The sequence below is a fragment of the Streptomyces sp. NPDC102402 genome, assembly GCF_044765765.1.
Classification (GTDB): domain Bacteria; phylum Actinomycetota; class Actinomycetes; order Streptomycetales; family Streptomycetaceae; genus Streptomyces.
This window is the reverse complement of the sequence record NZ_JBIWKR010000007.1, coordinates 324,445-380,213: the sequence shown is the minus strand read 5'-3', so window position 1 is coordinate 380,213 and position 55,769 is coordinate 324,445. Positions and strand designations below refer to the sequence as shown.

The window sequence follows — 55,769 nt, the reverse complement described above, 5'->3', positions numbered from 1 at the left end:
GGTCGTCTCCGCCCTCGGCATGGCCGCGCTGGCCCTGCTGGGCCTCGGCTCGCTCCCCGCGGCCTACGCCGCGGTCGTCGTGGCCGGAGTGTTCACACCCCCGCTCGAGGGCGGTCTGCGAGCCCTGTGGCCGGTGGTCCTCGGCCGTGAGGACCGGGTACACCGGGCGTACGCCATGGACGCGGTGGCCCAGGAGGTCATGTTCACCGTGGGGCCGCTCCTGGTGACCGTCCTGGTGTCCCTCTGGTCACCCGCCGCCGCGCTCCTGGTCATCAACGTCCTCGGGGTGCTCGGAGCGCTGTCCGTCGTCCTGTCCGAGCCCTCCAGGGCCTGGCGCTCGGCGCCCCGGGAGGCACACTGGCTCGGAGCCCTGCGCTCCCCCGGACTGCTCGCCCTGCTGGGCGCCTTCTTCTTCGTCGGGCTCGCTCTCGGCTCGATCACGGTGGCCGGTGTCGCGTACGCCGACGACCACGGCCGGGAGTCGGTGTACGGCTGGCTGATGGCCGCCCTCGGCCTCGGTGCGCTGATCGGGGGAGCCGTGTACGGGGCGCGGCAGTGGGCGGGGGCGCCCGAGCGCAGGCTGCGGGTCATCGTCGCCCTGCTGGCGCTGGGCTACCTGCCGCTGATGCTGACGCCCGGTGTGCCCGCCATGACCGCGCTGGCGGCCCTCGCCGGGGTCTTCCTGGCCCCGGCGATCGCCTGCTCCTTCATCGTCGTCGACCGGCACGCGCCGCAGGGCACGGTGACCGAGGCCTTCTCCTGGCTCGTGACGACCTTCGGGGTGGGCGCGGCGGCCGGAACGGCGGTGGCGGGACCGGCGGTCGAGCAGGGCGGGACGGCCTGGAGCTTCGCCGTCGCCGGGGCCGGTGGAGTGGCGGCGCTCCTGGTCCTGCTGGCCACCGGAAGGGTCCTCGCAGCTCCCGGGCGTACGCCCGCGGTTGTGGCCGGTTCGGAAAATGATCGAAACGGTGCCGTCGAACCCGGTTTCAGCTCAGGCCATAAGGCGTAATGTTCAGTCATGGACCGCCGCATTTTCGGGCTGGAGAACGAGTACGGCGTCACGTGCACGTTCAGGGGACAGCGCCGACTGTCTCCTGACGAAGTGGCGCGCTACCTCTTCCGCCGTGTTGTGTCATGGGGCCGCAGCAGCAATGTCTTCCTGCGGAACGGCGCCCGCCTCTACCTCGACGTGGGATCGCATCCGGAATACGCGACACCCGAATGCGACAACGTGACCGAACTGGTCACGCACGACAAGGCCGGCGAGCGCATTCTCGAAGGCCTGCTCGTCGACGCCGAACGCCGCCTGCACGAGGAGGGAATCGCGGGCGACGTCTATCTCTTCAAGAACAACACCGACTCGGCAGGAAACTCCTACGGGTGTCACGAGAACTACCTCGTGGCCCGGCACGGGGAATTCTCCCGGCTCGCGGACATCCTCATTCCGTTCCTCGTCACCCGTCAGCTGATCTGCGGTGCCGGCAAGGTGCTGCAGACGCCGCGCGGAGCCGTCTACTGCGTGAGCCAGCGGGCCGAGCACATCTGGGAGGGCGTCAGTTCCGCGACGACGCGCTCGCGGCCGATCATCAACACCCGGGACGAACCGCACGCCGACGCGGAGCGGTACCGCCGTCTCCACGTCATCGTGGGTGACTCCAACATGTCCGAGACGACCATGCTCCTCAAGGTCGGTGCCACCGACCTCGTGCTGCGCATGATCGAGGCGGGCACCGTGATGCGGGACCTGACCCTGGAGAACCCGATCCGGGCCATCCGCGAGGTCAGCCACGACATCACGGGACAGCGGAAGGTGCGCCTGGCCAGCGGCCGTGAGGCATCGGCCATCGAGGTCCAGCGCGAGTACTACGAGAAGGCCGTCGACTTCGTCGAGCGACGCGGCATCCGCACCGGCACCGTCGACCAGGTCCTCGAGCTCTGGGGACGGACGCTGGACGCCATCGAGGCCGAGGACCTCGACCGGATCGGCACCGAGATCGACTGGGTCATGAAGTACAAGCTCATCGAGCGGTACCGGGCGAAGCACAACATGACCATGTCGAACCCGAGGGTCGCTCAGATAGACCTCGCCTACCACGACATCCACCGGCGGCGGGGGCTCTACTACCTCCTGGAGCGCAAGGGCCAGGCGGCCCGGATCTGCAACGACATGAAGATCTTCGAGGGCAAGTCGGTGCCCCCGCAGACGACCAGGGCGCGGCTGCGCGGCGACTTCATCCGCCGCGCCCAGGAGCAGCGACGGGACTTCACCGTCGACTGGGTCCACCTCAAGCTCAACGACCAGGCGCAGCGCACCGTGCTGTGCAAGGACCCCTTCCGTTCCGTCGACGAGCGGGTGGAGAAGCTGATCGCGGGCATGTGATCCGGGACGGACCGTCCCACCCCGAATGCGACCGGGCCCCGTACGTTCCTCGTACGGGGCCCTTCGTTCCGCCTAGAGTGTCGGGGGACCATTCACGTGCCGTCTGAGATCTGAGGAACCAGTGCGCCGACTTGCCGGCCTTCTCGTCGTCCCCCTTCTGCTGCTGTCCACAGCGGCATGCGGCGATGACAAGGCCTCCGACTCCGCTTCGTCCAAGGGCGACCCCGCGATCACCGCGGGCGCGAAATTCGGCGAGAAGCCCACTCTGGCCAAGGGGGAGGGCGATCCCCCCAAGGAACTGAAGACCGAGGTCATCAGCGAGGGTGACGGCGCGAAGCTCAAGAACGGCGACGCGATCCAGGTCAACTACCTCGGGCAGGCATGGGACTCCACCAAGCCGTTCGACAACAGCTTCGACCGCAAGCAGCCCTTCGACCTGACGCTCGGGGCCGGCATGGTCATCCAGGGCTGGGACAAGGGGCTGGTCGGCCAGAAGGTCGGCAGCCGCGTCCAGCTGGTCATCCCGCCGGAGCTCGGTTACGGCGAGCAGGGCCAGGGCGACATCAAGCCCAACGCCACCCTCGTCTTCGTCGTCGACGTCGTGAAGGCGACGCAGATCCCGGCATCCGCCAAGGGATCGACGGTCGCCCAGGACAACATCGACCTGCCGAAGGTCGGTACGAACACGGACGGCAAGGCGCCCTCCGTGAAGATCCCCAAGAGCGACCCGCCGAAGAAGCTGGTCTCCAACTACGTGCTGGAGTCCGACGGCGCGGTCATCAAGGAGACCGACAGCGTCGTCGTGAACTACGTGGGTCTGCTCTGGAAGGGCAGCAAGCCCTTCGACAGCACCTACCAGACGGGGAAGACCCAGACCTTCCCGCTCGCCCAGGTCACCCTCAAGGGTCTCAAGTCAGGACTGGTCGGCAAGAAGGTCGGCAGCCGCGTCCTGCTCGTCATCCCGCCGGACCAGGGCTTCGGCGACAAGGCGCAGCAGACCGTCCCCGCCAAGTCGACGCTCGTCTTCGCGGTGGACCTCCTGGCAAAGATGTAAGACTGTCCCGGTTGACCAGTTCACAGTCAAGAGGAGCAGTTCAGTGAGCATCGAGAAGCCCGAGATCGACTTCCCGGGTGGCGAGCCGCCGGCCGACCTGGAGATCAAGGAAATCTGGGAGGGCGACGGGCCCGTGGCCCAGGCGGGTCAGACCGTCTCCGTGCACTACGTCGGTGTGGCCTTCTCCACCGGCGAGGAGTTCGACGCCTCCTGGAACCGCGGCACGCCGCTGCAGTTCCAGCTCGGTGCCGGCCAGGTCATCGCGGGCTGGGACAAGGGTGTCCAGGGCATGAAGGTCGGCGGCCGCCGCCAGCTGACCATCCCCGCGCACCTCGCCTACGGCGACCGCGGCGCGGGCGGCGGAGCCATCGCCCCGGGTGAGACGCTGATCTTCGTCTGCGACCTCGTCGGCGTCTGATCCGTCCGTCTACCGCAGTGAGGGCCCGTGCCGCAAGGCGCGGGCCCTCACTTTGGTCCGGACACCCCGGGGCGGTACGGTCGACGGTCGGAGAGCACGTCGAGAAAGGGCGTCGATGGCGATTGCCAAGGCCGAACGGCTGATGAACCTGGCGCTGTGTCTGCTGGGTACCCGGCGCCCGCTCAGCAAGCGTGAGCTCCGCGGCTCCATCGAGGCCTACCTGGAGGCGGGCTCCGACGAGTCCTTCAACCGGATGTTCGAGCGCGACAAGGACGATCTGCGCGAACTGGGCCTGGTCATCGAGACCGTGGAGAACCTGGACGGCGACACCGGATACCTCGCGCGCCGCGACAGCAACCGGCTGCCCCCCATCACCCTGGACGCCGAGGAGGCCGCGGCCCTCGGGCTCGCCGCCAAGGTCTGGCAGCAGGCCCGGCTCGCCGGGGCCGCCAGCGGCGCCCTGCAGAAGCTCCGGGCCGCCGGAATGCCGGAGGCCGAGGACGCCTACGAGGTGCACAGCGCCCTCGAACCCCGCATTCCGGTCCACGAGGCGGCCTTCGAGCCGCTGATGCTCGCCTGCCGTGACCGCCGCCCGGTCACCTTCGACTACCGCAAGGGCAACGCCGCCCGTCCCGAGCAGCGCCAGGTCGAGCCCTGGACGCTGGAGTGCTGGCGCGGCCACTGGTACCTGGCCGGCTGGGACCGCGACCGGGGGGCGGAGCGCGTCTTCCGGCTGTCCCGGATCTCGGGCCGGGTCCGCTCCCGCGCGGGAGTGTTCTCAGCTCCGGTGCCCGACGCCGTCACCGTCCGCGAGACCGTGGAGAGCTGGGCGGGGGAGACCGCCACCAGGACCGCCCTCATCAGGCTGCGGGCCGGCTCCGGCTACCCGCTGCGCTCCCGCGCGATATCGGTACGGGACCTCGGTGACGGCTGGGACGAGTTGGAGATCCCCTACGGACACGGACTGGACGCCTGGCTCGTGGAGTTCGGTCCCGACGTGGTCGTGAGGGAGCCCGCCGACCTGCGGGCCGACGTGATGGACCGGCTGCGCGCCGTGGCCAAGGACTGAGGGGACCCGTACTCGTGGCCACCAACGCGATCGACCAGACCCGGCGGATGCTCTCCCTCGTCACGTACCTGCGTGAGCGCCCCGGCGCGCACGTCCAGGACGTGGCCCGGGCCTTCGGGATCACCGAGGACGAGCTGATCTCCGACCTCGACGTGCTGCCCATGTGCGGGACCAGCTTCCGTGGCGGTGACCTGCTGGACATCGACACCGACGGCGACCGGATCTGGTGGCACAACCCGGACGACGTCGCCGAGCCGCTGCGCCTCGCCGCCGACGAGGCGACCGCCCTGCTCGTCGCGGCCCGCGCCGTCGCCACGCTCCCCGGTCTGCGCGAGAGCGACCGGCAGGCGCTGGTGCGGGCGACCGCGAAGCTGGAGACGGCGGCCGGCGAGGTGGGGGCCGCCAGCTCAAGGCTCTCGGTCACGTTCGAGTCCGAGGGCGGTGTCTTCGCCGACGTCGACCGGGCGATCTCCGAGCGGCGCCGGCTCTGGCTGCGTTACTACTCGCCCGCCCGCGACGAGCTGACCGAGCGCGAGGTGGACCCGATCCGGCTGTTCGCCGTCGGCCACACCTACATGGAGGGCTGGTGCCGGCTCACCGAGGCGCGGCGGACCTTCCGGCTCGACCGGGTCGCCGAGATCAAGCTCCTCGACGCCCCGTCCGCCCCGCCGGAGCTGGAGCTCCGCGACCTCTCCGAAGGGCTGGTCCAGCCGGCGGCCGAGGACCCGGAGGTCGTGATCGAGGTCGGTCCCGGCGGCCGGTGGGTCGCCGAGTACTACCCGCACGACAGTGCCGAGGAGCTGCCCGACGGCGGCCTTCGCATCACGCTCCGCACGCCCGACCCGGCCTCCCTGCGCAGGCTCGCCCTGCGGCTGGGCGGCGAGGGACGCATCACCTCGCCCCCTGAGCTGGCGGAGAGTGCCAGGACGGCGGCGCGTGAGGCACTGGCCGCCTACGACGGCGCACTCTGAGAGGCGGCCACCGGTGCACCGAGGAGACAGAGGCCATATGACCGCGATATCGAGCACGCAGACCGGACCGGCTCCGGTCCCCGTGCCCGACACCGTGCGCTTCCGGGCCGCCTGTCCGGACTGCCGTGAGCGGTTCGAGCTCGGGGCCGGGGCGCTGCGGCTGGCGATAGGAGCCAGCCGGCGTACCACCTTCTACTCCTTCACCTGCCCCGCGTGCGGCACCGCGGTCCGCAAGCCGGCCGGGGAGCGCATAGTGGAGCTCCTCAGCGGCGGCGGGGTGCGGACGCTGCGCCTGCACACCGCCCTGCGGTGACGAGAGACATCGAGGATCCGTCCATGTTCTGGCCCATGCTCGCCATCGCTCTGGGATTCGCAGGTCTGGCCGTGCTCGGCGTGCTGGCCGTCAGGGTCTTCATCGAGGCGCGGAGGCTCGCGGGACAGGTGGCCGCGACCACGCAGCGGATCAACCGAGCGGCGGAGGATCTCGAACGAGCGGCCACCACGCTCGCCGATACCGGAGAAGCCCTGCGCTAGCCGGGCGCGGCCTCCAGATTCACCGGTTCGGGGGGTACGCTGCTGGAACGGCCCAGGCAGGGAGGTGCGGGCCGCAAGCGGGAGTACGCACGGGCATTGCCTCGCGTTTACCCCTGCGGGTTACGATCGCTGCCAGCGCTACGGTCGGACAACTGTCCGGCCGAACGGGTAGCGAGTCCACCCTCCAGTCGCCTCAGTGAGAAGGAAGCGCACATGCCGCTCGGCAATCTGAAGCCCCTCGAGATCATCCTGATCATCGCCGTCATCCTGCTGCTCTTCGGTGCCAAGAAGCTTCCCGACATGGCGCGTTCCCTCGGCAAGTCGGCCCGCATCCTCAAGAGCGAGGCCAAGGCCATGAAGAAGGACGGCGCGGAGAACGCGGAGCCCACCTCGGAGACCGTCGCGGACACCACCCCTCCGGCGACCCCCGCCAAGACGATCCAGGCCGCCCCGGGTGATGTGACCAGCTCCCGCCCGGTCAGCGAGGCCAAGCCCACCACCCAGAGCTGACAGCTGATCCGTATCACCGGAAGCTGCCGCACGAGACGAGGGAAGTGGGTTGCTCAAGTCTGCCCGCAAGCAGGAGAAGGACGACGAGGGGCGCATGCCCCTCCTCGATCACCTGCGTGAGCTGCGCAACAGGCTCCTGAAGTCGGTCCTGGCGATCGGCGTGGTGACCATCGTTGCCGCCTTCTACCAGAAGGAAATCTACGATTTCCTCCTGCACCCGCTGCTCAGCTCGGTCGGCTGCGCGGACGGCGTGGTCAAGGCCGTCAACGGCAAGCCGTGCGCTGTCCTCAAGACCGACACCCTGATGGGCCCGTTCACCAACGCGCTCAAGGTCGGCCTGATGTCGGGTGTCCTGATCGCCACCCCGATCTGGCTCTTCCAGCTCTGGGCCTTCGTGGCGCCCGGGCTCCACAGGACGGAGAAGCGATACGCCTACGGCTTCGTCGTCGTCGGGGTGCCCCTGTTCCTGGCAGGCGCGTACCTGGCCTACGCGATTCTCCCGCAGACAGCCGAGATCATGCTCGGCTTCAGCCCTGAGAACGTCCAGAACCAGATCGCCCTCGACAGCTACCTCGATCTGCTCACCCGGATGCTGATCGTCTTCGGCCTCGCCTTCGAACTTCCGCTGCTCCTCATCGCGCTCAACATGACGGGTGTGGTTTCCGGGAAGCGCATGCTCGGCTGGTGGCGGGGGATGATCGTCGGTCTCACGGGCTTCGCCGCCATCGCGACCCCCGGCGGTGAACCGCTCTCCATGCTCCTGCTAGCGGGCCCGCTGGCGCTTCTCTACTTCGTCGCCACAGGGTTCTCCCTCCTCAACGACAAGCGCAGGCGCCGCAACAACCCCGACGCCGAGCTCGACGACGACGAGGCCTCGGACCTGGACCTCACCCCCCAGGCGGTCGGCGCCGTGGAACCGGTGTCCTCCCGGCCCGCCCTGCCCGAGCAGTCAGGCGGAGACGCGGACGGCGGCCGGTCGAAGCGGCTCAACGGTTACGACGACATCACCTGACATTGATGTGCCTGGATGGATCCGGATATGGGTTGGGGTGCTCACAGCCCCTGTCAGCACCCCAACCCATCCAGCTAGATCTGACCTGAGCCTGTCAGCTGCCAGGTGCCGCCACCCGCTCCGTCGTTGTTGATATCCCAATTCACGCTACCGTCGGCGGTCCAACCGCCTGTGCTGGTGCTGTAATACGTTGACGTCACATGTCCGTAGCCACTGCCCGAATCGTAGGTATTCGCGGGATTTTTGTAGCTGCTCGATGCTGTCTTGTATGCGGAGTCGTTACGCTCCAGTCGCAAATTCACGTCAAGATCCTCCATGCCAGCAGCAGAACCATTGCCGCCGTCTTCCCAGGCCACATGCACGGTTGCCTGGTAGTAGTTGGAGGATGTGCGGCTGACGCACAGTGTGATGTAGAGGTCCAGGTTCTCACCGACAGTGTCGAACTGTTTGTGCTGTTTGGCGCTGCAATTGCTAGCCGCTGCGGCAGCCGCCGAGGTGGGGGTGAGGGCGACAGTTGCCGCCGCGAGGAGCCCTGTCGACACTATGGAGGCGGCGAGTCGTGAAGTCCGTCCAGTCATTTCAAGATCCTCTGCTTCGGGTTTCTATCCGACCGGACGCATGCTGGCACCGATCGTGGTGACGCAACTGTGAATGGTCGCTAGCGTGATCGAAATGTGAACTCTTAATGGCGGACAGTGGTAGACGTGTCCGGATCCACAGGCAGGCGGCTTGCCGTACGATTTCATCACCTGACCTTGTAAGGTCCCGCGGGTGACCAGCGAGATCACCCTCTTCGTCAATCCCACCGCGGGAAGCGGCCGGGGCGCGCGTGCCGCGCAGCCGGCCGCTTCGGCTTTGCGGGACGCGGGATTCTCCGTACGCACCGTGCTCGGCGAGGACGCCGACGACGCCCTGCGGCGAGCCCGCGAGGCCGTGGCGGGCGGCACCGGCGCGCTGATAGCCGTGGGCGGGGACGGCATGATGTCCCTCGCCCTGCAGGCCGTGGCCGGTACCGAGACACCGCTCGGCGCCGTGGCCGTCGGCACCGGCAACGACTTCGCCCGCGCGCTCGGCCTGCCGGTCCGTGACCCGGCCGCCGCCGGACGGCTGGCCGCCGGGCTGCTCAAGGCCGGGACGGCGCGCGCGATCGATCTCGGCCGGGTGGGGGAGCGCTGGTTCGGCTCGGTGCTGGCCTCGGGTTTCGACTCGCGGGTCAACGACCGTGGGAACCGGATGCGCTGGGCCGGGGGGCGCTTCAAGTACGACCTGGCGATCCTCGCCGAGCTGGCAGCCTTCCGGCCGACCCCCTACCGCGTCCGGCTGGACGGCGGCCCCGTCACCGAGATCGAGGCGACCCTGATCGCGGTGGGAAACGGGACCTCCTACGGCGGTGGCATGCGGATCTGCGCCGACGCCGTCATGGACGACGGGCTCTTCGACGTGACCGTGGTCGGCGACTGCAGCCGGACCACCCTGCTCAAGGTCTTCCCGAAGGTGTACCGGGGGACCCACCTCGGGCATCCGAAGGTCACCGTGCACCGGGTCTCCTCGATAGATCTGGCGGCCGCCGGTGTCACCGCCTACGCGGACGGCGAGCCGCTGGGCGCGCTGCCGCTCACCGCGACCTGCGTACCCGGTGCGGTCAGAGTCCTGGCACCGTGAGAAATAAAGATCGGGCTGACTGTCATACGGGGCGGGTAGGCTCGTATCAAGATGACAGAGGACCTCTCACCAGCTGAGCGATACCAGGCGTCCCGGGTCCGTGCGGCCGAGCAGGCCACGGCTCTCGGGCCCTTCCGCGAGATGTACGAGTTCGGACTGGACCCGTTCCAGATCGAGGCCTGCCAGGCCGTCGAGGCCGGCAAGGGGGTGCTGGTCGCGGCCCCCACGGGGTCGGGCAAGACGATCGTCGGCGAGTTCGCCGTGCACATGGCCCTGCTGCAGGGCAGGAAGTGCTTCTACACCACGCCCATCAAGGCACTGTCGAACCAGAAGTTCGCGGATCTCGTACGGCGCTACGGCGCGGACAAGGTCGGTCTGCTGACCGGCGACAACAGCGTGAACGCGGACGCGCCGGTGGTCGTCATGACGACCGAGGTCCTGCGCAACATGCTGTACGCGGGCTCCCAGGCGCTCACCGGCCTCGGCTACGTGGTCATGGACGAGGTGCACTACCTCTCCGACCGCTTCCGGGGCGCCGTCTGGGAGGAAGTGATCATCCACCTGCCGGAGTCGGTGACCCTGGTCTCGCTTTCGGCGACCGTGTCCAACGCCGAGGAGTTCGGTGACTGGCTGGACACGGTGCGCGGGGACACGCAGGTGATCGTCTCCGAGCACCGGCCCGTGCCGCTGTGGCAGCACGTCATGGCCGGACGCCGGATGTACGACCTCTTCGAGGAGGAGACGGACCACGGCGGCCGGGGAACCGGCCGGCGTGAGGTCAGTCCCGATCTCGTGCGCCTCGCCCGGATGGAGAACCAGCGTGGGTACAACCCGCGCGAGCGCCGGCGCGGCAAGATGGTGCGCGAGGCGGACCGGGAGCGCGAGCGCCGTCAGCGGAGCCGGATCTGGACTCCGTCCCGGCCCGAGGTCATCGACCGGCTCGACGCCGAGGGACTCCTGCCCGCCATCACCTTCATCTTCAGCCGGGCCGGCTGCCAGGCGGCCGTGCAGCAGTGCCTTCAGGCCGGACTGCGGCTGAACGACGAGGACAAGCGCCGGCTGGTGCGGGAGATCGTCGAGGAGCGGACCGCGTCCATCCCCGGTGAGGACCTGCACGTCCTCGGGTACTACGAGTGGCTCGAAGGGCTGGAGCGGGGCATCGCCGCCCACCACGCCGGGATGCTGCCGACCTTCAAGGAGGTCGTGGAGGAGCTGTTCGTCCGCGGTCTGGTCAAGGCCGTGTTCGCGACCGAGACGCTGGCGCTCGGCATCAACATGCCGGCGCGTTCCGTGGTGCTCGAGAAGCTCGTCAAGTGGAACGGCGAGCAGCACGCCGACATCACACCGGGCGAGTACACCCAGCTCACCGGGCGGGCCGGGCGGCGCGGGATCGACGTCGAGGGCCACGCCGTCGTCCTGTGGCAGCGGGGCATGGACCCCGGGGCGCTCGCCGGGCTCGCCGGCACGCGTACGTATCCGCTGCGTTCCAGCTTCCGGCCCTCGTACAACATGGCCGTCAACCTCGTGCAGCAGTTCGGGCGGCACCGCTCGCGCGAGCTGCTGGAGACCTCCTTCGCGCAGTTCCAGGCCGACCGGTCCGTCGTCGGGATCTCCCGGCAGGTCCAGCGCAACGAGGAGGGACTCGAGGGCTACAAGGAGGGCATGACCTGCCACCTCGGGAACTTCGAGGAGTACGCGGGGCTGCGCCGCGACCTCAAGGACCGCGAGACGGACCTGGCCAAGCAGGGCGCCGCCCAGCGGCGGGCGGCCGCCGCCTCGTCCCTGGAGAAGCTGAAGCCCGGTGACGTCATCCACGTCCCCACCGGTAAGTTCGCCGGGCTCGCCCTGGTCCTCGACCCTGGACTGCCCGCGGGACGGACCAACGGCCATCGCGGGCTGGAGTACCACGACGGACCGCGCCCACTGGTGCTCACGGCGGAGCGGCAGGTCAAGCGCCTGGCCCACATCGACTTCCCGGTGCCGGTCGAGGCCCTGGAGCGCATGAGGGTGCCCAAGTCGTTCAACCCGCGCTCTCCTCAGTCGCGTCGCGATCTCGCGTCCGCGCTGCGGAGCAAGGCGGGGCACATCGATCCGGGACGGCACCGGAAGCAGCGGGCCGCCGCGGCCGACGACCGGGAGATCGCCCGGCTCCGCACGGAGCTGCGCGCCCATCCCTGCCACGGGTGCGACGAGCGTGAGGACCACGCCCGCTGGGCGGAGCGCTACCACCGGCTGCGGCGCGACACCCGGCAGCTGGAGCAGCGGATCGAGGGCCGGACGAACACCATCGCCCGGACCTTCGACCGTATCGTCGCGCTCCTGACGGAGCTCGACTACCTGCGGGGCAACGAGGTCACCGACAACGGCCGACGTCTGGCGCGGCTCTACGGCGAGCTCGACCTGCTGGCCAGCGAGTGCCTGCGGGACGGTGTCTGGGAAGGGCTCAACCCCGCCGAGCTGGCCGCCTGCGTCTCGGCGCTCGTCTACGAGGCGCGCCAGGCGGACGACGCCGTCGCACCGAAGCTGCCTTCCGGTCCGGCGAAGACCGCGATGGGCGAGATGGTCCGTATCTGGGGCCGGCTCGACGCCCTGGAGGAGGACTTCAAGATCAGCCAGACGGAAGGGGTCGGTCAGCGGGAGCCCGACCTCGGCTTCGCCTGGGCCGTCTACATGTGGGCCTCCGGGCGGACGCTGGACGAGGTGCTCCGCGAGGCGGAGATGCCCGCGGGGGACTTCGTGCGGTGGTGCAAGCAGGTCATCGATGTCCTCGGCCAGATCGCCGCCGCCGCGCCCCGGGACGGGAGTTCGGTCCCGAAGAACGCCCACAAGGCGGTCGACGCGGTGCTGCGGGGTGTGGTGGCGTACAGCTCCGTGGGGTGATCGGCTCCGGCGGCCGGAGGTGTGAGCACGGAAGTGGCCGCGGACGTACGCGTCCGCGGCCACTTCTGCGTGTTCTCCCGTCAGGTCTTCTTCTTGTTCTTCATCGAGAGTCCCGCGCAGGCTGCCCCCAGCACAATCGCCAGACCACCGACGATCACGTTGTTGAGGACGACGCCCATGTCGGGGCTCTGGCCGACGATCCACGTCGAAACGATGAGCCAGGCGCCCAGCGCGACGATGGCGATGCTCATCCCGGTCATCCGCTCGGGCATGGCGGTGAAGCAGAGTGCCAGCACGGCTATCGCGATGCCGATGACGAGGTTGTGCGTCACCAGGGAGGGCTGGCTCGCGGTGAAGTGAAGCACCCACGGCGAGACGGCGCAGTACAGGCCGAGCAGGAACACCGGTGCGTCCGCACCGGCCGTGGTGCGGCGCCCGCCGCCCATCACCCGGTCGTGACGCGCCCGCATCTCCTCGGCGTCGGGGTGTCCGGAGATGTCTCTGCCGGTGCGGTCGGAAACGTCTCTGCCGGTGTGGCCGGAAGTGTCCCTTCCGGTGTGAGAGAGGTTGCTCATGAGGATGGTCTCCTTCGCACTTTCCGGAGCGACCGCAGTCGGAGGGACGCGGTCATCGGCTCTCTCCCCAGTGTGCTCTTATATGCCCCTTATGTGTAGTTTTCCTGGTGGCTGATTCCTGTGGTTCCGTCGAGGCGGGAGGCCAGGACTTCCAGGTCCGCCGTCCGCAGCACACGGGCTCCGAATCCCGGCAGCGGTACGTGCAAGGGGTGTGCCCAGCGCTCCGGGACGGCGTCGATGCCGTACACAGCTCCGGCCAGGCCGCCCGTGACCGCCGCCACCGTGTCGGTGTCCCCGCCCACGTCGACCGCCGCTCCCAGCGCACCCTCGAAGCCGTCGGTGGTGCGCAGCGCCCAGAGCGCCGTACCGAGGCAGGGCCAGACCGCGCCGTTGAACTCGGTGGCGTCGTCCGGATGCCAGTCGGGGGCCAGGACGGCGGCCCAGCGGGCGCGGTGGCCGGCGTCGACAGCTGCCAGTGTGCCGTCCACCGCCGCGAGCGGGTCGCCACCCTCCAGTGCCACACGCACGAGTTCGTGGAAGACGGCGGTGCCTTCCCACGCGGCCCGGTCGCCGTGCGTCAGTGCCGCGATGCGGCGGGCGGCGTCCATGGTGGCCGCACGTCCCGCCCGGGCGAAGTACACCGCCGAGGTGGTGGCACGCATCAGCGAACCGTTCCCCGCGGCCCGGGTGTTGACCTGGAAATGGAGTGCGGCGGCGACGTCCCAGGCATCGCCGCCCGTGAGGACGTCCTCGGTCTGCAGGCCGATGTCCTTCGGCTCTGCCGCCGCCCACCGGCGGAACCGGCCGAACATGTCGGGGAGGTCCAGGCCACCCCGTTCCAGCAGCGACTCCCCGACGAGGACGGCCATCTGTGTGTCGTCCGTCGCCTCGCCCGGATCCCAGCCGCCGCCCCCGCACATCGTGCCCACCCCGTCCGGGAACCTGGCGCTGTAGACGCCGGGGAGCCCGAACTCGAAGGGGGCGCCCAGGGCGTCGCCCACCGCGGACCCCACGACCGCGCCCATGACACGAGCCCCGCGGTCCGCGCCGCTCCGGCCTTGGGGTCGGAGAGCGCGGTCCTCGGGGCTCGTGGGAGTCATGCCGTCAGCGTAGCGACGGCCCGCGGGCTCAGCTCGCGGGCATCAGGACGGTGTCGACGATGTAGACCGTCGCGTTGGCGGTCGGGACGTTGCCGCAGACGACCTTGGAGGAGTCGTTCACGGTGTACTCCTCGCCCGAACCCGCGGTCGTCAGCTTGGTCTTGGCCAGGGTGTCGAAGGAGCCCTTCTCGAGCTGCTGCGGCGTCAGCTTCTGACCGACCACGTGCGCGGTGAGCACCTTGGTGAGCTCGGCCTTGTTCGCGAGCAGCTTGTCCAGGTCGGCCTTCGGGATCTTGGCGAAGGCGTCGTTGGTGGGAGCGAACACCGTGATGTTCTCGGCGCTGTTCAGGGTGTCGACGAGGCCGGCCTGCTTGACCGCCGCGACGAGAGTGGAGAGCGCCGGGTTGTTCGACGCGGCCGTGGCGACCGGGTCCTGGGCCATGCCCGCGAACGAGCCCGCACCGTCCTTCGGGACCGACGCACAGCCCGGGCCGAAGGGCTCGTCCATGGTCGCGGCGCTCTCGGTCTCCTTGGCCGGGGCGCTCGACGCGGCCTTGTCCGCACCGGAGTCGGACGAGGTGCTGTCGGAGTCGCCGGAGCAGGCGGTCAGAGCGAGCGGCAGGAGGGCCGCGGCGGAGGCGGCGACGGCGATGCGGCGGAGGTGACGGTTGTTCATGGTGTTCTCCTGTAAGGATCGTTGTTCAACAGAGGGAAGGAAAGAGAGAGTTCGGCGGGCTGGTCGGTAGTCAGGTCACGTCGACCACCACCGAGTGCCAGCCGGTCGCACCGTCGGGTACGGTGCCGACCCGCTTGTCGGTCTGTGTGGCGCCGCCGCGGTCCGTCGCGCGGACCTCGAGGGTGTGGTGGCCGGTCGTGGCGGGCCACTCCCACACCCACTGGCGCCAGGTGTCACGGCCGGCCTCGGCACCCAGCCGGGCGGTGTGCCACTCGCCGCCGTCCACACGGACCTCGACCCGGGCGATGCCCCGGTGCTGGGCCCAGGCGACACCGGCGACCGGCACGGTCCCCGCCCGCGGGGCGGCGAAGGGGCGCGGGGTGTCGATCCGTGACTGGGTCTTGATCGGTGCCTCGCGGGACCAGTCGCGCTTGACCCAGTAGGCGTCGTACGCGTCGAACGTCGTGAGCTCGATGTCCTGGATCCACTTGCACGCCGAGACGTAGCCGTACAGGCCGGGGACGACCATCCGGACCGGGAAGCCGTGGTCGAACGGCAGTGGTTCGCCGTTCATGCCGACCGCGAGCAGGGCGTCGCGCCCGTCCATGACGTCTTCGACCGGCGTCCCGATCGTCATCCCGTCCACGGAGCGCGACACGATCTGGTCGGCCCGCCCGCCCTTCGACGGAGGCTTCACCCCGGCCTCGCGCAGCAGATCGGCCAGCCGCACGCCGATCCACCGGGCCGTGCCCACATAAGGGCCGCCCACCTGGTTGGACACGCAGGTCAGCGTGATGTCGCGCTCCACGAGCTCGCGCCCCAGGAGGTCCTGGAAGCCGAGGGTGACGGGTCGCGTCACCCCCTTCCCATGGATCCGGAGCCGCCACTCGTCGGCGTCGACGCGCGGGACGACCAGAGCCGTGTCCACCCGGTAGAAGTCCTTGTTCGGGGTGGTGAAGGAACTGAGACCCCGGATACCCAGTTCGGCCTTCCCCGGTATCGGGGGAGCGGCCGAGCCCGGGGACGGGAGCACGATGTCACCGCGTGAGGCGGAGACCCCGGCCAGTTGGGAAGCCTGGAGCCGTCGCCCCACGAGCCCCGCGCCGGCCGAGGCCGCCGCCGCCGCGGTCGCCGCGATGACGAATCCGCGACGGTCGAAGGTGCCCTGCGCCCCGCCGTCCGTCTCCCCAGCCGCGGGAGGCGGAACGGGGGCCGGGGCCAGCCGTCCGGCCAGGAGATACAGCACTCCTGCGGCCAGCAGCGCGCCCACGACCGAAGGCAGTGCGTCGAGCGGACGGCCTTCCGGCCGGCCGATCGCGGCGACTGCCCCGACCACGCCGAAGACCAGTACGGCCGCAGCGCCGGTCCACCGGTGCCGCAGCGCCAGGACCCCCACCGCCATGGCGAAGACCGCCAGGAGGACGAGGATCCCGAGCTGCAGGACCAGCTTGTCGTCGGTGCCGAAGTTCCGTACGGCGAAGTCCTTGACGGCCGCGGGGGTGCGGTCGATGACCGCCCCGCCCACGGCCGTGACCGGACCCGCCTCCGGACGCACGGCAGCGGCGACCAGTTCGGCGACGCACAGGGCGGTGAACCCGGCGATCACACCGCTGAGCGCGGCGAAAGCGGCACGCGCCCAGCGGGCTCGCCGGGCGCCGGGAGTCCCTTGCTTCTGCGAAACGTATCGGTCTGTTCTCACACCGGGAGTTCGGCGCTGATCGCCCGGCGGATTGGTCGTTCACTCGATCGAAGGAAGTCTGATCATCGGCCAATCCGCGACGCCACCGGCCACGAATGACCTCTGAGGGGCGCTGAAGCAGCGCCCTGGCCAGGCGTGGAACACCGGAGGGAACCGAATGACAAGGGAGCGGCAGCGCACAGCCGTGGTGGGGAGCGGGGTCGCGGGCCTGACTGCCGCGCACGTCCTGGGGAAGGCGCACGACGTGACTCTCCTCGAGGCCGACGAGCGGGTCGGCGGGCACGCGCACACCCACGACCTGACCTCGTCGGACGGACGGACGCACCGCGTCGACTCGGGATTCATCGTGCACAACCGGAGGACCTATCCGCACCTCCTGCGGCTCTTCGGCGAACTCGGGGTGGCCACCCAGGAGTCGGAGATGAGCATGTCCGTGCGGTGCGAGGGCTGCGGACTGGAGTACGCGGGGGCCCGGGGCGCCGCCGGACTGTTCGCCCGGCCCGGGTCCGTGTTCCGGGGTCCCTACCTGAGGATGCTGACCGAGGTTCCCCGCTTCCACCGCGCGGCCCGTGCCCTGCTCGCGCTGCCCGAAGGCACGGGGCCGACGACCCTGGGCGACTTCGCGGCGCGCGGGCGTTTCTCCCCGTACTTCTCGGCCCACTTCCTGACGCCCATGGTCTCCGCGGTCTGGTCCTGCGACCCGGTGACCGCGATGCGCTACCCGGCCCGCTACCTCTTCAGGTTCCTGGAGCACCACGGGATGCTGTCGATCGGCGACTCACCGGTCTGGCGCACCGTCACCGGCGGCTCGGGCGAGTACGTCGACCGCGTCGCCAAGCAGGTCCACTCCCTGCGCACGGCCACCCCGGTCAGGACGGTCCGCCGGCACGGGGACGGCGTGGAGATCGTCACGGAGGACGGCACCACCGAGGAGTTCGACGCGGTGGTCGTCGCCACCCACCCCGACCAGGCGCTCCGGCTCCTCGCCGACCCCACCGACGAGGAGCGGCGGACCCTCGGCGCGTTCCGCTACTCCCACAACCCCACGCTGCTGCACACCGACACCACGCTCCTGCCCCGCAGCCGGGGGGCGGCGGCGTCCTGGAACTACCTGATGCCGTCCTGCGCGGCCGACGCCGACCGGGTCACCGTCAGCTACGACATGAACCGCCTCCAGCGCCTGGACGCCCCCGAGCGGTTCGTCGTCACCCTGAACGGCGCCGACCGGGTCGACCCGGACCGCGTACGGGCCCGCATGGTCTACCAGCACCCCGTCTTCACCCCGGAGTCGGTCGCCGCCCAGGCCGGGCTGCCCGCCCTCTCGGGGCCCGTCACCGCCTACGCGGGGGCCTACCACGGGTGGGGGTTCCACGAGGACGGCTGCCGGTCCGGGGTCGAGGCGGCCGCCGCGCTGGGGGTGACCTGGTGAGCGGCGCCCTCTACCCGTGCACCATCACCCACGTACGGACCGCGCCCCGCAGGTACGCGCTGCGGCACCGCACCTACCTGTGGCTCATCGACCCGGACAGCCCGCCGCGGCTGCCGGCCGTGCTGCGTCCACTGGCCGGCTTCGACGCCGCCGACCACTTCGGCGGCACGGCACCCACCGTCCGCGCCGGACTCGAACGGTTCCTCGCGGCCCGGGGCGTCGACCTCGGCGACGGCACCGTCACCATGCTCACCCAGGCCCGGGTCTTCGGCCACGTCTTCAACCCGCTGACCGTCTACTGGTGCCACCGCCCCGACGGCACCCCCCTCTGCGTCGTCGCCGAGGTGCACAACACCTACGGCGAGCGCCACTGCTACCTGTTGCGCCCGGACGCCGCGGACCGGGCGGTGACCGGCAAGGACTTCTACGTGTCGCCGTTCTTCCCGGTGGACGGCGACTACCGGATGCGGCTGCCCGAGCCCGACCGGCGGCTGAACCTGACGATCCACCTGGAACGCGAGGAATCACGCCCGTTCACGGCGACCGTACGAGGCACCCGCCGCCCCGGGACGCCCGCCCAACTGGTCCGCCTCTTCCTGCGCCACCCCTTCTCCACCGCGGTGGTGTCCGCCGCCATCCGCCTGCACGGAATCCGGCTCTTCCTGCGCCGGCTGCCCGTACAACCACGTCCACGTCACCACACCCAGGAAGGCATGCAGTGAAGGTGCCCACCTCTTCCACCCCTCCCGCCCCGACCGCGGTTCCCGCCCGCGGCGGCACCGTCCCGGCACAGACCCGGTCCGCCACACCCTCCCCGGTGCGCGTGGACCCCGTCCGCTGGCCCGATGTGGCGGCTCAGCCGAAGGTCTCCGGAGTGCGGACCGCCGTGGCCGAACGGCTCGTACGGCACGCCCTCTCCCGGCTGCCGCTGCGCGCCCGGCTCGCCGGCCGCGACAGCATCGGCCTGGGCGGACCCCTCATGGAGATCCGCCGGCCCGACGCCTTCTTCCGGCGGATCGGCGCGGGCGGGCTCATCGGCTTCGGCGAGTCGTACATGGCGGGCGAGTGGGACTCACCCGACCTCGTCGGCGTCCTGACCGTCCTCGCGGGGAACGCGGCGGAACTGGTGCCCGCCCCCCTCCAGAAGCTGCGGGGCCTGTGGGCGCTCCGGCAGCCCGCCTCGCAGGCCAACACCCCGGCGGGCTCCCGTGACAACATCAGCCACCACTACGACCTGTCGAACGACCTCTTCGCGCTCTTCCTCGACGACACACTGACGTACTCCTCGGCCGTCTTCCGGGGGTTCCCGGCCGAGCACGACCTGCTGCCCGCCGCCCAGCACCGCAAGATCGACATGCTGCTCGACCTGGCCGGCGTGCGCCACGGCACGGAGCTGCTGGAGATCGGCACCGGCTGGGGCGAACTCGCCGTACGCGCCGCCGCGCGCGGCGCCCGAGTCACCACCGTCACCCTCTCCCGGGAACAGCGGGAGCTGGCCAGGGCCCGGATCCGTGAGGCCGGCCACGAGGACCGGGTCGACGTGCGGCTCTGCGACTACCGCGACATCACCGGGGAGTACGACGCGATCGTCAGCGTCGAGATGATCGAAGCGGTCGGTGCGGAGTTCTGGCCCGAGTACTTCCGGACACTGGAGAGCCGCCTCGCCCCCGGCGGGCGGATCGCGCTCCAGGCCATCACGATGCCGGACGACCGGATGCTCGCCAGCCGCAGCACCTACACCTGGATCCAGAAGTACATCTTCCCCGGCGGGCTGCTCCCCTCCACCGAGGCCGTCGAGCGCGTCACCACCGCTCACACCGGCCTGCGCACGAGGCAGCGCAGCACCTACGGCATGCACTACGCCGAGACCCTGCGGCTCTGGCGTGCGCGCTTCGAGGAGCGGGCCGCCCAGGTCGACGCGCTGGGCTTCGACGCGACCTTCCGCCGTATGTGGTCCTTCTACCTCGCCTACTCCGAGGCCGGATTCAGGTCCGGCTACCTCGATGTGCAGCAGATTCTCCTGACCCGTGAGGACACCGCGTGAACACCCTTACCGACACCCCGGGCACCGGAGCCGCTCAGCGGATCGCGCCGGTCGTCGAGCAGTTCCTCGGCGGCCCGCCGCCGGTCAGGATCAGGATGTGGGACGGCAGCGAGACCGGCCCCGAGGACGCGCCGACCGTACACGTCCGCTCCCGGCGGGCACTGCGCCGCCTTCTGTGGCAGCCGGGCGAACTCGGCCTCGCCGAGGCCTATATCACGGGTGACATCGACCTCGCCGACGATCTCGCGGACGGTCTGCGCGCCATGCGCCGCGCCGGGCGCGACCACGGACTGCGGGCTCCCCGCCCCGCCGTCGCCGACCGCCTCCGGGCCGCGGGGACGGCCCTGCGCCTCGGCGCCGTCGGACCCCGCCCGCCGGTTCCCCGGTCCCGTGCGGGGCTCCGGGGCGCTCTGCACAGCAAGGCGCGCGACCGGGCGGCCATCAGCCACCACTACGACCTGTCCAACGCCTTCTACTCCCTGCTGCTCGACGAGACCATGGCCTACTCCTGTGGCTACTGGACCAGCGACGCCCCCGGTTACGGGCCCGCCGACGCCCAGCGCGACAAGCTGGAGCTGATCTGCCGCAAGCTCGGGCTGACGGCCGGCGCGCGGCTGCTCGACATCGGGTGCGGCTGGGGCTCCCTGACGCTCCACGCGGCAGCCCGGCACGGCGTGCGGGTCACCGCCGTCACCCTCGCCGCGGAGCAAGCCGCTTACGTGCGCGGTCAGGTGGAGGCGCGGGGCCTGGGGGATCTCGTCGAGGTCCACCGCTGCGACTACCGCGACGTCGCCGGTCTGCCCGGCTTCCTGGGCGGGTACGACGCCGTGTCCACCGTCGAGATGGGGGAACACGTCGGCGACGCCGAGTACCCGGCCTTCACCGGGCTGCTCCACTCGGTGCTCCGGCCGCGGGGGCGCGCCCTGGTCCAGCAGATGTCCCGTGGTACGACCGCTCCCGGCGGCGGCGCGTTCATCGAGTCGTACATCGCGCCCGACATGCACATGCGCCCGCTCGGTGAGACCGTCGGGCTGCTGGAGGGCGCCGGACTCGAGGTGCGCGACGTCGAGTCGATGCGCGAGCACTACGTCCTGACCGTCGAGGCCTGGCGCCGCACCCTCGAGGAGCGCTGGCCCGAGTTCGTGGCCCTGGTGGGCGAGGAGACGGCCCGGGTGTGGCGCCTCTACCTGGTCGGCGGTGCCCTCGCCTTCGAGGAACGGCGCATGGGCGTCGACCAGATCCTCTCGGTGCGGCCCGACGCGGAGGGCACGGCGGGCCTGCCCGCCACGCGGCACGGCTGGTACGCGGAGAGCGCCCACGTTCCGCACCAGGCCGTGGCACCGGACCGGGCGGACGCCCCGTGAGCGCCTTCGGATGGGGGGAGTTCGCCCAGAACCTGGCCGTGGCGGCCGGGGCGGCCCTCGGCGTCATGCTCGTGACGTTCCTGGTGGCCCTGCGCAAGGGGCTGCACCGGATCGTCGACGTGGCCTGGGGTCTCGGCTTCGCGGCCGTCGCCCTCGCCTCGTACGCGATGTCGGCCGGGGACGGGGACGGCGGCAACCGCCTCCTGGTCACCGTGCTCACCGTCGTCTGGGGCCTGCGGCTGGCCGTGCACATCGGCCGACGGGGCCGGGGCCACGGGGAGGATCCGCGCTACGAGGCCATGCTGGCCAAGGCGCCGGGCAGCCCCGCCCTCTACGCCCTGCGCAAGGTCTACCTCCTCCAGGGCGCGCTCGTCTGGCTCATCTCCCTGCCGGTGCAGGCCGCCTGCTACCTGACGGGACCGCCGGCATGGTGGGCGTGGGCGGGGGCCGGGCTGTGGGCGGTGGGACTCGTCTTCGAGGCGGTGGGGGACGCCCAGCTGGCGCGGTTCAAGGCGGATCCCGCCAACAAGGGGCGGATCATGGACCGGGGCCTGTGGTCCTGGACCCGCCACCCCAACTACTTCGGCGACTTCTGTGTCTGGTGGGGGCTGTTCCTCATCGTCTGCCAGGAGCCCGCGGTCGCGGCCGCGACGCTCGTGTCCCCCGTCGTGATGAGCCTCCTGCTGACCATGGGCAGTGGAAAGGCCCTGCTGGAGCGGCACATGGCCGGACGGCCGGGTTACGAGGAGTACCGGGCCCGCACCAGCGGCTTCTTCCCGCGCCCGCCCGGAGGACACGGGGACCGACGGGTGGCCGGGTGAGGCAGCGGGCCCGGGGCGCCCGTCAGCGCCCCGGCCCGCGCCGGTCCAGCCGGCCGAGCAGCTCGTAGGCGCGCCGCTCGGCGGCCGCGAGCCGGGAGGGGTCGATCCCCGCCGGCAGCAGTTCACCGGCCGCCGCGTCGTCGGCCTCCCGCAGCTCCACGGCCGCCGCGGCCAGTCGCATCTGCACGGGCGAAGGCCGGGGCCCGCCGGACCCGGCGAGGGACCGTTCGGCGAGATCGGCCGCCTCCGTGCACGCGGCCAGGGCGTGGTCCACCCGTACCGCCGCCCGGTCGTGGACGACCAGCAGCGCGCACACCAGCCCGACGACGATGCCCAGTCCGCTGCCGAGCACCCGGTCCAGGATCAGCTCCCCGGCCGGCGCGGGGGTCGACAGGTCACTCAGCAGCAGCGCCAGCGGCGTGAGGAAGACGACCCCGAGACCGTAGTTGCGGGCCACGACGCACTCCAGCAGGAACTCCAGACCCACGATGGCCAGGACGAGCACCAGGGCCTCCGGCCGCGCCCCGAGGACGGCGAGCGCGAGCAGCAGGCCGACCGCTGTGCCCAGGGCCCGCTGCGCCGCGCGCTGCGCCGTGGTGCGGAGATTGACGGAGTGCAGGACCGCCGCGGCCGAGATCGCCGCCCAGTAGCCGTGCTCCAGGTCCAGCAGCACGGCCAGACCTCCTGCCGCACCGGTGCCCAGCGTCATCCGCACGGCGGAGACGACCAGAGGGCCGTAGTGGCGGGAGCTGCCCGTCGGCCCGATCAGGAGTTCGGTCGCGCGCAGCGCGGCGGTGTCGGCCGACACCGCGGGAGCCCGCGCAGGACCGGACTCCCCGCCCTCCTCGATCTCCTGGAACGGCGCCGTCGCGTCGAGGCGGGAACGCAGCTCCGGGAGGACGAGGACCCTCCGGTGCCGGACACCGAGCAGGCGCGCCTGGCGGCGCAGATGGTGAGCGGTCCGGGCCGGCGCGCCGAGCGTGGCCCGCTCGGATTCGACGAGGAGGGCCCAGCACAGGTCGGTGAGCCGCATGAAGACCGCGTCGCGCGCCGGTCCGGTCCGCGCCGCGGCGGCCGGCGGCGGGTAGCCGAGGCACTGGTACGCGTGGAGGACCGCGACGGTCGCCCGATGGCGGGTGTGACGCGGCACGCTCCCGGCATCCTCGGTCTCCAGCAGACCGGCGACCCTGCGCAGGGCGGTGGCCACCGCCAGGCGCTGCGGCCGGTGCGGGTGGACGAGCCAGTCCGCGGCCGCCAGCAGCCAGGCCGACGCCGCCCCCGCCGCCGCGAGCGCCGTGAAGGGAAGCACATCGGCGCCGGTCGCCGGGCCGTTGGCCGCCACCGCGAACGAGAACAGCAGCATGATCGCGCCGAGCCCTCTGAGCCGTGTCGCGTCGCAGGCGAACTTCGCGGCACCCGCGACCAGCGCGGTCGCCGCGACCACCACGGCGACGGCCCCCGCGTCCCCGGGGCCGGCCCACGCCGCGAGCGCCGCACCGCAGCCCACACAGGCCGTCATGGCCACGGCGGTGACGGCCAGGACGCGTGAACGGCGTGCATAGGGCAGGTCGCGCCCGAAGGTCGTGGTGAAGGCGCCCAGCATCGCGTAGACCGCGAGGCCGGGCCGCCCCGTCCACACGAGGGGGACGGCGATCAGCCCCACGGCCAGGGCGGCCCGCGCGGCGAAGAGCAGGGATCCCTCCGCGTCGCGCAGGGACAGCGCACCGCGCGGGGAGAGCACGCGGCGGCCCGCCCCGGCGAGTGAACGCCACCCACCGTGCCGAGGCACGGGGCGGGCGGATCTGCGCGGAGTCGGCATGTCCGATGTGTACCTCCCGCACGCGCCCGGAGCAGTGCGCCTCGCCCGGGAGGCGCTCGGTGCCGGGCCGGTGGGCGGCCCCGGGGATACCCTCCGGCCCATGAGCAACTGGTCGCCGCTGGACGCCGTCCCCCGTCTCGTCCGTGCGGTGGGACTGGGAGTCGTGGTGGGTGTGGCCGTCGGATGGACGACCCAGGCGGCGCTGGGGGTGCTCGCCGGGATCGCCGCGACCCAGTTCGCCTTCGTCGTCGCGGGATGGGCGGTGCTCTGGCCGATGGACGCCGCCGCCACCCACCGCAACGCCCGCCGCGAGGACTTCAGACCCCTCATCGAGGAACTCGTGGTGGTGGCGGTCGCCCTGTGCGGCCTGCTGGCCATCGTGCTGCTGCTCCTGATCGGGGACGCCGACAAGGGCCACGCCGGGGCCGCCACCGCCCTCTTCGGCGTCTTCATGGCCTGGGCCGCGCTGCACCTGATGTACGCCACCCGCTACGCCTACGTGTACTACGACGAGGGGACGGAGGGAGCGGGCGGCATCGACTTCAACTCCCGCCGGCAGCCGGCGTACCTGGAGTTCTTCTACTTCAGCTACAACCTGGGCATGACCTACCAGGTGTCCGACACCGACGTCTCCAGTTCGACGATCCGGGCGATCGTGCTGCGCCACACCTTGCTGTCCTACGTGTTCGGGACCAGCATCCTCGCCACGGCCATCAACCTCGTCGCGAGCCTCGTCAGCGGATGACGCCCGCGCCGTCCCCCGTGGGTTCCAGCCGGACGATCATGCCCTTGGCCGTCGGCTGGTTGCTGGACTCGGCGACGCTGTCCAGCGGCAGCAGGACGTTGGTCTCGGGGTAGTAGGCGGCGGCGCAGCCGTGCGCCGTCGGATAGGGCACCACCGTGAAGTTCTCCGCGCGGCGGTCCGCGCCGCCCTCCCAGACACTCACCAGGTCGACGTTCTGCCCCGCCGCCAGTCCGAGCCGGGTGACGTCATCGGGGTTCACCAGGACCACCCGGCGGCTCCCGTGGATGCCCCGGTAGCGGTCGTTGTCCGTGTACGGGACGGTGTTCCACTGATCATGGGAACGCAGGCTCTGCAGCACGAGGTGCCCCTCGGGGGCGTCCAGCATCTCCCAGTCGTTGCAGGTGAACATGGCCTTGCCGGTGGCGGTGGCGTAGACGCCCTCGTTGACGGGGTTGGGCAGCCTGATGCCACCGGGACGGATCACCCGGCGGTTGAAGTCGTGCAGCCCGGGCACGATGCGGGCGATGCGGTTACGGATGGTGCCGTAGTCCGCCTCGAACTCCGCCCAGGGGATTCCCGCGCCGCCGTCGAGGGTCCGGGCAGCGAGGCGGCACAGGATGGCGACCTCGCTGAGCAGGACCTTGGACGCCGGCTCCAGGCGCCCGTGGGAGCTGTGCACCTCGCTCATCGAGTTCTCCACGGTGACGAACTGCTCGCCCGTCGCCTGGATGTCCCGCTCGGTGCGGCCCAGGGCCGGCAGGATCAGCGCGGTCCGTCCGCACACGGTGTGGGACCGGTTGAGCTTGGTGGACACGTGCGCGGTGAGACCGCACCGCCGCATGGCGTCCTCGGTGACGCCGCTGTCCGGAGCCGCCCGGACGAAGTTGCCGGCGACGCCGACGAACACCTTGACGCGGCCCTCGCGCATGGCCCTGATCGAGTTCACCGAATCGAGCCCGTGGGCGCGTGGCGGATCAAAGCCGAACTCCTCCCGCAGTGCGTCGAGGAAGGAGTCGGGCATCTGCTCCCACACGCCCATCGTCCGGTCGCCCTGGACGTTGCTGTGACCGCGTACCGGGCAGGCCCCCGCTCCGGCCTTGCCGAGATTCCCGCGCAGCAGCAGGAAGTTGACGATCTCCCTGATCGTGGGGACTCCGTGCCTGTGTTGCGTCACCCCCATCGCCCAGCAGACGATGACGCGCTCACTGCGCAGAACCTCGTCCCTGACCTTCTCGATCTCCTCGCGGGTCAGCGCGGTCGCCCTGAGAACGTCCTCCCACGCGACGGTCCGGGCGTGACGGGAGAACTCCTCGAAGCCGCTGGTGTCCGAGCGGATGAAATCCTGGTCGAGGACGCTGCCCGGCCTGGCGTCCTCCGCCTCCAGCAGCAGCCGGTTCAGGCCCTGGAACAGCGCGAGGTCGCCGCCGCTGCGGATCTGCAGGAACTGATCGGCGATCCGGACGCCGCGCCCGACGACCCCGCGCGGCTCCTGGGGGTTCTTGAACCGCAGGAGGCCGGCCTCCGGCAGCGCGTTCACCGCGATGACGCGGGCGCCGTTCCTCTTGGCCTCCTCCAGCGCCGAGAGCTGACGGGGGTGGTTCGTGCCGGGGTTCTGGCCCACGACGAGGATCAGGTCGGCGTGGTGGATGTCGTCGAGGCTGACCGTGCCCTTGCCGGTGCCCAGTGTCTCGTGCAGCGCGAAGCCGCTGGACTCATGGCACATGTTGCTGCAGTCGGGCAGGTTGTTGGTGCCGAGGACCCTGGCGAAGAGCTGGAGGAGGAAGGCGGCCTCGTTGCTGACCCGCCCCGAGGTGTAGAAGACCGCTTCGTCGGGCGAGTCCAGCGCCTTGAGCTCCTCGGCCAGCAGCCCCAGGGCGTCGTGCCAGCTGATCGGCTCGTAGTGGTCGGAGCCGGGCCGCTTGACCATCGGTTCGGTGAGCCTGCCCTGCTGATTGAGCCAGCGGTCGGACCGCCGGCCCAGTTCGGAGACCGTGTGCCGGCGGAAGAAGCCGGCCGTGACACGCCGCGACGTCGCCTCGTCGTTGATGTGCTTGGCGCCGTTCTCGCAGTACTCGTTGAGGTGACGGTGGCCGGGGGACGGATCGGCCCAGGCACACCCGGGGCAGTCGATTCCCCCCACCTGGTTCATCGTCAGCAACGTCAGCCCGGTCCGCCGGACCGACGTCTCCGCCAGGGAGTACTCCAGGGCGTGCGTCACGGCGGGAACCCCCGCCGCCCACTCCTTGGGCGGAGTCACGGTGAGCTGTTCGTCCGGCTCTTCGCGCGGGGCCTTCTTCATCGGGCGTGCCCTCTCGCTCTCTTGCTCTCGGACAGGCTCGTCAGCCGACGGGCCAGTGGGGGACCCGGCTCCTGGCCGGCTGCGGCTCCGTGGGCCGGACGTGGCCGTCGCGGATGGTCCCACGCCAGGCGCCGCCCTCCCGCCCCAGGCCCTCGATGAACTCCTTGAAGTGAGCGAGTTCGGTCCGCACCACACGTCGCACGAACCCCGGGGCGCGCGTGAGGAGGCCGTGAGGCCCGGCGCTGATGCGCACGGACACCTCGGTACGGCCCGAAGGCGTCTCACGGAACGTCACTTCGCCCCGGTGAGCGAGACGAGGGCCCAGGCTCCGCCACGTCATGAGGGAGTCGGGCCGCTGGTTCACGATCTCCGCGTCGAACTCGTGTCGCACGGGACCGAACCCGACCACCCAGCGGGTGAGATTGGGGCGGATCTGCTCGACCCTCTTCACGACGGTCGTGAACCGCGGGAAGCTCTTGAACTGAGTCCACTGGTTGTAGGCCGTACTCACCGGCACGGCTACTTCGATCGTCTCTTCGACGGTGCTCATGGCCCCACCTGTCCTCAGGCGCTGCGGGGATCGGAGTCGCTGCGCGACCCGCACCATGACCGGTGATCACAGGGGGCCGCGCCCTTCCCCACCCTGCATCAGCTCCTGGGGTGCCGCTACTCAGGAGAACGACGCGCTCCCCGGGCACGGCCTCGGTGGGAGGCCGCGCCCGGGGAGCGCGGGGGCAGCGTGGCGGGAGCGGGGCTCAGGCGTCCTTGAACTCCACCAGGGCCAGCGGTTCCGTGGTCGGCTGCTCGGAACCGCCCTCGGGCTCGACGGTGATGCCCATGCCGGAGGCGCCGTCCACGGGGCCGTCCATCAGCACCGCGTCATCGGTCGCTGACGGGTTCATCAGACCGGCGGGACGCATGGCGTCCCCGTCGTTGTACCAGAGCTCGTACACCTTGCCACTGGGCGGCCGGGTCAGGCCCGATGCCAGGAAGACCGCGCGGTTGACGCTCTTGGAGACCACCACCGTGCCCCGCGCGCCGTTCGCCAGGTCCGACGTGCTGGTCGTGGCGTCCGCAGCGGTCAGCACACGTGCCACCTGCTCGTTGTGCTGCTGCGCCTGCGCGGCCTCCTGCCGGGCGTCCTGCGCGACCTGGTTCTGCCACACGGCGACCCCGCCGAAGGCGGCGGCGGCGGCCACGCACGCGGCCAGCGCGTACGTCGACCAGCGACGGGCCCGGCCTGGGGCGGCCCCTGAGCGGGAGCCGCGCCCGGGGGGCGGCGGCTCCTGCCGTACGGTCGTGATGTCCCGCAGCACCCTGTCCCGCAGCGCGGGCGGCGGGGTGGCGGAGACGGCCAGCCCGAGGCGGGCGGCGGTGGCGGACAGCTCCCGTACCTCCTGGGTGCAGGCCTCGCACGCCCCCAGATGCCTCTCGAAGGAGAGGCGCTCGTCCTCCGGCAGCGCGTGCAGGGCGTAGGCCCCGGTCAGCGTGTGCAACTCGGCCGTGCTCATGCGCTCACCCCCAGGCAGTCACGCAGCCGGATGAGTCCGTCGCGCAGCCGTGTCTTGATGGTTCCCAAGGGGACGGACAGCAGCTCGCCGACCTCCCGGTAGGTCAGTCCGCGGTAGTACGCGAGCGTCACCGACTCCCGTTGGAGTTCCGAGAGCGTCCGCAGACAGCGCCGGACCTGCTCCCGCTCCAGCCGGCTCTCGACCTGCTCGGACACCTCGTCGAAGTCCGGCGTGTGATCGAGCAGCGCGGCCTTGTGCTCCCGCGCCGCGGTCGCCTCGGCGGACCGGACCCGGTCCACCGCGCGGTGGTGGGCGAGCGTCAGCACCCAGTTCATGGCGCTGCCGCGGGACGGCTGGTAGCGGGGAGCGGTGCGCCACACCTCGACCAGCACCTCCTGGGCGACCTCCTCCGACTGGGCCGGGTCGCGGAGCACGCTCCGTACCAGGCCGATGACCGGCCCGCTGACGTGGTCGTACACCCGGGTGAAGGCGTCCTGGTCACCACGGGCGACCTGGACGAGCAGGTCCTCCAGGCCGGGGCCCGGGGAAGGGACCCCACTGATCTGTACGGCTTCTCTCACGCGGACGGTCCTCCCGGAGCACGCATCGGTTTCCTGGATGATTCGGAGCCGGCGCCCTGGTGGATTGGTCGAAGGTCCTGCGGATCGTCGAGCAGATCGTCGAGTCGGCGGTCCCGCGGCCCGCGGAGCGGCCGGCTACCGGTCCGGCGGGCCGGAACCCGTGTGCGTGGGTCCAACCGTTCGGGACCTGGATCCTACGGCCGCGCGGAGGACGAGGAGGACCACGAGTCCGAGCGGGGAGAGCAGGACCGTCAGCACCAGCAGCGGTCCCGTCACCAGCGGGGAGAGCCCCAGTCTGCGCGCTTCCAGGAACATCCACTGGCCCAGCAGGAGGTCCCACGCGATGATCTGCGCCCAGACCGCTCCGGCACCGTTCGCCAGCGCCGTCAGTTCGCGGAACGTGTCGATGTCGGGGCTGCTCACCGCGGCCCACAGCTCCGGGAACACCGGGGCGGCCATCACCGCCCAGAGGGTGAGTACCGGCAGGACGGTCAGGGGCGAGGCGGCCACCCGTGCGGTGGGGGCCCACCCCGGAGCGAGGATCATGAGCAGCCAGAACGGGGCGGCCGCCATAAAAGTGATCTCGAAGAGCGCACCGGTCATGACACGAGCTCCGCGTCCGCCGCACCGGCCGGGGCGGCGGGGGCGCCCGGGCGCAGTGCCACGAGGACTCCGGCGGCCGTGAGGGCGGCGATCAGGCCCGCGGCGGTGAGCGTCGCACCGTCGGGACGGACCAGCGCCTGGCCGCGCAGCGCCTGCCAGGTCACCAGTGCGACGACCGCGGCATAGGCGCCGGAGGTGACGATCACCAGGCGCAGACGTACACGGGGGTCGCGCAGCCGGGTGATCCGGGGCGCGAGGAACACCAGGGCCAGGAGGAACAGCGGGAGCACCTGCAGGGCGTGCATGCCGATGAAGTGCGGGACGCGCAGGTCGCCGCCCGTCGTCGACCAGCCGGTGAGAGCCATCGAGGGCCCGCCGTCCGGTACGCCGACCGCGTGGGCACCGACCACGTCGGCGGTGTCGAGACCGCCCGCCGCCATCTGCCCGGCGGAGGGCCGCGTCATCAGGAAGCCGAGCCCGGCGCCCACCAGGGCGATCAGGATCCCGGACCGCACCGCCCAGGCGGAGGCGCGGTCGGCGATCCGTGTCCGGAGCAGGAGGAGTGCGATGGCCAGGGTTCCCGCCCAGAGGATCACGACGGTGGCTGCCATGACGTCGTAGAGCGTCGAGTCGAACGGCGTCGCCTGGTTGAAGTGGCTCCGCTTCCCCCTGATCACCTGAGCGGTGATGACCGCCATCTCCCCGGCACACGCGAGGGCGACGACGGTGCCGGCCCACAGGCCCGCGCGCCTGCCGCGGGTCAGGAGCGTCAGCATCCAGGCGAGGGCGCCCGCGTAGACCACGAACGAGACGGCGAACTTGAACGGCTTGGCCCAGATCGGCGCGCCCGCGAGGACCCGGTCGTCAACCAGGACCCCCACCGCTCCGACGACGGACATCACGATCATCGAGGCGGCGAAGAGGACTAACGGCCGGTGCCACGTACGCCAGGACTGCATGAGGATCCCCCTTGTAAATATGGATAGTGGTGCTGTCCGCTATCCGATAGGGGGACTATCTATGATGGGGGTCGGCTTGGCAAGCTCCTGGAGGGTGAACACGCAGTGCGCATCGGTGAACTGAGTCGGAGGTCCGGTGTTCCGGTTCCGACGATCAAGTACTACGTACGAGAGGGGCTGCTGCCCGCGGGCGAGCTGACCAGCCCGAACCAGGCGCGCTACGGCGACGGCCACGAGCGCAGGCTGCGGCTGATCAGGGCCCTCCTGGACGTCGGAGGGCTGTCGCTGTCCGCCATCGCGGAGGTCCTGACGGCGGTCGACGACCCCGGACAGCCGGTGCACGAGGTGCTCGGCGTGGCGGCCAACCGCATCACGCCCACGGAGGCCGCGGAGTCCGGGGACGCGGGGCCCGAGTCGGCCGAGGCGCGCGAGGAGGTCGCCGCGCTGCTGGCGCGGCGCGGCTGGCGGGTGGACGAGGGCAACGCGGCGGCACAGGCCCTGGCGGGCGTGCTGGCGGCGCTGCACAGGGCGGGCCACGGTGGATTCGTCGAGCTGCTCGACGTCTACGCGGACGCGGCGGAGCCCGTCGCCCACGCCGACATCGACTACGTGCGGCGGCGGGTGGCCCGCGAGGACCTGGTGGAGAGCGTCGTCGTCGGCACCGTGCTCGGGGAGGCCATGCTGGGCGCCCTGCGGCGGCTCGCCCACGTGGACGCCTCCGCCCGCGCGTACGGCGACGGGGAGGGGGCTGCGGGGGCCGGCGGGCGGTGAGCCGCCCGCCGTCGACCCGCGCCCATCCGCGGTGAGGCAGGACGGAGCCCGGCCGCTGTCCGAGGACCGCGACCGGGTTCTTCACGGGGGGTGCGGGGGACGATCAGCCGGCGCTCTCCTGCTCGCGCTCCACCTGCTCGTTCCACTCGCGCTTGACCGCGCGCCACGCGTCGTCGTTCTGGCCGAGGCGCCAGTAACCCGAGATCGACAGCTGCCCAAGAGGGATGCCGCGCTCCAGCCGGAGGTGGCGCCGGATCTCCTTCACGAAGCCCGCCTCGCCGTGGACGAAGGCCTGCACCTCGCCCTCGGGGAACTCCAGCGCGCTCACCGCCGCGACGAGGGACTCTCCGACGGGGCGGTCACCGCGGTGCAGCCAGGTCACCGAGACGCCGTCCGGCGCCACGAGCTTCTGCTCCTCCGAGGCGTCCGGCACCTCCACGAAGGCGTGCACCCGCGCGCCCTGGGGCATGTGCTCCAGCGAGGCGGCGATCGCGGGCAGCGCGCTCTCGTCGCCCACCAGCAGGTGCCAGTCCGCCGAGGCCTCGGGGGCGTAACCGCCGCCCGGCCCCAGGAAGGTCACCTGGTCGCCGCGCTGCGCCCGCGCCGCCCAGGGGCCGGCCAGGCCCTCGTCGCCGTGCACGACGAAATCGATCGCGAGTTCACCGGCACCGGGGTCCCAGGAGCGGACCGTGTACGTGCGGGTGGTGGGCCACAGCTCGCGCGGGTACTCCTCGCGAATCGCCGCCATGTCGAAGGGGTGGGCGTAGTCCGCGCCCTCGGGTGCGAAGCACAGCTTGACGTAGTGGTCGGTGTACCCCGCGAGCGTGAAGCCGGCCAGGCCCTCGCCGCCGAGGACCACGCGAACCATGTGCGGGGTGATCTGCTCGGTGCGCAGGACCTGCGCTCCCTGCGCCTGCGGTGTCCGGCGTTGCGGCCGCTCTGCCACGGGGTTCTCCCCTGCTCTCGACTCGGGTGACGTACCAATAACTTAGGATTGCCTAAGTTAGCACCTTCACGCCTGGAGTGTGACGAGAAGGCGCTGCAGGGCGTTCCCCAGGCCCCACCGTGTGGCGAGGGCCTCCAGGGCCGCCGGGTCGCGGGGTTCGCGCGGGAGCGCGGGATCGAACTCCGGCAGGGGTACGTCCCCTGCGACACGGACGACCTTCGGGGCGACCGCGACGTAGTCCCGCGCCTCGTCCAGCCGCTTGCGCTGCGACGGGGTCAGCCGGGCCGCGGGATCGTCCACCGCGGCCATGATCCCGGCCAGATCGCCGTAGGCGTCCAGCAGCTTCGCCGCCGTCTTCTCGCCGATGCCCGGCACCCCCGGCAGCCCGTCGCTCGGGTCGCCGCGCAGCAGGGCCAGATCGACGTACCCGCCGCCGTCCACGCCGTACTTCCCGCGGAGCCAGGCCTCGTCGGTCACCTGGAGCGTCCCCACTCCCTTCAGCGGGTAGAGCACCCGCACCGCGCGGGAGTCGTCGACCAGCTGGTAGAGGTCGCGGTCCCCGGTCACGATGTCCACGGGGCCGGTGGCACGCCCGGTCAGGGTGCCGATCACGTCGTCCGCCTCGTAGGGGGCCACGCCCACCCGGGCGATGCCGAGGGCGTCCAGCACCTCCTCGATCACCGGGACCTGCGGCGAGAGGGTGTCGGGGATCTCCTCCTCGTCGGGGATCCCGGCGGTGGTCTCGACGGCCACCCGGTGCGCCTTGTAGGTCGGGATCAGGTCGACCCGCCACTGCGGCCGCCAGTCGGCGTCCATGCAGGCCACCAGGTCGTCCGGCCGGTGGTCCTGCACGAGCCGGGCGATGAAGTCGAGCAGTCCGCGCACGGCGTTGACCGGCGTGCCGTCCGGTGCGCGCACCGAGTCGGGGACGCCGAAGTAGGCGCGGAAGTAGAGGGAGGCGGTGTCGAGGAGCATCAGGCGTCGCGTCACACCCCCGATGATGCCGCACCCCTCCGACACCCACGCGGGGTGGAGCGGGTGGTTCCCGGAATGGCGAATTCATACAAGTGAACTGGGTCACACGCGTGTTTGGGTTGTGTAAGTGAGGGCAGGCGCGGCACTGGAGCGGATCACGTCCATTTTTCAACGATGCGCGTGTTCTGCGGGCCGAATCCGCGCCGCTCCACGGTCTGCCGGCGGGGGTGGCAGACCGTTTCGGTTCAACGCGTGAGGTGTATGTGTCAAGGCTGCAAGCGGAGCACCTGTACAAGGTGTTCGGCAGACGACCCGATCAAGCCGTGCGGAAGCTCGAGGGCGGTACCCATCGCGACGAGCTGCGCGCCGACGGAACGACCGCAGCGGTGATCGACGCCTCGTTCACCGTGGAACCGGGCCAGATCTTCGTCGTCATGGGACTCTCCGGATCCGGCAAGTCCACATTGCTGCGGATGCTCAACGGCCTGCTGGAGCCCACCGCCGGCCGGGTGCTGTTCGACGGTCAGGACCTGACCGCGCTCAGCCCCCGCGAGCTGCGCAGTGTCCGCTCGACCAAGATCAGCATGGTCTTCCAGCACTTCGCGCTCTTCCCTCACCGGAGTGTGCTCGAGAACGCCGCCTACGGCCTGGAGGTCCAGGGTGTGCCGCGGGCCGCGCGTGAGGCGCGCGCCGCGGAGGCCCTGGAGATGACCGGACTCGCCGGCTGGGAGAAGTCCTGGCCCGACGAGCTGTCCGGCGGCATGCAGCAGCGTGTGGGCCTGGCCCGCGCGCTCGCCACCGACGCCGACCTGCTGCTGATGGACGAGTCCTTCAGCGCGCTCGACCCGCTGATCCGCCGCGACATGCAGGACCAGCTGCTCGAACTGCAGAAGCGGCTGAAGAAGACGATCGTCTTCATCACCCACGACCTCAACGAGGCCATGCGCCTCGGCGACCGCATCGCTGTGATGCGTGACGGCGAGATCGTGCAGCAGGGCACCGCCGAGGACATCCTCGTCAGGCCGTCCAACGACTACGTCGCGTCCTTCATCCAGGACGTCGACCGCTCCCGGGTGCTCACGGCCGGCTCGATCATGGAGACGCCCGCTCCGGGCCGCTCCCACGAAGACCTGCTGTCGGAAGCACCCGCGACGGTGACCTCGGAGACCCCGATAGCCGAGCTCTTCACCCCTTGCTCCACCAGCGGCGCGGACGTCGCCGTCACAGGTGAGGACGGCGCCGTCATCGGCGTCGTGCCGCGGGAGAGGCTCCTGGCCGCCCTCGGCGAGGAACCGCAGGTCCACCAGCAGGTACCGGAACAGCGCGAGGTCAAGAAGGAGGCGATCGCCGGTGCCTAGGCTCTCCTTCGGTTCATGGGTCGAGGACGCCGTCGACTGGCTCCAGTCGAACCTGACCTGGATCTTCGACCTCATCAAGACCGTCCTCGGTGGCATGTACGACGGCGTCAACGCCGTGCTCAGCGGCGGTGAGCCGCTCCTGATGGCCGGGATCTTCGCCGTCATCGCGTTCTGGCTGCGCGGCGTGATCCCCGCGGCGGCCACCTTCGTGGGCTTCGCGCTCATCGACTCCCTCGCCCTCTGGGACGAGGCGATGGCCACCCTCTCGCTGGTCGTCGTGGCAGCGGTCATCACCATCGTGATCGCGGTGCCCACGGGTATCTGGGCGGCGCGCAACAACCGCGTCAGCTCCGCGCTGCGGCCGGTGCTCGACGTCATGCAGACGATGCCCGCCTTCGTCTACCTGATCCCCGGCGTCATGTTCTTCGGCGTCGGCGTCACCCCCGGCGTCATCGCCACGATCGTCTTCGCGATGCCGCCCGGCGTCCGGATGACCGAACTCGGCATCCGCCAGGTGGACAGTGAGCTGGTCGAGGCTGCCGAGGCCTTCGGCACCACGCCGAAGCACACCCTCACCCGTGTGCAGCTGCCGCTCGCGCTCCCGACGATCATGGCCGGAATCAACCAGGTCATCATGCTGGCGCTCTCCATGGTCGTCATCGGCGGCATGGCCGGTGCCGGCGGCCTCGGTGAGAAGGTCTACGCCGCGATCACCCAGCTCCAGGTCGGCCTCGCCGCCGAGAGCGGGATCGCCGTCGTCATCCTCGCCATGTACCTGGACCGGATGACCGGTGCGCTGAACGAGCGGGTCTCCCCGCTCGGCCGCCGCGCGGCCGCCAAGGTGGCCGCCGGTGCGCGGAAGCTGAAGTTCGCGCACTACAAGCCCGGAACCGCCGTCGCGATGACCGGTGTCATCGTCCTCGCGCTCGTCGCGGGCGGACTCAACATCGCGGGTTCCTCGGACTCGGAGGCCTCGCAGGCCGGCGGCAGCACGAACGTCGGCAAGGGCCAGAAGATCAACATGGGGTACATCCCCTGGGACGAGGGCATCGCGTCCACGTTCCTGTGGAAGGAGATCCTGGAGCAGCGCGGTTTCGAGACGGGCATGACCCAGCTCGACGCCGGCCCGCTCTACTCCGGTGTCGCCCGCGGTGACATCGACTTCCAGACCGACTCCTGGCTGCCCACCACGCACAAGGACTACTGGGACAAGTACAGCGACCAGCTGGACGACATGGGCGCCTGGTACGGGCCGACGTCGCTGGAGCTGACGGTTCCCTCGTACGTCAAGGGCATCGACTCGCTCGAGGACCTCAAGGGCCAGGGCAAGAAGTTCGACGGCAAGATCATCGGCATCGAGTCGAGCGCCGGGATGATGGGCACGCTCAACAAGAAGGTGCTCAAGGAGTACGGCCTGGAGGGTGAGTACAAGGTCGTCTCCTCCTCCACCTCCTCGATGCTCGCCGAGCTGAACGCCTCCATCAAGAAGAAGGAGCCGGTCGTGGTGACCCTGTGGTCGCCGCACTGGGCCTACGGCAAGCACGACCTGAAGAAGCTCAAGGACCCGAAGGGTGCCTGGGGCAAGGGCGAAGAGGTCCACACCGTCGCGCACAAGGGCTTCGCGAAGAAGTCGCCCGCCGTCGCCAAGTGGCTCAAGGACTTCAAGCTCACCGAGAAGCAGCTCACCAGCCTCGAGAACGAGATCCAGAACGCCGGCCAGGGCAAGGAGCAGGACGGCGTCCGCGCCTGGCTGAAGAAGAACCCGGGCCTCGTGGACAAGCTGGCACCGGTGCCGGGCGGCGCCGGCGGCACGCAGCAGGGCAAGGACGCGGGGAAGACCGTCAACATGGGGTACTTCCCGTGGGACGAGGCCATCGCCAGCACCTACCTGTGGCAGAACATGCTGGAGGACCGGGGCTACAGGACGACGGTCAAGCAGCTCGACCCGGGCCCGCTCTACACCGGCATCGCCCAGGGTCAGCTCGACGTCCAGTTCGACTCGTGGCTGCCTACGACGCACAAGGACTACTGGAACCAGTACAAGGAGAATCTCACCGATCTCGGTTCCTGGTACGGGCCGACGTCGCTGGAGCTGACGGTTCCCTCGTACGTCAAGGGCATCGACTCGCTCGAGGACCTCAAGGGCCAGGGCAAGAAGTTCGACGGCAAGATCATCGGCATCGAGTCGAGCGCCGGGATGATGGGCACGCTCAACAAGAAGGTGCTCAAGGAGTACGGCCTGGAGGGTGAGTACAAGGTCGTCTCCTCCTCCACCTCCTCGATGCTCGCCGAGCTGAACCGGTCGATCAAGAAGAAGGAGCCGGTCGTGGTGACCCTGTGGTCGCCGCACTGGGCCTACGGCAAGCACGACCTGAAGAAGCTCAAGGACCCGAAGGGTGCCTGGGGCAAGGGCGACGAGATCCACACGGTCGCCAAGAAGGACTTCGCCAAGGACTTCCCGGAGCTGACCGGCTGGCTGAAGGACTTCAAGCTCACCGAGGCGCAGCTGGCCTCGCTCGAGGTGGAGATGCAGAAGGGCGGCGCCGGCAAGGAGAAGGAGTCCGCCCGCCGCTGGATGGACGCCAACCCGGACGTGGTCGACAAGCTGGCGGCCGTCGGCAGCTGATCCACGCCCTGTCGAGCCCGAAGGGGACGGCCCCGGTAGCGCACCGGAGCCGTCCCCTTCAGGCTTGTTCCAAGGAGTCCCCGAAGGTTTCCGTCCGCTCCCGTCCGTAAACTTCCCCTCCTTCCCGCGAGCGACATGCGTAGGGTGCTGGGAACCGGGAGGATGGCGATCCGGGGAGGGAGCCGGACATGGACGAGAAGGAAGCCCTTCGGGTGGGTGCCGCGGTTCGTCGGCGCCGCAGGACACTCGGACTCACTCTGGCCGTGGTGGCCGGGCGGAGCGGACTGTCCGTGCCGTTCCTCAGCCAGATCGAGAACGAACGGGCCAGACCCAGTCCCAGGTCCCTGGACCGCGTGGCCCAGGCGCTGGAGACCACGACCGAGCGGCTGCGGGCCGCGGCGGACTCGGCGCGCGCGGTCGACCTCGTACGGGCGGGTGACGCGGACGGGGTACGGCGGCTGGTGCACGGCAGGCACCAGCTCAGCGCGCTGGAGTTCATCGGCGAGCAGGATCTGGGACGCGAGTTCCAGCACCGCAACGACGAGGTGATGTACGTCGTGGAGGGCGCTGTCGAGGTGGAGGCCGAAGGCCGGGCCCACCGCCTCGGCCGGGGTGACACCCTCTTCCTCTCCGGTGGGGTCCGGCATCGGTGGCGGGCGACCGAGCCGGGGACCCGGCTGCTGGTCGTCTCCGTCGCCGAGCACATCGACGCGACGTACGACTCGCGCCGCTGACGGGGGGAACGCCGTGCGTGTCGTCTCCCTCGTCCCCTCGCTCACCGAGGCCGTCGCCGTCACCGCCCCCGGACTGCTCGTCGGAGTCACCGACTGGTGCACCCACCCGGCCGGGCTGGGCGCCGCCAGGATCGGCGGCACCAAGAACCCGGACACCGCCGCCGTGGCGGCCCTGTGCCCCGACCTCGTGCTCGCGAACGAGGAGGAGAACCGGGAGGCGGACCTCGCGGCGCTGCGGGACGCGGGGCTGGACGTCCTGGTCACCGAGGTCCGCACCCTCGACCAGGCCTTCGCCGAGCTGGAACGGACCCTGACCGCCTGCGGTCTGGCCCGGCCGCGCTGGCTGGACGAGTCGGAGTCGGCCTGGGCGGCGCTGCCCGCCGTCCCCGCGCCCCGCCCCGCGATCGTGCCGGTCTGGCGCAGGCCGTGGATGGTGCTGGGCCGCGACACCTTCGCCGGGGACCTCCTGGCCCGGCTCGGGGTGCGGAACGTGTACGCCGGCCACCCCGACCGCTATCCGCGCGTCCCGCTGGACGAGCTGAACGCGTCCGGTGCCGAGCTGGTCGTCCTGCCCGACGAGCCGTACCGCTTCACCGCCGCCGACGGTCCCGAGGCCTTCCCCGGCCTTCCCGCCGCGCTCCTCGACGGCCGTCACCTCACGTGGTACGGACCGTCCCTGGCAGCAGCGGCCGGGGCCCTGCGAGCAGCACTCCGCTGAACAGCCCGCCCAGCGTCCGTACGCCCGCGATCGCCCAGGCGGTCACCAGAAGTGTGTAGAGCGCGACGGCCAGCCAGGTGAAGGCGTCCAGCCCCGTGTGCCGGGCGAGGCCGGCCGCGCCGGTGACGCACGTCCCGACCGGGAAGGTGAACCCCCACCACGTCATCGTGAACCCCATGCCGCGCCGCATCGCGCGCACCACCATCGCGGCGGACAGGGCCAGCCACAGCAGCGCGAACCCCATGACCGGGACGCCGTAGAGCACGGCGAACGCGCCGAAGGCCGGGGCGTAGGGCGCCGCTATCGCGCCGGGCGCCACATCGGCGAGCTGGTTGACGGCGGTCGTGGACTGGCCGAGGGGGCCGAGTACGAGGAAGAGCGTCGGGGTCAGCGCGAGCGGCAAGGGGCCCTCGTGCAGCAGCCGTGCGAAGACGAGCGGGACGACCACCAGGGTCGCCAGCAGGGACAGCCCGAACATGGCGTAGCAGGCCAGCAGGAGTGCCTCGCGCCACTGGCCGGGCGGCAGCTCCGGCACCAGCAGCGGGCCGACCGCCGCAGAGACCATCGGGGCGACCAGCGGCAGCAGCCAGACCGGCGACGCGGTGCCCGGGGCGAGCCGGTGGCGTACGACCATCAGGTACGGGACGACCACCGCGACGGCCAGGGCGGCGACCGTGCCCGCCGTGAACAGCACCGTGTCCACGGCGACGGCCGCCGGACGCCCGACGACCTCCTGCCCGACCACCAGGGTGCCCGCGCCGACCGCGAGCAGAGCCATGGCCATGCAGCCGTGGAAGGGGGCGACGGCGGGGTCCATGAGGTGGGCGCGGGCCTGGTCGCGGTGCAGGATCCAGTGCCCGGCCCGGGCCGTCAGCACCACGGCCAGCGCCACCGCGGACAGGGCCCACACCACGACGCACGCGGACCGCAGACCCGGCACGTCCACGGGCAGTGCCGCGCCCGCGGTGGCGACGATGGCGGTCCCCATGACCGTCGCGTACCAGTTGGGGCCGAGGTGCCGCAGCGACGGGAGCCGGAGGGCGACGGGAGGCGGGACGGCACTCCCGGTCTTGGTCCGCAGAAAGATGGCCATGCCACGATTCTCCAGGGGCGGGCCGTCACCCACCAGGAGGCACCGGGCTATGAGGTCATAGGCTGGGGTTATGTCCACCCCCGTGCCCTCGTCCCCCTCGCTCTCCCACCGGGTTCCCGATCTGGGAGCCATGGTGCTCCTGCTGGCGGTCGCGCGGCACGGGAGCCTGGGCAGGGCGGCACGGGACGTCGGCATCAGCCAGCCCGCCGCCTCCGGCCGCATCCGGTCGATGGAACGGCAGCTCGGCGTCGCGCTCCTGGACCGCTCGCCGCGCGGCTCCCGGCTCACCGACGCGGGCGCCCTCGTCACCGACTGGGCGCGCAGGGTCGTCGAGGCGGCCGAGGCGTTCGACGCGGGGGCCCAGGCGCTGCGGGACAGGCGCGACTCCAGGCTGAGGGTGGCCGCCAGCATGACGATCGCGGAGTACCTGCTGCCGGGCTGGCTGATCGCGCTGCGGGCCGGGCGGCCCGGGACCGCCGTGTCCCTGGTCGCGGGCAACTCCGCGGCCGTCGCCCTGCGGCTGCTGGCCGGGGAGGCGGACCTGGGCTTCGTCGAGGGCCTCTCGGTACCGGAGGGGCTCGACGGCACCGTCATCGCCCACGACCGGCTCGTCGTCGTGGTCGCCCCCTCCCACCCGTGGGCGCGCAGGCGCCGGCTGACCCCGGGGGAGCTCGCCGCGACACCGCTGATCCTGCGTGAACACGGCTCGGGGACCCGCCAGGTCCTGGACGCCGCGCTCGCCGTCCACGGCGGACTGGCGCGCCCGCTGCTCGAACTCTCCTCGACCACCGCGGTGAAGGGGGCGGCGGAGAGCGGGGCCGGCCCCTGCGTGCTCAGCGAGCTGGCGCTGGGGGAGGAGCTCTCCGCACGGCGCCTCGTCAAGGTCCCCGTCGAGGGGGTACGGCTGCGCCGTCAGCTGCGCGCCGTCTGGCCCGCCGGGCACCGGCCCACCGGACCCGCCCGCGACCTGCTCTCCCTGACCGCCCGCGACACCGCCGGGGCCTGAGGCGGCCGGAGCCCCGCGCCTCAGACCGAGGGCACGGCCGCCCCGGCCCGGGCCGCGGCCACCAGGGCGCGCATGATCCGCAGGTCGTCACCCATCTCCGGGTGCCACTGCACCCCGAGCACCCATGTGCCGCCCGGCAGCTCGACCGCCTCCACCGTGCCGTCCGCCGCGCGCGCGGACACCGTCAGACCGGGTGCGAGCCGGTCCACGGCCTGATGGTGGTACGTCGGTACGGACGCCTCCTCGGGCACGAGTGAGGCGTACAGGGTGCCCGGGACCGGCGTCACGGTGTGCTCACCGAGGACTCCCGCCTTGCCGAACGGCCCCGCGTGCCCGTCCAGATGCTGGGTGAGGGTCCCGCCCAGCGCCACGTTCAGAAGCTGCATCCCGCGGCAGATCCCGAGCACCGGGGTGCCGGCCGCCCTCGCCGCGCGCAGCAGGGCCACCTCCCAGGTGTCGCGTTCGTGCGCCGGCGGACCCGTCCTGAAGTCGCGCTCCGCGCCGTACAGTCCGGGATCGACGTCCGCGCCGCCCGCGATCACGAGGCCGTCCAGCCGGGCGACGACGTCCGCGGCGCGCTCAGGGGCGTCCGGCGGCAGCAGCGCGGCCAGACCGCCGGAGCGCTGGACCAGCCGGGGATAGGCGGAGGGGAGCACCGCCGCGGGCAGTTCCCAGACCCCCCAGCGAGCCGCCGGCTCCAGATAGGTCGTGATGCCGATGAGCGGTTGGTGCATGGTGCGGTCCCTCCGGCGGCCGGTCTGCGGGCCGGCCCGGTGCAATGGTGATGCGTCATACCTTTGTTCGTACGGAGCCACCGCGCAAGAGCGGTGAACCGGAAGAGCAAGATCAAGCCAGGAAACCCCGGAGCAGGGCGGCCGTCCCCGCGCAGTGCTCGCGCGCCACCGCGCGGGCCGCCCCCTCGTCCCCGTCGAGGACCGCCTCGACCAGCACGGTGTGCTGGTGCTGCGAGTGTTCGAGGTTCCGCACCAGCAGGGGGATGCAGTCCAGCAGGTCGTTGACGGTCGCCCGGACGGCCGCGTACCGGGCGGCGAGGGAGGGAGATCCGGAGAGCTCGGCCAGCGTCAGGTGGAAGTGGGTGTCGAGTCTGCGGTAGTCGGGCAGAGCTGCCTCGTGCGTCGCAGCCAGAGCCCTCCGCAACCGGTCCGTCCCCTCGTCGTCGAGGCCGCGCGCCGCGCAGAGCCCGGCGGCCCCCGACTCCAGGACCTCGCGGAACAGCAGAGCGTCCTCGATGTCGACGTCCGCCACCCGGCGGCGAAGTCCGTCCCCGTCGGCGGGGCCGGTGCGGGGGAGCACGAACGTACCCCCGTACCGGCCGCGTCTGGCTTCGACCAGCCCCTGGTCCTGAAGCACCTTCAGGACGTCGCGCAGCGTGACACGGCTGATACCGAGGAGCGCCGCCAGCTCGCGCTCGGCCGGCAGCCGCCCGCCGCCGGGCACCAGGCCGAGCCTCACCACCTGGAGGATCTGCTCCAGCGCCTCCTCGAAGCCGTTGCCCGCACGGACCGGCCGCAGCGCGGGCAGCAGCCGGTCGGTGGACCAGGGCCCCCCGGTCTCCTCCGCCACGTCCCGATTCCCTTCCCCCCAATGGTTTTCTCCCATACCTTAGCGATCTCGGGGGAGGCCGCAGGCCTTCCGGCTGACCGAACGAGGAGTATCCCGTGGCAGACCGAACACCCCCGCTGGCGGCCGACGAGCTGCGCGTGCTCGTGGAGCGCGGTGACATCGACACCGTGGTCCTCGCCTTCCCCGACATGCAGGGCCGGCTCCAGGGCAAGCGGTTCGCGGCCGCCTTCTTCCTCGACGAGGTGCTGGAGCACGGCACCGAGGGGTGCAACTACCTGCTCGCCGTCGACACCGACATGAACACCGTCGACGGATTCGCCATGTCCTCCTGGTCCAACGGCTACGGCGACTTCGCGATGCGACCCGACCTCGCCACCCTGCGCCGCATCCCCTGGCACGAGGGGACCGCCCTCGTCATGGCCGATCTCGCCTGGGAGGACGGCACACCGGTCGCCGCCGCGCCCCGCCGGATCCTCCGGCGGCAACTGGAGCGCCTCGCCGCACACGGACTGACCGCCCACGTCGGCACCGAACTCGAGTTCATCGTCTTCAAGGACACCTACGAGCAGGCATGGGACCTCGGCTACCGAGGCCTCACCCCGGCCAACCAGTACAACATCGACTACTCCGTCCTCGGCACCGGCCGCATCGAACCGCTGCTGCGCCGCATCCGCAACGAGATGGCGGCCGCCGGGCTCACCGTCGAGTCCGCCAAGGGCGAGTGCAACCCCGGCCAGCACGAGATCGTCTTCCGCTACGACGAGGCCCTCGTCACCTGCGACCAGCACGCCGTCTACAAGACCGGCTCCAAGGAGATCGCCGCACAGGAGGGCGTGTCGCTCACCTTCATGGCCAAGTTCAACGAGCGCGAGGGCAACTCCTGCCACATCCACCTCTCGCTCCAGGACGACGACGGACGCAGCGTCATGGCCGGCGAGGACGGTGCGATGGCCCCCGTCATGCGGCACTTCCTCGCGGGCCAGCTGGCGGCCCTGCGCGACTTCTCCCTCCTGTACGCGCCGAACATCAACTCCTACAAGCGGTTCCAGCCCGGCTCCTTCGCCCCGACCGCCGTCGCCTGGGGCCACGACAACCGCACCTGCGCCCTGCGCGTCGTCGGCCACGGCCGCTCGCTGCGCTTCGAGAACCGGCTGCCCGGCGGCGACGTCAACCCGTACCTCGCCGTCGCCGGCCTCGTCGCCGCGGGACTCCACGGCATCGAGAACGAGCTGGAGCTCCCCGATGCCTGCGAGGGCAACGCCTACACCGCGGGATACGACCAGGTGCCCACCACGCTCCGCGAGGCAGCCGGCCTCTGGGAGGCCAGTGAGGTCGCCCGGGAGGCCTTCGGCGACGACGTCGTCGCGCACTACCGCAACATGGCGCGCGTCGAACTGGAGGCCTTCGACGCCGCGGTGACCGACTGGGAGCTCCGCCGCTCCTTCGAACGTCTGTGAGGCACCCGTGACCACCGAACACCGCGTCCTGAACCCGGCGACCGAAGAGCTCGTCGCCACCGTCCCCGCCACCACCGCCGAGGAGGTGGACACCGCCGTCACCCGCGCCGCCGCCGCCCAGCGCGTCTGGGCCGGGCTCGCCCCCGCCGACCGGGCCCGGCTGCTGCGCCGTTTCGCCGTCCTCGTCGACGAGCACGCCGAACGCCTGGCACTGCTGGAGGTCACCGAGGCGGGCCACACCCTGGGCAACGCCCGCTGGGAGGCGGCCAACGTCCGTGACCTGCTGGACTACGCGGCCGGGGGAGTGGAACGCCTGACGGGGCGACAGATCCCGGTACCCGGCGGGGTCGACCTCACCTTCCTGGAACCGCTGGGCGTCGTCGGCGTGATCGCACCGTGGAACTTCCCCATGCCGGTCGCGGCCTGGGGGGTCGCGCCCGCCCTCGCCGCCGGGAACGCCGTCCTCCTCAAGCCGGCCGAGACCACCCCGCTCACCGCGCAGCGGCTGGCCCGGCTGGCCCTCGAAGCGGGCCTCCCCGAAGACCTCTTCCAGGTGCTGCCCGGTGCGGGGGACGTGACGGGCGCCGCCCTGGTCGAGCACCCCGGGGTCGCCAAGATCGTCTTCACCGGATCGGCCCGCGTCGGCAAGCAGGTCATGGCCAGGTGCGCGGACAGGGTGAAGCGGCTGACCCTCGAACTCGGCGGCAAGAGCCCCAACATCGTGTTCGCCGACGCCGACATCGAGGCCGCCGCGGCCGCCGCGCCCATGTCGTTCCTGGACAACGCCGGCCAGGACTGCTGCGCCCGCACCCGCATCCTGGTCCAGCGGTCCGCGTACGACCGCTTCCTGGAGCTCCTCGTCCCGGCCGTCGCCTCCGTCGTCGTGGGCGACCCGTCGGACGAGAGGACACAGATGGGCCCGCTGATCTCCCGTACGCAACTGGAGCGCGTCCGGGCGTACGTCCCCCAGGACGCCGACGGCATCCGGGGCAACGCCCCCATCGGCCCCGGCTTCTGGTTCCCCCCGACCGTCCTGACCGGGATCTCCCCCGACGCCCCCGTCGCCACGGAGGAGGTCTTCGGCCCGGTGGCCGTCGTCCTGCCCTTCGAGGACGAGGACGACGCGGTCCGGCTGGCCAACGCCACCGAACACGGTCTGGCCGGCTCGGTCTGGACCCGGGACGTGGGCCGGGCCCTGCGGGTCACGCGGGCGGTCCGGGCCGGCAACCTGTCCGTCAACTCCCACTCCGCCGTCCGCTACTGGACCCCCTTCGGCGGGTACGGACAGTCCGGACTCGGCCGTGAACTGGGGCCCGACGCCCTCGCGGCCTTCACCGAAACCAAGAACGTCTTCATCGGCACGGAGGCCTGAGCACACATGACCACCGAATCCGGGAACATCTGCCGCCGCCTGACCGGCCGCACCGCCGTCATCACGGGCGCGGGCAGCGGCATCGGGCTCGCCACCGCCCGCAGGCTGGCATCCGAAGGAGCCCACGTCGTCTGCGGCGACATCGACGAGAGCGCGGGCAGGGCCGCCGCGAAGGAGGCCGGCGGCACCTTCGTGCGTGTCGACGTCACCGACCCCGACCAGGTCGAGGCGCTCTTCGCGGCGGCGTACGACACCTACGGCTCCGTCGACATCGCCTTCAACAACGCGGGCATCTCGCCGCCCGAGGACGACTCCATCCTCACGACCGGTCTCGAGGCGTGGAAACGCGTCCAGGACGTCAACCTCACCTCCGTCTACCTCTGCTGCAAGGCGGCCCTCCCGTACATGCGCCGCCAGGGCCGCGGCTCGATTATCAACACCGCGTCGTTCGTCGCGCGGATGGGCGCGGCGACCTCCCAGATCTCGTACACCGCGTCCAAGGGCGGCGTCCTCGCCCTCTCCCGCGAACTCGGGGTGCAGTTCGCCCGCGAAGGGATCCGGGTCAACGCCCTGTGTCCCGGCCCGGTCAACACCCCGCTGCTCCAGGAGCTGTTCGCCAAGGACCCGGAGCGTGCCGCCCGCAGGCTGGTCCACATCCCCCTCGGCCGGTTCGCCGAGGCGACGGAGATCGCGGCCGCCGTCGCCTTCCTGGCGAGCGACGACTCCTCGTTCGTCAACGCGACCGACTTCCTCGTCGACGGCGGGATCTCGGGGGCGTACGTGACACCACTCGACTGACGCCCCCCGCAGTGGAGCCGTGAACACGCCCCGCCCGGCTGGTATGTGGACGTGGGCGTGCCCGGCACCGAGCGGTGGTGGGACGGAACGGACCGGACACACCCGTGCCACCGGTGCCGCCCACCCGCGGGACGGCGGAGTGGGCGGCACCGTGGGGCCCTGACGGCCTAGAGGAAGGTGCGGCCCTCACCGCGGTACGTCGGCACGGTGGCCGTGATCCGCTCGCCCTCGATCAGCCGCAGCTCGTCGAAACGCTCACACAGCTCACCGGCCTTGGCGTGCCGGAACCACACCTTGTCGCCGATCAGCAGATCGTCCGCGGGGGCGCCCAGCAGCGGGGTCTGGACCTCGCCCGGTCCCTCCTGCGGGTCGTAGCGCAGCCCCTCGGGCAGATACGGCACCGGCAGCCGGTCCGGGCCCGCCGCGCCGGACGCCGGGTAACCGCCGCCCAGCACCGTCACCACACCCACCCCCGGCCTCCGCACCACGGGCTGGGCGAACAGGGCCGCCGGACGGCCCGTGAACGAGGTGTAGTTGTCGAACAGCCTCGGCACGAACAGTCCCGACCCCGCCGCGATCTCCGTCACCGCGGACTCGGCGGCCGTGTGCTGCACGCTGCCTGTGCCGCCCCCGTTCACGAACTCCAGGCCGGGCGCCACCGCGCGGACCGCGCGCACGACCTCCGCGCGGCGCACCGCCAGCTCCCTGCGGGCCGCCGCCTGCATGAGCCGGACCGCGCGCGACCGCAGCGGCCGGCCGGCCACCGAGTCGCCCACACCGGCGACATGGCCCTCGTACGCCATGATCCCCACCACCCGGAAGCCGGGCCTGCGCTCCACCGAGCGTGCCGTCTCCGCCAGTTGGGCGGGGGAGCGGAGCGGGGAGCGCAGCGCGCCGATCCTGACCCGGCCGCCGAGCAGACGCAGCGAGGTGTCCAGCTCCAGGCAGACCCGGATCTCCTCGGTGCCGCCGGCCCGCGCAGCGTCGATCAGCTCCAGCTGCGCGGGGTCGTCCACCATCACCGTCACGGCGGCGGCGAGCTTGGGATCGGCCGCCAGTTCCGCGTACGCGGACCGGTCGGCCGACGGATAGGCGAGCAGCACGTCGTCGAAGCCCGCGCGGGCCAGCCACAGCGACTCCGCGAGGGTGAAGGACATGATCCCCGCGAACCCCGGACGCGCGAGCACCCGCTCCAGCAGGGCCCGGCAGCGCACCGACTTACTGGCCACCCGGACCGGCTTCCCGCCCGCCCGTCGCACCAGGTCGTCGGCGTTGGCGTCGAAGGCATCCAGATCGACGACGGCCACCGGGGCGTCGAGATGGGCGGTGGCCCGGTCGTAACGGCTCCGGTCAGCGGCTCGGACAGTCATGGGCGCAGCTTGCCAGACGGCCCGTACCACTGGGTAGGGGATGTTCGGTGCAGATCGCCCCGCCCCCCTCCGTCCCGTTCCCACCGCGAGCCGTCCACCCCGTAGAGTGACGGTCACACGACCGACCGACGGGCCCGCGCACGACGGCGGTCCGTGGGCGGTACGGGGACGTGGACCAGGGGGGCGGATGAGTACCGAAGCGCGGCGCGCTCCTGTCCCACCCCGCCCGGTCGGCCCGCCGCCCGTGCCCGGCGGCGCCTCCGTACCGCGGGCACAGTCCGGCCCGCGCCCGGAGCCCGCGCCGCCCGTTCCCGCCGCCCCGCCCCGGTCACCGGCTCCGCAGCCCGTGCCGCCCCCGCCCCGCGCCGAGCCCGTACCACCCGTGGAGACGACCACCCGGCTCCGTCCCGTACCGCCCGGCCCGCCGCCACATCCTCCCGCCACCCGGCGCCGGCCCGTCGGTGCCGTGGACCTCACTCCGCGTCCCGGCGCGACACCGGCCCCGCCCGGCGCCTCCTACGCCTACGCCGAGACGCCGGCCGAGACCACCACCCGGCTGCGCCCCGTCAAGGCCCACGGCCCCTTCAGGACCGCGGCCGCCGCGGTCTGCGCGGTGCTCGGCCTCGGGCTCATCGGCGGCGCGGCGACCGGCAGCTGGCTCACCGGCGACTCGGCCGCCGAGCCGGGTGCGGACAGCGCGTACACCGTGAGCCGCTCCGTCTGGCACAGCGTGCCCGTCGACACCCTCTTCCCGCGCACCCTCAAGGGCGACGGAGCGGGCCCAGGAGCCACCGACCGGGTCTGGAGCCGGGTCGCCGTCGCGAGCGACAGCGGCTGCGCGGCGGGCCTGGATCCGCTGCTGCTCAAGACGCTCCGCCCGGTCGGCTGCGAACGCCTGGTCCGCGCCACGTACACCGACGCCACCCGCAGCAGCGTCACCACCGTCGGCATGGTCTTCACCGAGGCGGACACCGAGGCCATGGACGCGCTCAGCACGCGGTTCACCACCCAGAAGCTCGCCGGCCGCTCCGACCTGATGCCCCGCGCCTACCCGGCCGAGGACACCGTCGCCGCCGGCTTCGGCGACCGGCAGCGCGCCAGCTGGACGGTGCACGTCCTGACCGAGGTGCCCGTGGTCGTGTTCTCCGTCTCCGGCTTCGCCGACGGCCGTACGGTCTCCGAGCCGCAGCCCGCGGCCGAGGCCATGGCGGACGGAGCCTCCACGGCCGTCGCCCAGGCCGGACTCGGCCACGAGGCGAAGGGCGTGGCGGACCGGGTGGAGCGCACCCTGCGCAGGACCGTCACCGACCTCTCGGAGAAGCCGGAGTGACCCGCCCCCGCCGGCTCCGGGCGCTCGCCGCGGTGGCCACGGCCACCGCCTTCGCGCTGCTGCCCGCCGTACCCGCCCGGGCGGACGCCATCCGCGACCAGCAGTGGGGCCTCCAGGCCCTGCACACCGACACGGCCTGGCAGACCACGAAGGGCAGGGGCGTCACGGTCGCGGTCCTGGACACCGGGGTCGACGACGAGCACCCCGATCTCGCCGGGCAGGTGCTCCCCGGAAAGGACCTCATCGGGTTCGGTGCCGGACGGGGCGACCGCTCCTGGGCCCTGCACGGTACGGCGATGGCCGGGATCATCGCGGGCCGCGGCAACGGGCCCGGCCGCGAGGACGGTGTGCTCGGAGTCGCCCCGGAAGCGAAGATCCTTCCCGTGCGCGTGATCCTCGAGTCCGGCGACGCGTCACGTGCCAAGGCCCGCGAGTCGCGCGGCACCGCGCTCGCCGACGGCATCCGCTGGGCGACGGACCAGGGTGCCGACGTCATCAACCTCTCCCTCGGCGACGACAGCGAGTCGGCCCACCCGGAACCCGGTGAGGACGCCGCCGTGCAGTACGCCCTCGGCAAGGGTGTCGCCGTCGTCGCCTCCGCGGGCAACAGCGGGGACAAGGGCGACCGGATCTCCTACCCCGCCGCCTACCCCGGGGTGATCGCCGCCGCGGCCGTCGACAAGTACGGCACGCACGCCGCGTTCTCCACCCGTCGCTGGTACGCCACCGTCAGCGCTCCCGGCGTGGACATCGTCGTGGCCAACCCCGACCGGCACTACTACATCGAGTGGGGTACGTCCGCCGCCGCGGCGTTCGTCTCCGGGGCCGTGGCCCTCGTGCGCGCGGCGCACCCCGGCCTGACGCCCGCGCAGATCAAGACCCTGCTCGCGGACACCGCCCGCGACGCCCCGAAGGACGGCCGCGACGACGCCAGGGGCTACGGCATGGTCGACCCGGCAGCCGCGATCAAGGCCGGTGCGAAGCTGCGCCCCGCCGACCTGGCCGCGAAGGCCGCCAGGGCCGGTCACCACGAGGAGTACTTCGGCTCGGGCCCTGCCCCGCGGGGGGACGACGGGGACCCGGCCGGATGGCTGGCCCCCGCGGCGGGGGGTCTCGGAGCCGTGCTCCTGGCCCTGGCCGTGGTGCTGTGGCGCGGCAGGAACACCGGCGGCCGGAACACGCGGGGCGGGAACCGCGCCGGGGCCGCGTACACCCCGTACCCAGGCGGCCTCCTCCGCTGAGCGGACCGGTGCCGTGCCGCCCGTACCCAGGCGGCCCCCTCCGCTGAGCGGGCCGGTGCCGTGCCGCCCGTACCCGCCTCACTCCGGATCGCTCGCCGCGCCCGTCACGCCGGCCGCAGCCTTCGCGGCGGACTCCACCAGGGCGATGCCCGCCTCCTTCGTCGCGTGCCCGCGCGACACGACCGCCACCAGCAGGGTGCGCCCGCCGCTCTCCACCGATCCGATGCTGTTGATGTCCCACAGGCCCGTCGTGGTCCGGGGCATCCAGCCGTTCTTCAGCACCGCGCCGGTGCCGGCCGCCGACACCCCCCACCGCTGGTCCGCCTCGACCCCGCCCATCAGTCCCGTCAGATAGGCCCGGGAGTCCGCGGACAGCTCCGAGTCCGTCCCGGACACCGCCTGGAGCAGCCGCACCTGGTCGGCGGCCGTGGTCTGGGTCAGCCCCCACGCGTGGGCGGCCTTCGTCGAGGTCAGCCCCAGACGTTCGTTGGCCGCGTCGAGCCCCTCCTCCCCGCCGATCACCCTGAGCAGCGCGGTGGCCGAGGCGTTGTCGCTGCGCCGGATCATGGCCTCCGCGTACGTCTGCTCCGTACCGGTCAGCTCCCGGCCCTCGTCCTGTGCGAGCAGCAGCAGCGCCGCCAGGATGTCCACCTTGACGATGCTGGCGGTGTCGTAACTCCCGTCGCCGTACACGGCACGCGCGCCGCTGCCCGTGTCCAGCACGGCAACCGACACGTCCGCGCCGTCGGCCAGGGGGGCCAGCGCACCGGCCAGCTCCGCGTCGAGATCCACCTCGGGCTCCTCGCTCGCGACCGCCTCGGGGGGCGGGCTCGACGCGGACGATACGGCGGCCACGGTCGCGTGCGCGTCACCCGGCGAGCGAACCACCAGCCAGGCACCTCCCGCGGCGGAACCGGCCAGCAGCACGGCGGCGACGGTCACCAGGGCGGACGGCGCGGGCCTGCGCGTTCTGTGACGGGGCATGCGGCGGACGCTAGGCAGCGCACCTGGCAGCAGCCTGTGCCCGACCTGTCGCCCAGGTGAGAGGGGCGACCCACTACGCTCGTCCCGTGGCGCTCAAGAACATCCCTGACCCCGGTTTCTCCGACGACGACGGCACGGCCTCGCCCGAGCTGACGGCAGCCCTCGCGGCATGGGCCGCCGACCGTACGGCCGTCGGCCCGGTCCTCGCGGCGCTCCGCGACGCCCGGCTGCTCGTCCCGGTCGTCGCCGTCCTGGGCGAGGTCGAGGCCGACGAGAACGGACTGCGCCGCGAGAAGACCAGCGACATGGCGGTGCCGACCCTCCAGGCAGGTGACCGGCGCGCGCTGCCCGCCTTCACCTCCACCGCCTCGCTGGCCCGCTGGGACCCCGAGGCGCGCCCCGTCGCCGTACCCCTGCACCAGGCCCTGCAGGCCGCCGCGCACGAGAAGGCGGACACGGTGGTGCTGGACCTGGCGGGGCCCGTCGCCTTCGAGCTGGCCGGCCCGGCCCTGCTGGCACTGGCCGAGAACCGTGCGAGCACGGATCCGCTCGACGACCCCGCCGTCGTCGCCGCGGTGCGGGAGGCGGTCGCCGCCGAGCCCGCCGTGCTGCGGGCCCATCTCGGCCCCGGCCGGGCCGACGGCACCCTCGCCCTGGTCCTCGCCCCGGACGCCGTGGTGGCCGAGGCCGCCCGCCGGGTCGCCGACGCCCTCTCCGCGAGTGAGGTGCTGCGCGCGCGGCTGGTCCGGGGGATCGACCTGGCGGTCCTGCCGGCGGGTGCCGAAGCCCCCGGAGCCGCGCTCTTCAGCCGCTGACGCACGGGAGCCCGCCGCCTGCGGGCAGGCGGCGGGCTCCGAGGGGTGCGGAGTGACTAGCCGTAGACGGGACCGGTGTACTTCTCGCCGGGACCCTGGCCGGGCTCGTCGGGGACGAGCGAGGCCTCGCGGAAGGCCAGCTGCAGCGACTTCAGGCCGTCGCGCAGCGGCGAGGCGTGGAACGTGCTGATCTCGGTGGCGCTCGCGTCGAGCAGCCCGGCCAGGGCCTGGACCAGCTTGCGGGCCTCGTCGAGGTCCTTGTGCTGCTCGCCCTCCTCGGTCAGACCGAGCTTCACGGCTGCCGCGCTCATCAGGTTGACGGCGACGGTCACGATCACCTCGACCGCGGGAACCTCCGCGATGTCACGGGCCATGTCGTCGAAGCCGGGGTTCTCGGTGCTGGGGGTGGTCGCGTCGCTCATGCCCCACACGATAAGGCCAGGCCCCGCGCGCCCTTCCCGCGGGAGCACGGTGGGACACGGGATTAGCGCACGCGCGGGCGGGCTGCTAACCTTGTGTAACGACCGGCCGGACACCTATGTGACCGGCCCACAAGTGGAGGCTCCGATCTCCCACCTGACCGTCCTCAGGGACGGCGGGTCACCGGTCAGGTGGCAGCCATCGTTCCGTACGGACGATGGGGCCGCCCGATAGCGCCCCGCGGTTGACGCGGCGGTGTTCCGGTAGTTCCTGGAGCCCCGCCTGTGTCCCGTCCGGGGCATTTCTGGTTTCCCGGCTCGGTTGGTCTTACAGAAGACGTTACGCGGCTGTCCGCCAGGCGGTCGCGTGGTGCTACCGAGGAGGATCCATCAGCGCCGAGCCCCGCATCAACGACCGGATTCGCGTTCCCGAGGTGCGACTTGTCGGTCCCAGCGGCGAGCAGGTCGGGATTGTTCCGCTTGCCAAGGCCCTGGAGCTCGCACAGGAGTACGACCTCGACCTGGTCGAGGTGGCGGCGACAGCCCGTCCCCCCGTGTGCAAGCTCATGGACTACGGGAAGTTCAAGTACGAGTCGGCCATGAAGGCCCGTGAGGCGCGCAAGAACCAGGCGCACACGGTCATCAAGGAAATGAAGCTCCGGCCGAAGATCGACCCGCACGACTACGACACCAAGAAGGGTCACGTCGTCCGGTTCCTCAAGCAGGGGGACAAGGTCAAGATCACGATCATGTTCCGTGGTCGTGAGCAGTCCCGCCCCGAGCTGGGCTTCCGACTGCTCCAGCGTCTCGCTTCGGACGTCGAGGACCTTGGGTTCATCGAGTCCAACCCGAAGCAGGACGGCCGGAACATGATCATGGTTCTGGGCCCGCACAAGAAGAAGACCGAAGCCATGGCCGAGGCCCGCGAGGCCCAGGCCGCCCGCAAGGCGGAGCGTCAGGGGTCCACCCCCGACGCCGAGTCCGAGGGTGACACCGCTGAGGCTCCGGCCGCGGCGGCCGAGGCTCCGGCCGAGACACCTTCCGAGGCGTGACCTCCGGGGGCAGCCACCCAGGCGCCCCCGGGTCCCTCGGAAACCACCCAAAGATCTGACGCCCCTGCAGTCCGGTGCCCGCACCGAGAGGGGCGCCACTGACGAGGAGATAACGGCGTTATGCCGAAGAACAAGACGCACAGCGGTGCCAGCAAGCGCTTCAAGATCACCGGCTCCGGCAAGGTGCTGCGCGAGAAGGCCGGCAAGCGCCACCTGCTCGAGCACAAGTCGTCCAAGAAGACCCGCTCGCTGACCGGCACGGTCGTCGTGGCTCCGGCCGACGCCAAGAAGGTCAAGAAGCTTCTCGGCAAGTGAGGCGCCGTCTCCGGTGAACCCGGAGACGCCCTCGATCCGACCGGGACCAATTCGTTTCCGGGTCGGGTGAGTCTGAACTGCGACCACCCGCCCCCGCTGCAAGGAGTTAAAAGTGGCACGCGTCAAGCGGGCAGTAAACGCCCACAAGAAGCGCCGGGCGATCCTCGAGGCCGCCAGCGGTTACCGCGGTCAGCGTTCGCGCCTGTACCGCAAGGCCAAGGAGCAGGTCACCCACTCCCTGGTCTACAACTACAACGACCGCAAGAAGCGCAAGGGCGACTTCCGTCAGCTCTGGATCCAGCGCATCAACGCGGCTGCCCGCCAGAACGGCATGACGTACAACCGCCTCATCCAGGGTCTGAAGGCCGCCAACATCGAGGTGGACCGCAAGATCCTGGCCGAGCTCGCGGTCAACGACGCCAACGCGTTCGCCGCCCTCGTCGAGGTCGCCCAGAAGGCCCTCCCGAGCGACGTCAACGCCCCGAAGGCCGCCTGATCCAGGCAGCACTTCCAGCGTTCCGAGCCGGACCCGCAGGCGTGTGCCGTCTGCGGGTCCGGTGCGTTGCACGACGTGTCGCGTACGTAGTCAGCCGTACGCAGAGAAACGTACGCAGAGAAACTGACATACGCAGAGAGGCTCGCCGCCGACCATGGGCACCCCCGAACTGATCTCCGCGCGATCGCCGCGAATCGCCGCCGCACGCAGGCTGGCCAGGCGCAACTTCCGCGGCAAGGAGCGCAGGTTCATCGCCGAGGGGCCGCAGGCCGTGCGGGAGGCCGCAGCCCACCGGGGCGGCGACGGCGAGCCCACGCTGACGGAGCTCTTCGCCACCGTCGAGGCCGCCGAGCGGTACGCCGACATCATGGACGCCGCCCGCGCCGCGGGCGCCCGCGTACACCTCGCCGACGGCGACGCGCTCGCCGACGTCTCGCAGACGGTCACCCCCCAGGGCCTGATCGGCGTCTGCCGCTTCCTGGACTCGCCCTTCGAGGACATCCTCGCGGCGAAGCCCACCCTGGTCGCCGTCCTCGCCCATGTGCGCGACCCCGGCAACGCGGGCACGGTGCTGCGCTGCGCGGACGCCGCGGGCGCGGACGCGGTCGTGCTCACCGACGCCTCCGTCGACCTCTACAACCCCAAGTCGGTCCGGGCCTCCGTCGGCTCGCTCTTCCACCTGCCGGTGGCCGTGGGCGTACCCGTCGAGCAGGCCGTGCGGGGGCTCCGGGACGCCGGTGTGCGCATCCTGGCGGCCGACGGAGCCGGTGAGGACGACCTCGACGACGAGCTCGACGCGGGCACCATGGGCGGCCCCACCGCCTGGGTGTTCGGCAACGAGGCGTGGGGGCTGCCGGAGGAGACGAGGGCCCTGGCCGACGCCGTGGTCCGCGTCCCCATCCACGGCAGGGCCGAGAGCCTCAACCTCGCCACCGCCGCGGCCGTGTGCCTCTACGCCTCCGCCCGGGCTCAGCGCCCTCCGCGTACCGGCTGATCCCCGCCGGCGCACCACCGGCCGATACGAGCCACACCCCGCCGGTGCACGCCCGGAGGGTGTCGCCCGGCTGCTGACGCCTAGTAGGGTGACGGACTCGGGGGCCCACTGCACCGGTTCGAGAGGTGGGGTTACGGGAAGATGGCAGTCGGCATGAGCAGGCCGCGAGCGACACACACGGCCGCCGTGCGCGCCCTCTCCGACGGGTCCGGCGGAAGCCGGGCCGCCGGTGACCCCGCGACGGGCATCGACCCGGACGACCTGCCCGACGGTCTCGTCGTCGCCGACGAGGACGGCACGGTCGTCTGCTTCAACGCGGCCGCTGCCCGGATCACCGCCACACCCGCGGCCGATGCCCTCGGCCGGCCCCTGGACCAGGCGCTTCCCCTCGAGGACCTCAGGGGACGACGCTGGTGGGATCTGACCGACCCGTACGGCGGGCTCGCCATCCGGTCCGGCCAGCCCGAGCAGAATCTGCTGCTCCCCGGCGGCCGTGAGGTCCTGGTCTCCGCCCGGTACGTGCGCGAAGGGCCGACCGGCCCGGTCCGGCGGCTCGTCGTCTCGCTGCGCGGCACCGAGGCCCGGCGCCGCACCGAGCTG

General features: G+C 71.6%; 55 protein-coding genes and 1 pseudogene (2 of these 56 only partly in view). 36 read left to right on the top strand and 20 right to left on the bottom strand.

Annotated features, from left to right (window positions below; all coding sequences use genetic code 11):
* The 10 genes from ACIRJR_RS22710 to tatC form a co-directional block, all read left to right on the top strand.
* A protein-coding gene (locus ACIRJR_RS22710; RefSeq protein WP_403783608.1) for an MFS transporter crosses the window boundary here: on the top strand, positions 1 to 1,009 show its 3' portion. The gene continues 251 nt to the left of window position 1, outside the view; only the last 1,009 of its 1,260 coding nucleotides appear in the window; its start codon lies beyond the left edge, outside the window; it ends in the stop codon at positions 1,007 to 1,009.
* Between the two features lie 9 nt (positions 1,010 to 1,018).
* The gene (pafA, locus tag ACIRJR_RS22705) at positions 1,019 to 2,380 is read left to right on the top strand and encodes a Pup--protein ligase (RefSeq protein ID WP_401522529.1); all 1,362 of its coding nucleotides are present in this window, start codon (positions 1,019 to 1,021) and stop codon (positions 2,378 to 2,380) included.
* Between the two features lie 121 nt (positions 2,381 to 2,501).
* Positions 2,502 to 3,434, top strand: a complete 933-nt coding sequence (locus tag ACIRJR_RS22700) for an FKBP-type peptidyl-prolyl cis-trans isomerase (protein ID WP_403783605.1) — start codon at positions 2,502 to 2,504, stop codon at positions 3,432 to 3,434.
* A 43-nt stretch (positions 3,435 to 3,477) separates the two neighbouring features.
* Positions 3,478 to 3,852 carry an FKBP-type peptidyl-prolyl cis-trans isomerase gene (locus ACIRJR_RS22695; protein WP_031099446.1) on the top strand — a complete coding sequence of 125 codons (375 nt, stop codon included), beginning with the start codon at positions 3,478 to 3,480 and terminating at the stop codon, positions 3,850 to 3,852.
* A 115-nt stretch (positions 3,853 to 3,967) separates the two neighbouring features.
* Entirely contained in the window at positions 3,968 to 4,921 is a 954-nt protein-coding gene (locus ACIRJR_RS22690) for a helix-turn-helix transcriptional regulator (protein ID WP_403783603.1), read from the top strand.
* Between the two features lie 14 nt (positions 4,922 to 4,935).
* Positions 4,936 to 5,892 (top strand): helix-turn-helix transcriptional regulator, encoded by a 957-nt coding sequence (locus tag ACIRJR_RS22685; RefSeq protein WP_403783601.1) that lies wholly within the window; start codon positions 4,936 to 4,938, stop codon positions 5,890 to 5,892.
* Positions 5,893 to 5,929: 37 nt separating this feature from the next.
* On the top strand, positions 5,930 to 6,205 hold the full coding sequence (locus tag ACIRJR_RS22680) for a hypothetical protein (protein WP_329226974.1): 276 nt from the start codon (positions 5,930 to 5,932) through the stop codon (positions 6,203 to 6,205).
* A 23-nt stretch (positions 6,206 to 6,228) separates the two neighbouring features.
* Entirely contained in the window at positions 6,229 to 6,426 is a 198-nt protein-coding gene (locus tag ACIRJR_RS22675; protein ID WP_403783599.1) for a hypothetical protein, read from the top strand.
* Positions 6,427 to 6,639: 213 nt separating this feature from the next.
* Positions 6,640 to 6,936, top strand: coding sequence for a Sec-independent protein translocase subunit TatA (gene tatA / locus ACIRJR_RS22670; RefSeq protein WP_403783597.1), 297 nt, complete (start codon positions 6,640 to 6,642; stop codon positions 6,934 to 6,936).
* Between the two features lie 49 nt (positions 6,937 to 6,985).
* A complete protein-coding gene (gene tatC, locus ACIRJR_RS22665; RefSeq protein WP_403783595.1) occupies positions 6,986 to 7,948 on the top strand; it encodes a twin-arginine translocase subunit TatC in 963 nt (320 codons plus the stop codon).
* A 74-nt stretch (positions 7,949 to 8,022) separates the two neighbouring features.
* Here the strand turns inward: tatC and ACIRJR_RS22660 are convergent, their stop codons facing one another.
* Entirely contained in the window at positions 8,023 to 8,526 is a 504-nt protein-coding gene (locus ACIRJR_RS22660) for a hypothetical protein (RefSeq protein ID WP_403783593.1), read from the bottom strand.
* Positions 8,527 to 8,719: 193 nt separating this feature from the next.
* Between ACIRJR_RS22660 and ACIRJR_RS22655 the strand changes: the two genes are divergently transcribed.
* Complete coding sequence (locus ACIRJR_RS22655; RefSeq protein WP_403783591.1) at positions 8,720 to 9,610, top strand: diacylglycerol kinase; 891 nt, start codon at positions 8,720 to 8,722, stop codon at positions 9,608 to 9,610.
* A gap of 51 nt (positions 9,611 to 9,661) precedes the next feature.
* Complete coding sequence (locus ACIRJR_RS22650; protein ID WP_403783589.1) at positions 9,662 to 12,490, top strand: DEAD/DEAH box helicase; 2,829 nt, start codon at positions 9,662 to 9,664, stop codon at positions 12,488 to 12,490.
* Between the two features lie 80 nt (positions 12,491 to 12,570).
* On the opposite strand, the gene ACIRJR_RS22645 is transcribed toward ACIRJR_RS22650, so the two are convergent.
* The 4 genes from ACIRJR_RS22645 to ACIRJR_RS22630 form a co-directional block, all read right to left on the bottom strand.
* The gene (locus tag ACIRJR_RS22645; RefSeq protein ID WP_403783587.1) at positions 12,571 to 13,065 is read right to left on the bottom strand and encodes an SPW repeat protein; all 495 of its coding nucleotides are present in this window, start codon (positions 13,063 to 13,065) and stop codon (positions 12,571 to 12,573) included.
* A gap of 89 nt (positions 13,066 to 13,154) precedes the next feature.
* Positions 13,155 to 14,090 carry an ADP-ribosylglycohydrolase family protein gene (locus ACIRJR_RS22640; RefSeq protein WP_403783663.1) on the bottom strand — a complete coding sequence of 312 codons (936 nt, stop codon included), beginning with the start codon at positions 14,088 to 14,090 and terminating at the stop codon, positions 13,155 to 13,157.
* A gap of 103 nt (positions 14,091 to 14,193) precedes the next feature.
* Entirely contained in the window at positions 14,194 to 14,841 is a 648-nt protein-coding gene (locus tag ACIRJR_RS22635) for a fasciclin domain-containing protein (RefSeq protein ID WP_403783585.1), read from the bottom strand.
* 70 nt (positions 14,842 to 14,911) lie between these two features.
* Positions 14,912 to 16,540: a molybdopterin-dependent oxidoreductase gene (locus ACIRJR_RS22630; RefSeq protein ID WP_403783583.1), complete on the bottom strand. Its 1,629-nt coding sequence runs from the start codon at positions 16,538 to 16,540 to the stop codon at positions 14,912 to 14,914.
* A gap of 157 nt (positions 16,541 to 16,697) precedes the next feature.
* Here ACIRJR_RS22630 and ACIRJR_RS22625 point away from each other — a divergent pair, with 157 nt between their 5' ends.
* The 5 genes from ACIRJR_RS22625 to ACIRJR_RS22605 all read left to right on the top strand — a co-directional run bounded on the left by ACIRJR_RS22625 (position 16,698) and on the right by ACIRJR_RS22605 (position 22,198).
* Positions 16,698 to 17,969: an NAD(P)/FAD-dependent oxidoreductase gene (locus tag ACIRJR_RS22625; RefSeq protein WP_403783581.1), complete on the top strand. Its 1,272-nt coding sequence runs from the start codon at positions 16,698 to 16,700 to the stop codon at positions 17,967 to 17,969.
* A complete protein-coding gene (locus tag ACIRJR_RS22620) occupies positions 17,966 to 18,691 on the top strand; it encodes a DUF1365 domain-containing protein (RefSeq protein ID WP_403783579.1) in 726 nt (241 codons plus the stop codon). Before ACIRJR_RS22625 ends, ACIRJR_RS22620 begins: the two co-directional genes overlap by 4 nt.
* Positions 18,692 to 18,786: 95 nt before the next feature.
* Entirely contained in the window at positions 18,787 to 20,013 is a 1,227-nt protein-coding gene (locus tag ACIRJR_RS22615; protein WP_403783661.1) for a class I SAM-dependent methyltransferase, read from the top strand.
* Complete coding sequence (locus ACIRJR_RS22610; RefSeq protein ID WP_403783577.1) at positions 20,010 to 21,377, top strand: class I SAM-dependent methyltransferase; 1,368 nt, start codon at positions 20,010 to 20,012, stop codon at positions 21,375 to 21,377. Before ACIRJR_RS22615 ends, ACIRJR_RS22610 begins: the two co-directional genes overlap by 4 nt.
* Positions 21,374 to 22,198, top strand: coding sequence for a DUF1295 domain-containing protein (locus tag ACIRJR_RS22605; RefSeq protein WP_403783575.1), 825 nt, complete (start codon positions 21,374 to 21,376; stop codon positions 22,196 to 22,198). The genes ACIRJR_RS22610 and ACIRJR_RS22605 overlap by 4 nt, the downstream gene beginning before the upstream one ends.
* A gap of 22 nt (positions 22,199 to 22,220) precedes the next feature.
* Here the strand turns inward: ACIRJR_RS22605 and ACIRJR_RS22600 are convergent, their stop codons facing one another.
* Positions 22,221 to 24,017, bottom strand: a complete 1,797-nt coding sequence (locus ACIRJR_RS22600; RefSeq protein WP_403783573.1) for an FUSC family protein — start codon at positions 24,015 to 24,017, stop codon at positions 22,221 to 22,223.
* A gap of 100 nt (positions 24,018 to 24,117) precedes the next feature.
* On the opposite strand from ACIRJR_RS22600, the gene ACIRJR_RS22595 reads away from it, so the two are divergent.
* Positions 24,118 to 24,762 (top strand): DUF1345 domain-containing protein, encoded by a 645-nt coding sequence (locus tag ACIRJR_RS22595; RefSeq protein ID WP_403783571.1) that lies wholly within the window; start codon positions 24,118 to 24,120, stop codon positions 24,760 to 24,762.
* On the opposite strand, the gene ACIRJR_RS22590 is transcribed toward ACIRJR_RS22595, so the two are convergent.
* The 6 genes from ACIRJR_RS22590 to ACIRJR_RS22565 form a co-directional block, all read right to left on the bottom strand.
* Entirely contained in the window at positions 24,752 to 27,061 is a 2,310-nt protein-coding gene (locus tag ACIRJR_RS22590) for an FdhF/YdeP family oxidoreductase (protein WP_403783569.1), read from the bottom strand. The genes ACIRJR_RS22595 and ACIRJR_RS22590 overlap by 11 nt on opposite strands.
* Before the next feature lie 40 nt (positions 27,062 to 27,101).
* A complete protein-coding gene (locus ACIRJR_RS22585; protein ID WP_403783567.1) occupies positions 27,102 to 27,611 on the bottom strand; it encodes an SRPBCC family protein in 510 nt (169 codons plus the stop codon).
* Positions 27,612 to 27,816: 205 nt separating this feature from the next.
* Positions 27,817 to 28,572 carry an anti-sigma factor domain-containing protein gene (locus ACIRJR_RS22580; RefSeq protein ID WP_403783565.1) on the bottom strand — a complete coding sequence of 252 codons (756 nt, stop codon included), beginning with the start codon at positions 28,570 to 28,572 and terminating at the stop codon, positions 27,817 to 27,819.
* Positions 28,569 to 29,153, bottom strand: coding sequence for a sigma-70 family RNA polymerase sigma factor (locus ACIRJR_RS22575; protein WP_403783563.1), 585 nt, complete (start codon positions 29,151 to 29,153; stop codon positions 28,569 to 28,571). The genes ACIRJR_RS22580 and ACIRJR_RS22575 overlap by 4 nt, the downstream gene beginning before the upstream one ends.
* A gap of 135 nt (positions 29,154 to 29,288) precedes the next feature.
* Positions 29,289 to 29,756: an ABA4-like family protein gene (locus ACIRJR_RS22570; RefSeq protein ID WP_403783561.1), complete on the bottom strand. Its 468-nt coding sequence runs from the start codon at positions 29,754 to 29,756 to the stop codon at positions 29,289 to 29,291.
* A complete protein-coding gene (locus ACIRJR_RS22565) occupies positions 29,753 to 30,664 on the bottom strand; it encodes a hypothetical protein (RefSeq protein ID WP_403783559.1) in 912 nt (303 codons plus the stop codon). The genes ACIRJR_RS22570 and ACIRJR_RS22565 overlap by 4 nt, the downstream gene beginning before the upstream one ends.
* 156 nt (positions 30,665 to 30,820) lie before the next feature.
* Here ACIRJR_RS22565 and ACIRJR_RS22560 point away from each other — a divergent pair, with 156 nt between their 5' ends.
* Positions 30,821 to 31,486: a MerR family transcriptional regulator gene (locus ACIRJR_RS22560; protein ID WP_403783557.1), complete on the top strand. Its 666-nt coding sequence runs from the start codon at positions 30,821 to 30,823 to the stop codon at positions 31,484 to 31,486.
* A gap of 103 nt (positions 31,487 to 31,589) precedes the next feature.
* Here the strand turns inward: ACIRJR_RS22560 and ACIRJR_RS22555 are convergent, their stop codons facing one another.
* Together ACIRJR_RS22555 and ACIRJR_RS22550 are read right to left on the bottom strand one after the other, a co-directional pair.
* Entirely contained in the window at positions 31,590 to 32,432 is an 843-nt protein-coding gene (locus ACIRJR_RS22555; protein ID WP_403783555.1) for a siderophore-interacting protein, read from the bottom strand.
* A gap of 66 nt (positions 32,433 to 32,498) precedes the next feature.
* The gene (locus ACIRJR_RS22550; protein WP_403783659.1) at positions 32,499 to 33,407 is read right to left on the bottom strand and encodes a 5'-3' exonuclease H3TH domain-containing protein; all 909 of its coding nucleotides are present in this window, start codon (positions 33,405 to 33,407) and stop codon (positions 32,499 to 32,501) included.
* A 263-nt stretch (positions 33,408 to 33,670) separates the two neighbouring features.
* On the opposite strand from ACIRJR_RS22550, the gene ACIRJR_RS22545 reads away from it, so the two are divergent.
* From ACIRJR_RS22545 to ACIRJR_RS22530, 4 genes are all read left to right on the top strand, one after another.
* Positions 33,671 to 34,765: a glycine betaine/L-proline ABC transporter ATP-binding protein gene (locus ACIRJR_RS22545; RefSeq protein ID WP_403783553.1), complete on the top strand. Its 1,095-nt coding sequence runs from the start codon at positions 33,671 to 33,673 to the stop codon at positions 34,763 to 34,765.
* Positions 34,758 to 37,391 (top strand): ABC transporter permease/substrate binding protein, encoded by a 2,634-nt coding sequence (locus ACIRJR_RS22540; RefSeq protein ID WP_403783551.1) that lies wholly within the window; start codon positions 34,758 to 34,760, stop codon positions 37,389 to 37,391. The genes ACIRJR_RS22545 and ACIRJR_RS22540 overlap by 8 nt, the downstream gene beginning before the upstream one ends.
* 188 nt (positions 37,392 to 37,579) lie before the next feature.
* Positions 37,580 to 38,125, top strand: a complete 546-nt coding sequence (locus tag ACIRJR_RS22535; RefSeq protein WP_403783549.1) for a helix-turn-helix domain-containing protein — start codon at positions 37,580 to 37,582, stop codon at positions 38,123 to 38,125.
* 13 nt (positions 38,126 to 38,138) lie between these two features.
* Complete coding sequence (locus tag ACIRJR_RS22530) at positions 38,139 to 38,843, top strand: helical backbone metal receptor (protein ID WP_403783547.1); 705 nt, start codon at positions 38,139 to 38,141, stop codon at positions 38,841 to 38,843.
* Here ACIRJR_RS22530 and ACIRJR_RS22525 read toward each other — a convergent pair.
* Positions 38,782 to 39,936, bottom strand: coding sequence for a TDT family transporter (locus tag ACIRJR_RS22525; protein WP_403783545.1), 1,155 nt, complete (start codon positions 39,934 to 39,936; stop codon positions 38,782 to 38,784). The two genes, ACIRJR_RS22530 and ACIRJR_RS22525, sit on opposite strands and share 62 nt — an antisense overlap.
* A 70-nt stretch (positions 39,937 to 40,006) precedes the next feature.
* Between ACIRJR_RS22525 and ACIRJR_RS22520 the strand changes: the two genes are divergently transcribed.
* Complete coding sequence (locus ACIRJR_RS22520; RefSeq protein WP_403783543.1) at positions 40,007 to 40,942, top strand: LysR family transcriptional regulator; 936 nt, start codon at positions 40,007 to 40,009, stop codon at positions 40,940 to 40,942.
* A 20-nt stretch (positions 40,943 to 40,962) separates the two neighbouring features.
* On the opposite strand, the gene ACIRJR_RS22515 is transcribed toward ACIRJR_RS22520, so the two are convergent.
* Both ACIRJR_RS22515 and ACIRJR_RS22510 read right to left on the bottom strand, forming a co-directional pair.
* The gene (locus tag ACIRJR_RS22515; RefSeq protein ID WP_403783541.1) at positions 40,963 to 41,676 is read right to left on the bottom strand and encodes a gamma-glutamyl-gamma-aminobutyrate hydrolase family protein; all 714 of its coding nucleotides are present in this window, start codon (positions 41,674 to 41,676) and stop codon (positions 40,963 to 40,965) included.
* 112 nt (positions 41,677 to 41,788) lie between these two features.
* Complete coding sequence (locus ACIRJR_RS22510) at positions 41,789 to 42,526, bottom strand: FadR/GntR family transcriptional regulator (protein ID WP_403783539.1); 738 nt, start codon at positions 42,524 to 42,526, stop codon at positions 41,789 to 41,791.
* Between the two features lie 95 nt (positions 42,527 to 42,621).
* On the opposite strand from ACIRJR_RS22510, the gene ACIRJR_RS22505 reads away from it, so the two are divergent.
* From ACIRJR_RS22505 to ACIRJR_RS22490, 4 genes and pseudogenes are all read left to right on the top strand, one after another.
* Positions 42,622 to 43,983 (top strand): glutamine synthetase family protein, encoded by a 1,362-nt coding sequence (locus ACIRJR_RS22505; RefSeq protein ID WP_403783537.1) that lies wholly within the window; start codon positions 42,622 to 42,624, stop codon positions 43,981 to 43,983.
* 7 nt (positions 43,984 to 43,990) lie between these two features.
* Positions 43,991 to 45,355 carry an aldehyde dehydrogenase family protein gene (locus ACIRJR_RS22500; protein ID WP_403783535.1) on the top strand — a complete coding sequence of 455 codons (1,365 nt, stop codon included), beginning with the start codon at positions 43,991 to 43,993 and terminating at the stop codon, positions 45,353 to 45,355.
* Positions 45,356 to 45,361: 6 nt separating this feature from the next.
* Positions 45,362 to 46,153: a 3-oxoacyl-ACP reductase gene (locus ACIRJR_RS22495; RefSeq protein WP_403783533.1), complete on the top strand. Its 792-nt coding sequence runs from the start codon at positions 45,362 to 45,364 to the stop codon at positions 46,151 to 46,153.
* 36 nt (positions 46,154 to 46,189) lie between these two features.
* Positions 46,190 to 46,324: pseudogene (locus ACIRJR_RS22490) on the top strand (DUF2510 domain-containing protein); the annotation flags it as partial.
* On the opposite strand, the gene ACIRJR_RS22485 reads toward ACIRJR_RS22490, so the two are convergent.
* Positions 46,321 to 47,523, bottom strand: coding sequence for an amino acid deaminase/aldolase (locus ACIRJR_RS22485; protein ID WP_403783531.1), 1,203 nt, complete (start codon positions 47,521 to 47,523; stop codon positions 46,321 to 46,323). The pseudogene ACIRJR_RS22490 and the gene ACIRJR_RS22485 overlap by 4 nt on opposite strands.
* Positions 47,524 to 47,989: 466 nt before the next feature.
* On the opposite strand from ACIRJR_RS22485, the gene ACIRJR_RS22480 reads away from it, so the two are divergent.
* Positions 47,990 to 48,853 carry a hypothetical protein gene (locus ACIRJR_RS22480; RefSeq protein ID WP_403783529.1) on the top strand — a complete coding sequence of 288 codons (864 nt, stop codon included), beginning with the start codon at positions 47,990 to 47,992 and terminating at the stop codon, positions 48,851 to 48,853.
* Positions 48,850 to 50,094, top strand: coding sequence for a type VII secretion-associated serine protease mycosin (gene mycP, locus ACIRJR_RS22475; RefSeq protein WP_403783527.1), 1,245 nt, complete (start codon positions 48,850 to 48,852; stop codon positions 50,092 to 50,094). The genes ACIRJR_RS22480 and mycP overlap by 4 nt, the downstream gene beginning before the upstream one ends.
* Before the next feature lie 78 nt (positions 50,095 to 50,172).
* Here the strand turns inward: mycP and ACIRJR_RS22470 are convergent, their stop codons facing one another.
* Positions 50,173 to 51,078, bottom strand: coding sequence for a serine hydrolase (locus tag ACIRJR_RS22470; RefSeq protein WP_403783525.1), 906 nt, complete (start codon positions 51,076 to 51,078; stop codon positions 50,173 to 50,175).
* 86 nt (positions 51,079 to 51,164) lie between these two features.
* On the opposite strand from ACIRJR_RS22470, the gene ACIRJR_RS22465 reads away from it, so the two are divergent.
* Positions 51,165 to 51,893 carry an SseB family protein gene (locus tag ACIRJR_RS22465; protein WP_403783523.1) on the top strand — a complete coding sequence of 243 codons (729 nt, stop codon included), beginning with the start codon at positions 51,165 to 51,167 and terminating at the stop codon, positions 51,891 to 51,893.
* Positions 51,894 to 51,949: 56 nt separating this feature from the next.
* Here the strand turns inward: ACIRJR_RS22465 and ACIRJR_RS22460 are convergent, their stop codons facing one another.
* Positions 51,950 to 52,315 (bottom strand): DUF1844 domain-containing protein, encoded by a 366-nt coding sequence (locus ACIRJR_RS22460; RefSeq protein ID WP_031097477.1) that lies wholly within the window; start codon positions 52,313 to 52,315, stop codon positions 51,950 to 51,952.
* A 386-nt stretch (positions 52,316 to 52,701) separates the two neighbouring features.
* On the opposite strand from ACIRJR_RS22460, the gene infC reads away from it, so the two are divergent.
* From infC to ACIRJR_RS22435, 5 genes are all read left to right on the top strand, one after another.
* The gene (gene infC, locus ACIRJR_RS22455; protein ID WP_399836389.1) at positions 52,702 to 53,364 is read left to right on the top strand and encodes a translation initiation factor IF-3; all 663 of its coding nucleotides are present in this window, start codon (positions 52,702 to 52,704) and stop codon (positions 53,362 to 53,364) included.
* A gap of 120 nt (positions 53,365 to 53,484) precedes the next feature.
* Complete coding sequence (rpmI, locus tag ACIRJR_RS22450) at positions 53,485 to 53,679, top strand: 50S ribosomal protein L35 (RefSeq protein WP_099176763.1); 195 nt, start codon at positions 53,485 to 53,487, stop codon at positions 53,677 to 53,679.
* 112 nt (positions 53,680 to 53,791) lie between these two features.
* On the top strand, positions 53,792 to 54,175 hold the full coding sequence (gene rplT / locus ACIRJR_RS22445) for a 50S ribosomal protein L20 (RefSeq protein ID WP_003970214.1): 384 nt from the start codon (positions 53,792 to 53,794) through the stop codon (positions 54,173 to 54,175).
* A gap of 154 nt (positions 54,176 to 54,329) precedes the next feature.
* Positions 54,330 to 55,169: a TrmH family RNA methyltransferase gene (locus ACIRJR_RS22440; protein ID WP_403783521.1), complete on the top strand. Its 840-nt coding sequence runs from the start codon at positions 54,330 to 54,332 to the stop codon at positions 55,167 to 55,169.
* A gap of 141 nt (positions 55,170 to 55,310) precedes the next feature.
* Positions 55,311 to 55,769, top strand: the 5' end (the start) of a protein-coding gene (locus ACIRJR_RS22435) for an ATP-binding protein (RefSeq protein WP_403783519.1). 696 nt of this gene lie beyond the right edge of the window; 459 of the gene's 1,155 nt are visible here — the first part of the coding sequence; the start codon lies at positions 55,311 to 55,313; its stop codon lies beyond the right edge, outside the window.

Excerpts from the sequence above, each read along its gene's own strand:
- pafA (WP_401522529.1), top strand. The coding sequence starts at position 1,019 with ATGGACCGCCGCATTTTCGGGCTGGAGAACGAGTACGGCGTCACGTGC.
- ACIRJR_RS22690 (WP_403783603.1), top strand. The coding sequence starts at position 3,968 with ATGGCGATTGCCAAGGCCGAACGGCTGATGAACCTGGCGCTGTGTCTG.
- ACIRJR_RS22680 (WP_329226974.1), top strand. The coding sequence starts at position 5,930 with ATGACCGCGATATCGAGCACGCAGACCGGACCGGCTCCGGTCCCCGTG.
- ACIRJR_RS22675 (WP_403783599.1), top strand. The coding sequence starts at position 6,229 with ATGTTCTGGCCCATGCTCGCCATCGCTCTGGGATTCGCAGGTCTGGCC.
- tatA (WP_403783597.1), top strand. The coding sequence starts at position 6,640 with ATGCCGCTCGGCAATCTGAAGCCCCTCGAGATCATCCTGATCATCGCC.
- ACIRJR_RS22660 (WP_403783593.1), bottom strand. The coding sequence starts at position 8,526 with ATGACTGGACGGACTTCACGACTCGCCGCCTCCATAGTGTCGACAGGG.
- ACIRJR_RS22650 (WP_403783589.1), top strand. The coding sequence starts at position 9,662 with ATGACAGAGGACCTCTCACCAGCTGAGCGATACCAGGCGTCCCGGGTC.
- ACIRJR_RS22645 (WP_403783587.1), bottom strand. The coding sequence starts at position 13,065 with ATGAGCAACCTCTCTCACACCGGAAGGGACACTTCCGGCCACACCGGC.
- ACIRJR_RS22640 (WP_403783663.1), bottom strand. The coding sequence starts at position 14,090 with ATGGGCGCGGTCGTGGGGTCCGCGGTGGGCGACGCCCTGGGCGCCCCC.
- ACIRJR_RS22635 (WP_403783585.1), bottom strand. The coding sequence starts at position 14,841 with ATGAACAACCGTCACCTCCGCCGCATCGCCGTCGCCGCCTCCGCCGCG.
- ACIRJR_RS22625 (WP_403783581.1), top strand. The coding sequence starts at position 16,698 with ATGACAAGGGAGCGGCAGCGCACAGCCGTGGTGGGGAGCGGGGTCGCG.
- ACIRJR_RS22600 (WP_403783573.1), bottom strand. The coding sequence starts at position 24,017 with ATGCCGACTCCGCGCAGATCCGCCCGCCCCGTGCCTCGGCACGGTGGG.
- ACIRJR_RS22595 (WP_403783571.1), top strand. The coding sequence starts at position 24,118 with ATGAGCAACTGGTCGCCGCTGGACGCCGTCCCCCGTCTCGTCCGTGCG.
- ACIRJR_RS22590 (WP_403783569.1), bottom strand. The coding sequence starts at position 27,061 with ATGAAGAAGGCCCCGCGCGAAGAGCCGGACGAACAGCTCACCGTGACT.
- ACIRJR_RS22585 (WP_403783567.1), bottom strand. The coding sequence starts at position 27,611 with ATGAGCACCGTCGAAGAGACGATCGAAGTAGCCGTGCCGGTGAGTACG.
- ACIRJR_RS22580 (WP_403783565.1), bottom strand. The coding sequence starts at position 28,572 with ATGAGCACGGCCGAGTTGCACACGCTGACCGGGGCCTACGCCCTGCAC.
- ACIRJR_RS22570 (WP_403783561.1), bottom strand. The coding sequence starts at position 29,756 with ATGACCGGTGCGCTCTTCGAGATCACTTTTATGGCGGCCGCCCCGTTC.
- ACIRJR_RS22565 (WP_403783559.1), bottom strand. The coding sequence starts at position 30,664 with ATGATCGTGATGTCCGTCGTCGGAGCGGTGGGGGTCCTGGTTGACGAC.
- ACIRJR_RS22550 (WP_403783659.1), bottom strand. The coding sequence starts at position 33,407 with ATGCTCCTCGACACCGCCTCCCTCTACTTCCGCGCCTACTTCGGCGTC.
- ACIRJR_RS22535 (WP_403783549.1), top strand. The coding sequence starts at position 37,580 with ATGGACGAGAAGGAAGCCCTTCGGGTGGGTGCCGCGGTTCGTCGGCGC.
- ACIRJR_RS22525 (WP_403783545.1), bottom strand. The coding sequence starts at position 39,936 with ATGGCCATCTTTCTGCGGACCAAGACCGGGAGTGCCGTCCCGCCTCCC.
- ACIRJR_RS22520 (WP_403783543.1), top strand. The coding sequence starts at position 40,007 with ATGTCCACCCCCGTGCCCTCGTCCCCCTCGCTCTCCCACCGGGTTCCC.
- ACIRJR_RS22515 (WP_403783541.1), bottom strand. The coding sequence starts at position 41,676 with ATGCACCAACCGCTCATCGGCATCACGACCTATCTGGAGCCGGCGGCT.
- ACIRJR_RS22495 (WP_403783533.1), top strand. The coding sequence starts at position 45,362 with ATGACCACCGAATCCGGGAACATCTGCCGCCGCCTGACCGGCCGCACC.
- ACIRJR_RS22485 (WP_403783531.1), bottom strand. The coding sequence starts at position 47,523 with ATGACTGTCCGAGCCGCTGACCGGAGCCGTTACGACCGGGCCACCGCC.
- ACIRJR_RS22470 (WP_403783525.1), bottom strand. The coding sequence starts at position 51,078 with ATGCCCCGTCACAGAACGCGCAGGCCCGCGCCGTCCGCCCTGGTGACC.
- ACIRJR_RS22460 (WP_031097477.1), bottom strand. The coding sequence starts at position 52,315 with ATGAGCGACGCGACCACCCCCAGCACCGAGAACCCCGGCTTCGACGAC.
- rpmI (WP_099176763.1), top strand. The coding sequence starts at position 53,485 with ATGCCGAAGAACAAGACGCACAGCGGTGCCAGCAAGCGCTTCAAGATC.
- ACIRJR_RS22440 (WP_403783521.1), top strand. The coding sequence starts at position 54,330 with ATGGGCACCCCCGAACTGATCTCCGCGCGATCGCCGCGAATCGCCGCC.